Here is a 57671-nt window from a genome sequence, read left to right on the forward strand (position 1 = left end):
TAATTCGGTTGCCTCGCCGGAGTTTTCTTTTGCTACATTTATTATCATAGCTTTTAATTTACTCCCGGGATAGATGATGTGTCGCTTGGTGCACCAGTTTCCTGTCCTGTACCTTCGATATCATCTTTCCTGCTCACATAAAACTGGTTATCACGGTTTTCTATATGAACGCCCTGCACTTTACGGTCATATACTTCGCCTACTTTTGCTTCTTCACGCTCTTCCATCTCCTCCCTTTCTGATTGGTCGTTGCACGACAATAACATTAAAGGAATGATAAGACACGGCAGTATTTTAATTTTAGATATGTTCATGATTAAGGTTATTAAGGTTAGTTATAAAATTACCAATCATGTGTTTAAATGGCAGTATGTTTAACCAATGATTAACAACCACTTGCATTCTGTTGCAGGTAGTCGGCATTTAAATACCGTTAAACGTTTTTTTTAAGAAATGATTAACAAGGGAAAACTGTATGCCTACATTTGACCCATAAATACATCTTTAAAAAATGAAAAACTTATTTTTAGCGCTTACAGCAATATTCCTGTTTGCCTCATGTTCTACCGATGATAATAATGCCGAAGGCCCAAGAACAAAGTCATTGCTTATAGCTCAGCCATGCTTTAACAGTATATCAGGCACTTTTGCCATGGATTTTGCTGACGGATTAGGTAATCCAACCCTTAAATTTGGCGCAACAGTACAGGGGTTGCCGGTATCAACCGGTTCAGGAACATCCAATAATATTTACACGATGTACCTGCAGTTGCAACCACTTGCAGACTGCGAAGATATGTACAGTGATTCCGGTGCTATGATTAGTTTTAGCTCTGCGGCTTTTACGGGTACGAGCGTGCCTACAATAAACCTGAAACCTGTAAACATTCCGTTTATGTGTTATAAATGGAGAGTAGTAATATCCAGGGTGGATGCAATAATAAGGGTAGGCGGCCGTAACAATTCCGATACCTGCACATCTGTATCTGAATGGTATGATGCGCCGCTGTATTAATTAGTAGCTTTATATAATTTTAAGCCATACGTTATCGTGTGGCTTTTCTTTTTGTTGTAAATTTAGGCTAATGAAAAAAACAGACACTATAAACCTGTTGCTAAGCGCTTCTGTATTATTGCTGCTTTCCTGCAACGGGGCAGAGGATAAACTTACCGTATTAGGTGAAACAGGTAAAGATGAGATTTCAGGAACTGAATATGTAAACGGTGTACTATGGGCACTTGAAGACAGTGGCAATAAAGATATACTGTACAAGATTGGAGAAAAAGGAGGTATAGAGCAGCAACTGAGGCTGAGAGGTATGAAGAATAAGGATTGGGAAGATTTAACCTCTGATGCCGAAGGAAACCTTTATATCGGCGATTTTGGGAATAATGACAACGATAGGAAAGACCTTGCCATATACAAAATAAACAGGGATAGCCTTGATAATGACATGACTCAACCTGATTATGCCGTGTACTTTAAGTACCCTGACCAGAAAAGTTTCCCGCCCAAAAAGTCGGAATTTTTATATGATGCTGAAGCCTTTTTTGAGCATAATGGTATCTTTTACATATTTACAAAGAACAGGAGTGCACGTTATGACGGCAGCTTTAAAGTATATAAAGTTCCTAACAAGGCAGGCAGCCACACTGCAGTGTTGGCAGGTACTTATACCAGTTGCAGCGCTTACCGTAAATGTGCCATAACTGGGGCAGATATAAGCCCTGATGGTACCGCGGTATTATTATCATCTGATAAAGTATGGCTTATACCGGGTTTCTCCAAAGGTTTTAAGCAGGAAGCAATGCAGCAGTATGAGCTGGGGCATTATTCCCAAAAAGAGGGCATTACCTTTAAAGATAATAATACATTACTGATTGCAGATGAAAAAGAAGACGGCACAGGAGGCCTGCTCTACAGTGTTACAATAACCGATTTAAAAGCCAAACGTTAAGCCGAAGGAAAACCTGCCCCCATCTGAGCCTCGAAAATAAAAAACATTTGCGGTTACAACATTAAGCCCGTTAAGCCATATACCGCCGCCTGCGCTTTGGTGCCATTTTTCAGAATTTCCCTCCGGTATCCATACCCTTCCGTAATCATATCCGCCAAATATACCCAGGGTGAGTGGTACAAAAGTATTCTTCCAGTAACCGAGTGTAAGCCTTATGTCATTACTGTGAAATGCAGCCCTTTTCCCCGTAAAGCGTTCTTCACGGTATCCCCTTACTTCATCATCGCCGCCAAGTGTGGCTGCCTGGTAAAACTCAAAGTTGTTGCCAAACCTAAGTTTTACTTTCGCCCTGCTCCTGAAAACAAGCTTTTCATCAGGCGTTAGCTTATGTACAAAATCTATAAAGCCTTCTGCAAAGCCAAAGTTCCGCCTGTATTGTTCAAGGCTTGTGGTCCATCCTCCGGTAAAAGAAAACGCCATACCCAGTGCAGGCAATGTTATATTATCATAGTTGGCAAAACTATACGTTACATTAACACCGCCATATTGGCGGTGCTCAAATAACGAAGGGCCTATTTGTCCCGGCTCGTTTACAAATCTTTGCGATGAATCTTCAACTTCAATGGTTTCAAAAACACTCTGCAACTGCAAAAAGCTACCGTTCCTGCTGGTTCGGAATACTGCAGGCGCCACCCGCAGGGTTTGCAGCCTTACCCTGTTGTAGTCCATGCCCAGGTCTTCATAAAAATTAGGGGTGGTGTTACCGTAGCCAAAATAGTTGATGCTGAAGGTTGGGCTGGTATAACGTGCATCTACTGCAAAATTCCAGTTGCTGCCCAGCGTAATAAATTCGCCCCTGTATTCCAGTTCAAAACCCATTGTGGCAAAGTAGGCGCTGGCCTTAAACCTGTGCCGTTGGGAGTAAGGGTCGCGGCTAAAATTATTAACCACATAGCTAAGCATAGCCCCCAGTTTTAAACCATCATCAGGATTAAATCCTGCACTCGGATATCCTGAAAATACATTATATTCCGGCTTTTTGTAGTTATAGGTATTGGTTTCATAATCATCCGTAAGGATAATTTTTGCTTTTTTATCTGTTTTGAAGGTATTTTCCTTACTGGCAAAATCATATATTTTAACTTTTCTTCCGTTTTCAACTGTATAAATATCATGATTTTGCCCACCCAGCAATCGTAACAGTATTAACTTATCACCGTTGCCTTTCACCACAAACTCGTCGTCGTCGTCAAGGCCGTAAATCCATATCTCCTCGGTTTTTTTACTGCTGTAGGTTTGGGTATATAGCAACTCTTCCGCACCATCTTCAATATTATATGTTTTTACTTCAGTCTCTCCGGCAGGCAGGCGCGTAATAACAAACCGCTCTTTATCATCAGTACCTGTTATAATAACCGTTTTAAGTAAAACATCCCGGTATTCCAAAGCGAACTCCTGCAATTTTGCCCTCCTTTTTTTAAGGATGGTTTTTATATTTTCAGCAATATCGTCTTTCATTTCATTGGGTAGCTCGGCAAAAGCAGATTCAATGGCTTCATCAGTAATGTTTTCCTGTAGGTACTTGGCTTCCCGAAGCCAGTCGTCCTCATCAGATTTGATTATAAAGGCAACATCAAGCGGATAAGCCGATTTATTGAACCATTTAATGTCACGGATGTTTTCATCATACTGCTGCATGCTGCGCAATGCAGGTATGCGCATGATTATTGAAAGCAATGCCCCGCCATATTTTGGGAAAGCCTGGTCGCGGTCTCGCGGAATGGGTTTGTAAACTACAGAGTCCTTCTTTTCAAATTTAGACCATCTCCACTGGTCAGAGTGCCTGTCCCAGTCGCCTATAAGCATGTCAAACAGCCTGGCGCGTATATAGGCTTTCTCGTCTATTACATACTTTTTATCTTTCCTCAGGTCTTCAAAAACGTTTTGTGTACTCTCTATATCATCCGGTTTTCCAAAGCTGTCAAGGTCGCCATGTTCTTTACCCGGATGCTCCTCAATCATATACAGCTCATTGCCATATTCTTCATTATATTCTTTCAGTGCGTTTTGCTTGGGTACATAAAACAGGCGCGGATTGGTGTGATATATTCCTGCACTTTCTGCAAGGTCATCCACTACAAAAGAGGCGTAGGGGTGCGATGAGGTATAAAAATCCAGCAGGAATTTTTCAGCAAAGGTATTATCGAGCTTATCACCTATATAGCGGTTTTTGAACGCTGTCTTCTGTATAAACTGTGTGGCACTTTTACGCAGGCCCCTCATAACATATTCTTTACCATTTTTATCGGCAAGCCTTAATGATTTAGACTGGTGCCCACCACCGCCTTTAACCGGCGTGAGCCCGCCATATAGCGTATCAAGCAATACCGTGTTTACCTCTATAAGCTGGCTGTAATAGTCGCGGTAATGGTCTCCAAAAAGAAATTTATAAGTACCACCTTTTTCTGTAAGCGATGACGGATATATAGCAGCCTTTGTTGTTGCCGGGAAGTTTCCGCTGTAATCTTTAATTACAGGATTGGGCTTCAGGTCTAAAATGCGCTCAAACAGCTTTACATCTTTACCATCGCGCAGGGCGAAGTAGTCGAGCTTAACTTTACCATCTGCAAATACATCCATTACCACATAGCCTGTACCGCCATAACTGAAATCGTTAGGATATATAGCCCTTGCAGCTTCTTCTTTACAGCCCGCACCGCTTATAACCTGGTGTATATTGTCGTGGTTGATGTATTGCAGGTTATGGTCGTGGCCTGATACTACAATGACATTATCAAGGCCCTGAATCATTGCTTTTACACGGTTAGACAAGTCGTTATACACCCGGCTCTGGATATCCTGCGTACTGTAACCTGATGCTTTTCGCGCCAAATCTATAAACGAGCCTAGCACCGGCAGGGGAATACGCTGCCTTAGCGGAAACAGGTGCTTTTCAGGAGAAAATTCGCCACCATGCGTGCCATGTGTCATTAACGGATGGTGCATGGCTATAACAACAACTTTATCCTGGCTGTCTTTCAGTATGTCTTCCAGCTCGGTAAACATGGCATCGCGCGTTTTTATATCGCAATCATCGTTTATTGTGGGGTACCTGTCCCAGTCTTCTAAAAACCACTGGCTGTCAATGGCAATCATTACAATACTGTCAGATATTTCTATGTCATCAATTCCGCACCCGTTACCCGGTAAAAAGGCTTTCTTTTCATCAAGCTTGTCTTCTACATAATCATCCTGCTCTTCAAGGCCTTTGAGTCCGTGGTACCAGTCGTGGTTACCGGGAATAAAGTATGTTTTGCCTTTAAAAAGTTTTGCCAGTGCCATCTGGCTGTCAAGGCTTTCCTCTGCTTCCTTCCTGTCTTTATGGTCTTTATCGGCGGGCATACCCAGCGGGTAAACATTATCGCCAAGATACAGCAGTGTGGCATTTTTGCCTTCTTCTTTCAGTTTATCGCTTACATTTGAAAGCATCTGCTGTGCCTTTGGCTCATTTGCATAGCCTGCATCGCCTATAAGGTAAAAGCGGTGTTCTACTTTACTGTTAGTAATCAGGCTGTCATTTTTTGCTTCAGGGCCTGTTTCCCTGCCATATTGCGGCCTGTTTGTAGCACATGAAACCAGCAGCAGTAACATGCCTAAAAACGGCAGATACTTATTTATGCGGGCTGTAGCTGTAACCCAAAATAATTTCATAAATTGGTTGTAGTTAATTTTGTCTTGATGTCGATACTAAAAAAAGCCGAAGATTATGTGTTCAGCTTATTCAAAGATAAGCTATCTCCCAATTATATATACCATAATTTTAACCATACTTTACGGGTAGTAACCACAACAGCCACCATGGCAAAGGAGGAAGGGGTTGGTGAAGAAGATACCGAAGCCTTGCTGCTTGCCGCATGGTTCCATGATTCGGGCTATGCAGATGGCAGGGACGACCACGAAGAAAAAAGCTGCACAATTGCAGGACAGTTTTTTTCGGATAACGGTTATCCTAATGAAAAAGCAGAACGAGTTTATCAGCTAATAAGGGTTACAAAGGTAGATGCGCGGCCGGAAACATTACCGGAGCGTATTATAAGGGATGCCGACTGTTCCCATTTTGCGGAAAAGAATTATTGCAGGCTTGCCGAATTGCTAAGGGAAGAATGGAAGCTGACCGAAGGAAAGGTTTTTACTGACCTTGAATGGGCTGTTGCGAACCGTGACCTGCTGATGCACCGCCACCGCTTTTATACCAACTATGCGCAAAAAAATATGCAGCCGGTAAAAGAGCGTAACATTGCTGTATTGCAGGAAGCTATCAATGAACTGGAGCAGGGTAAGAAAAAGGTTTCTAAAGATAAGATAAACAAGAAGAAGCTGGAGAAACTGACACGGCCGGACCGGGGTATAGATACTATGTTCCGTATCACGCTTAACAATCATACCAGGCTTAGTGAAATAGCCGACAGCAAAGCAAACATAATGATATCGGTTAATGCTATAATTATTTCGGTAGCGCTTACGGCATTGATACCAAAACTGGACAGCCCGGCCAATGCACACCTTATGATTCCTACTTTTATACTAGTGTTTTTTGGTGTGGTTTCTATAATTTTTGCTATACTTTCTACACGCCCAAAAGTAACCGGAGGCACATTTACGCGGCAGGATATAGATGACCGCAAAATTAACCTGCTTTTTTTCGGGAATTTTTATAAAATGCCGCTTGATGAGTATGACTGGGCAATGAACGAAATGATGAAAGACAGGAAATACCTGTATGATTCTATGATAAAAGACCTATACTTTTTGGGGGTGGTATTGCACCGCAAATACAAGCTGCTGCGCATTACCTACAATATTTTTATGATAGGGATTATTGTTTCTGTAGCGGTTTTTGTTTACGCTTTCAGCAGGATATAATAGGTAAGGATTTTAGATTTTATCTCGACTCCAGTTCCTTAAGCAGCTCCTCATAGCTGTAGGTACGGCCGCGCCCGTTCTCGTTATCATAAATAACAGAAACGCGAAGCGCTTTAAGGCCTGTAACGCCCTGCAGGTCTTCCACATCAAAGTGCTCGATAACTTCGCCCAGCATGTTTTTGTGCTGCAGGAATTTTATATACCTCCTGTATTCGGCTTCTTCCTGCTTTTGCGAATATACTATGGTAATCTTGCCATTTTCTGTTATACGCTTATCTGTGCCTTTAATGTTAGATTTGTCAATCCTTTTCTTTACCACCTCATAGCGTGCGTTATACGTGCCATCAACATCAAAACGTTTTTCATCCATCCGGAAGCGTATGGATATAGGTGTGCTGAACACCAGTATCAGCGATGTTACATCTAAGTCATAAGGCAGGGCAGGGCGTAGCTTGTAATATTCATTTTCCATCTCGCACATAGCCTGTAGCTGCCATAGCCTCAGGTTTTGCAGGTATAACGGGCTGTAAGGATGCTTAGGTGCTATAGATGCACCAATATAGAGGTTATGTTCTACACCATCCGTTTTAAAACGCTCATAATAATGAGGATAGAATTGCTGTGCCTCAGCCTGCTTTTTATCCAGAACCTCGGCAAGATGCTTGTTGATGATAGACATGGCCTCATCAAAATCTTTGCGGCTGTCATATACCATCTTCACTTTTTGGTCAAGCGAAGCAAAATAATCATGTATACGGCTGTGTATATCCTGGTCAACAGAATCAAAGTGCTGCAGGATAGGGTGCACTTCATCCTGTATATAATTTTGTATAACTGCTTCAGAGTCGGCCTTTAGCTGCTTTTTTAGTTTATCCTCATGGCTCTGCAGCTCAAAAATATGTTGCTCTACAACAGGCAGCGGCTCACGCTTAAATATAAACCTGAACAGGCCCAGCAGCTTTTCCAGTTGCCGGATGAGGTCTTTCTCGGTAGATTGATTCCTGGCACCCGATGAACCTTTTACATCTATCTGCCCATATAGCGGGTAAATTTCTTTGAAAATAATCTCTTTATAAGCAAAGCTTTCTCCCTGCCTTGCATTAATGTGGCGCAACGCTTCTTCCCTGAATTTCCAGTAAACACTATGATGTATAGCTGTATATTCTTTTTGGATTATGGCATCTACCTGGTTTTGAAGTTCGCTGTAATAACGGTCGATACTGTCGGTTAAAAACGGCAGTATATAAGAAAGCTTGTTGGCGTTGATACTGTTCAGTTCACCCGGGCGGGAACATACCAGCTCTATGATCCCTATCAGGCGGTCATTCTTCATTACAGGGGCAAGTATGCAGCTTTTTATGTTTTGCGAAAGCAGGTGCTGTGCAAATTTTGTTTCGCCACAGTCGCTTTGTGCAAAGCTCTCTACATCAGAAATAATGAAATAGCTGCGCTCTCCCATTATCTTTTCAAGCGACTCATCGCAAAAAACCGAATTACAGTTCAGTTCACTTTTATCCCTCAAAATATAGCTGCTCACATCTTCAAACGGCGCAATACGGAAAAGGTTATCTTCAGTATTAATTTCTGTAAACCCAATCCTCAAGTCAGGTATTTTATAAATAGATTTAAAGATGGTTTCAAGATTTGATTTGGTTATCTCATCAAAATCTTCCGACTTTAAAAGGTTGCTCTTCAGGTTCGAGATCGCGCTTTCTGTAGTGGCATCGAATAATGACATGATACCGAAGCCTTTTAATATCCAGCTTTTTTCCGGGAATTTTTCTTTCCACAATTCGATGTTGTCAAAGCTGTCCATAAGCAGTTTGGCATCTTCCTCGGTAATATCAACAGCTTTATCTGTAGGCAATATATCTATAAAATCGGCATTATACATAATACGGTAATGCCGTATAATACCGTCAGCATCGGGTATATCATAAAAGAAAGGCCTGCTGAAGTCGAAATGATAACCGTAATGGTAATTAAGTATCAGGCAGCAGCACATAACGTAAAACTGGTGCCCGTTAAAATTACGGATACTCATATCAAATTCGCTGCCCGCTTCCTGTAATATTTTGCCAAACCTTTCGGTATAATTAAACACAATGTTGTAAAACGGTATTGTTGCAGCCTTGATTTCGTTATGGGTAAGCGCGGTAGGGAAAAGATCAGCCAGCAGGTTTTTAATAAGCTGCCTGTGCTTTTCAAGCTGAGAGTAATCGGCAATACCTTCACGCAGCTCAGGGTAAGGCTCCGTATGCCTCAGCAGGGCTTTGGCATAGTCAGAACGGTAGTCAACATCGCTCGCAGCAATCTCCTCCAGTTTTTCCATCACCACGTGAAAGGAAATCTGTACTTCAAAAGGGCTGCTTTCAAATTGCTCAACGCTCATATATCCGTTCGGTTTTGTCATAACAAAGGTACAAAAAGGTTGTTATATGTTAAAATACGGATTTTGTATTGTAACGGTTGCCCTGTTAAGGCAGGTTTAGCAAATTTTTATTATTATTTTTGTAGTGAAATACCACAATATGAACCAGCTAATACCACTTAGCTTTGACAATAATGTGTCCCTTACCATAAAACGGGAAGACCTTTTACACCCCCATATTTCGGGTAATAAATTCAGGAAACTTAAGTATAATATTGAAGAAGCACTTAGGCAGGGAAATACCACTTTGCTAACCTTTGGCGGAGCTTATTCTAACCATATAGCCGCTGCCGCTGCCGCTGGGAAAAAGTATAACCTGCAAACCATTGGCATAATAAGGGGCGAGGAGCTGCAGGATAAGGCTATGCAAAACCCTACCCTTAAATTTGCAGCAGACTGCGGCATGAAACTGCATTTTATTTCTCGCGGGGCTTATCGTGAAAAACATACACCTGAGTTTATAGCACACCTGCAAAGGGAATTCGGGGAGTTTTACCTCTTGCCGGAAGGCGGTACCAATGCACTCGCTATTAAAGGGTGTGAAGAGATTTTAACCGGAGAAGATTCAGGTTTTACATACATCTGCTGTGCGGTTGGTACGGGCGGCACTGTGTCGGGAATAATTAAATCGGCAGGAGCGGAGCAGCAGGTTTTGGGCTTTCCGGTGCTTAAAAATGAGGCATTATCAGATGATATTGCTAAATTTGCCGGGCAGGGCAACTGGAAGCTTGTAAACAGCTACCACTTTGGCGGGTATGGTAAAGTATCCGAAGAACTGGTAACGTTTATGAATGGCTTTTATGAAAAAACAGGTATTCCGCTGGATCCTGTTTATACGGCAAAGATGGTTTTTGGCGTTATAGACATGGCAGAGAAAGGTTTTTTTCCTGATAACGCTAAAGTGTTGATGATACATACCGGTGGATTGCAGGGTATTGAAGGTATGAACCATGAACTTAAGAGAAAAAAACTGTCCCTAATTAAAATATGAGATAGCATGATGAAAAAGATTTTAACCCTTGTTGTTTTAAGTTTGCTGGTAAGCTGCGGTACATCATACACAAGCCGTAAAAGCGGTAAGAGCACTGCACGCACCACTACAACCCGCAAGCCAAAAGCTCCTAAAAAGGAAACACGCATTGCCAATACCAACAGGAACAACAGCAGGGATACCGAAACACTTGAATCTACTTCTAAAACGGTTGTTTATGCCGATATTGTAAAACAATATATACTTGATTATAAAGATGTTGCTAAAGCTAACATGCGCAACCATGGTGTGCCCGCCAGCATTACACTGGCTCAGGGCATTTTAGAGTCGGGTGCGGGCAGGGGCACGCTTTGTGTAAATGCCAACAACCACTTCGGTATAAAATGTCACACCGGTTGGGAAGGTGAATCGGTTTACCATGACGATGATGCCAAAGGAGAGTGTTTCCGCAAATATAAAGATCCGGCAGAATCGTATAATGACCACTCTTTATTCCTAACCTCACGCAGCCGTTATGCCGCGTTGTTTAAACTCGATAAAGATGATTATGAAGGCTGGGCACACGGGCTTAAAGCAGCAGGCTATGCTACCGACCCTAAATATCCTGATAAGCTTATCGGGCTTATAGAGCGTTATGAGTTGGCGAGATATGATGCAGAGGTTTTAGGTGGTACTTATGTGCCAAGGCAGAAAGAAATCAAGCCTGTAATTGCAGATGCACCGCTTGCAGCGGGCATGCACAAAGTAGAGCAGGGCGACACACTATACTCCATATCAAAACGATATAATGTTACTGTAGATGAGCTTATGAGGCTTAACAGCCTTTCGGGCAATACCATATCTATAGGGCAGGTACTAAAAGTAAAATAAACACCAATACTAATGTTATACGAAAGAAGCAGCCGCCTCTTTGCCGAAGCAGCAAAGGTAATACCCGGCGGTGTAAACTCTCCTGTGCGCGCCTTTAAGGCAGTAGGGGGTACGCCAATATTTGTAAAAGAAGCAAAAGGCGCTTATTTATATGATGAAGACGGCAACCGCCTGATAGACTATATTAACTCCTGGGGGCCAATGATACTGGGCCATGCTTATGAACCTGTTATAAATGCAGTGATTGAAAGGGCAAAGAAAGGAACCTCTTTCGGGATGCCTACCGCGCTGGAAACCGAAATAGCGGCCCTTGCGGTGAGCATGGTGCCTAACATAGATAAAATTCGTTTTGTGAACAGTGGTACCGAAGCCTGCATGAGCGCTATACGCCTTGCACGCGGATATACAAAACGCGATAAAATAATAAAATTCGCAGGCTGCTACCACGGGCACTCTGATTCTTTCCTGATACAGGCGGGCAGCGGGGCGGTAACATTCGGTACGCCAAACAGCCCGGGTGTTACGCAGGGGACGGCTAAAGATACCCTGCTTGCAAAATATAACGACCTGCAAAATGTAGCCGAGCTTTTTACGGCAAACCCCGATAGCATAGCGGCAATTATTATAGAACCTGTTGCGGGTAATATGGGCTGCATACCACCTGCAGATGGTTTTTTGCAGGGGCTAAGGGAACTGTGTGACCAAAACGGCGCGCTGCTTATTTTTGATGAGGTAATGACGGGTTTCCGTTTGGCTAAGGGCGGGGCGCAGGAGCTTTATAATGTAAAAGCCGACCTTGTTACTTTTGGCAAAGTTATAGGAGGGGGGCTTCCTGTGGGCGCTTTTGCAGGGCCCGAAGCTATTATGAACCACCTTGCACCGGCAGGGCCGGTTTACCAGGCTGGAACGCTGTCGGGCAACCCGCTGGCTATGGCTGCCGGGCTGGAAATGCTTAAGGCGCTTAACGCTGATGCGGATATTTATAAAAGGCTGGACGAAAAAACGGCTTACCTTGAAAATGGCATGAGGAAAGAACTGGATTCAGCTGGTATAACTTATACCATAAACCGCAGGGGTTCTATGATATCGGTGCATTTTGATGAACGCCCGGTTACCGATTTTGCTTCGGCGGCTAATGGCGATAACGAAACGTTTAAAAAGTTCTTCCACGGGCTTTTACAGGAAGGCGTTTACATTGCGCCATCGGCATACGAAACGTGGTTTATTACCGATGCCCTAACCTATGACGACCTCGACTTTACCATACAGGCAGTAGGCAAAGTCGCCAGTAACTTAAAATAAAAAAAGCTCCCAAAGGGAGCTTTTTTTTTGCTGTTACACTATTTATTAATGGGTAAGTTTGGTGATCAACTTAGGGTTTTTCTCCAGTTTGGTTAATTGTTCAGGAGTTAAGGCAGCCTTTACATTCATTTCCATCTGCTCTGCAAGGATATCTTTACGCTGCTGGCTAAAATCAGGTGTTGCCAAATATTTGTGCTTCTGTACAAACAGTTTGGTTAAATCTGCTTTTTGAGCCGGGGTTAATTGTACAAGTTCATGTAACGCGGTTATATCCGCTGCAGCTTTAGTGGTGGCATCGTCATTATTTTGCTGGGTTTGGGTGGCCGCTACAGGAGCCGCCGCAACTTTTTTCTGCTGTGCATTGGCAGTATAGCCAAAGGCAAGTATCATAGCAAAAAGAGTAATAATCTTTTTCATAATCGTTAAAATTTTTAAATGTTAGCGATTCAAATATATAAAAAATTGTGACATACAAAAATTATATATTATGCTATGCAGGTTATAACTACCACTTTATAACATATTAGAATCATTTGGGTTTAGAATTTAACATTCTCAGTAAAACCCTATTTTAAAATCCTGCGTAAATAATGGTGTTGGTATGGTGAAGAAAATTTTTTCCAAAAAAGCAAAAAGCCATTTAAATTAAGGTAAGGTGTGGTTTAATGGCTTCCCTTCTCTCTGAATAAGAGGGAAGGGTTTTTTATTTTATATAACAGTGTTGCCCGAAATTGTTATGAAAAACTCACTTAAAGTACCACGATCATTGGCTCTGTAATTAAAATATTGTTACGCAAATTTTAATTAAATGTTACCAAAAACACTCCTGTTTTGGCTGTTGCTTAACCTTAACTTAATGTATATCTGATAAATATAGAATGATTTTAGATTTAACGTAACAAATTTATAGATATATTTGCCAAATCATAACAATGCATTTTTAGTTACTTTTTAATTGGATATTATATGCTGAAACATTTACAATTTCACTTAACAAAAATTTTACTCACAGCGCTATTGTTTGGCACAGGGGTAAGTGCTTGGGCGCAATTAGCTACTTGGCCTTTAGCATCAAACGGGACACCTTCCGGTGTTGCTGCAAATCTTACAGCCGGTAATGCTACATCTACAGGAGTTGGAAACATATCTTTCGCGGATTACATCTCTGCTGATAACTGGTCTACTGGTGGTTTGTCTACAGGAAAATATTTCGAAATTACTGTAGCTCCAACTACAGGATATAACCTCTCACTTACACAAATTAATTTTCAGGAGAGAAGATCCGGAACAGGTATTCGTGATTACCAAGTGAGGGTATCAACTGATAATTTCTCTACTTTTACCACATTAGCAACTGTAAATGTCCCTGATAATACAGCTACGAGATCTGGAAACCTTACAGGGCTTTCAGTAAATGCAGCGAGTGGGCAAACGCTTAGAATACGATTTTATGGATATAACTCTGAAGCTTCAGGGGGTACTTGGAGGCTTAGTTCTTTAAATGTAGTGGGCACAGTAACATCATCTGGCCCAACTCCAACATTAACAACAAACACAACAGGTTTTACATCTAACTTCGGTAATGTGCTTGTAGGTTCTAACAGTACTGGTAGCCCATTCACAGTATCGGGCAGTAACCTTACATCTAATGTTACGGTAAATGCACCCAACACTAACTTCCAGGTTAGTTTAAGCGAGTCTTCAGGTTATGCTTCATCAGTGTCTGTAAGCTACGGTTCGGGCACTATAACAAATGTTCCTGTATATGTGCGTTTCACACCTCAAAGTGCAGGAGCCAAGTCGGGCAACGTTACATTATCATCCGGTACAGCAAGCCAGTCAGTCGCAGTTTCAGGAACAGGTGTTTCGCCATCAGCAGCGCTTGCAGCAAGCCCCGCACTTACTGAGGCAAACCTTAACGGTGCAACGGCAACGGTTACCTTAACTAACAGTACCTATGCAGCTTCATTAACAACTGGCAATTTTACATTAAACAATGCGCCTTCGGGTGTTTCTATAGCTTCGGTAGTACGTAATTCTGATACACAGGCAACACTTACGTTTGCCTATAACAATACAGATTTTGACAGTAACGTTACTAACTTTAATGTTACTGTAGCTTCTGCAGCCGTTACAACAGGTTCGGCACTCACCACAGGTAATATAACCATAACCGCTGTTGCCGAAATGTTATCATCATCCGGTACGCTTGCTATTGGCAACCAGTGTATCAATACCACATCTTCAGCATTTAGCTTTGTAGTTACGGGCAGTAACCTTAAACCCGGCGATATTACTGTTGCAGCAGCATCAGCATATACATACTCTTCATCTTCTGAGGGTACTTATACATCAACATTAACGTTCCCGCAGTCGGAATTGCCAAAAACCATATTTGTAAAGTTTACGCCTACAGCCGTACAATCATACGGAAATATAAATGTATCGGGAGGTTCGGCATCTTTAAATAAAACTGTAACTGCTGCCGGTGTTAATACATCAGCTACTGTTACAACCGCATCTGCTACGGGAGTTACGACTACCCAAGCTATATTGGGAGGTAATGTTACGGTAGAAGGCTGTTTAACAACAGACCTTAAAGGTGTTGTTTATGCCACAACAACCAACCCCGCCATAAGTGGCAGTGGCGTAACGCAGTTAAATGCTTCAGGTGCCGGTTTAGGCAGTTTTACGGTTAACGCTTCTGGGCTTTCAAGCGGTACACGCTATTATGCAAGAGCATTTGCAAGAAACACAGCAGGTACTGTAGTATATGGCAGTCAGGTAACATTTGATACGCCATGCGACCCTATCGCACTACCGCTAACAGAAGGTTTTGAAGACACTTCTTTCCCACCGTTATGCTGGACTTCATTTATAGGTACAAACGGGCTTGGTACAACAGTTAACTGGGCACGCACAACAACATATACTAATAATTTTTCTACAGGAGCTGCATTTATAAGTTATGAAGGTGTTACTTCAGGGCAAAAATCAGAAGACTGGCTTGTTACTCCGGGACTTATCTTACCGGATACAGATGGTTCAATTGAATTAAGCTTTTTAGAAAGGCAGCGTTATGATGCTGAATATAATACTGAGTTCTATGTAAAAATAGCTACTTCCACTCCTTCAGATCCGGCATCTTATACTAATATCGCCAGTTATACAGAAGCTAACCTTTCTTTTGGAGAATTCTTTAAAAGGACTATAGATATAACTGCCTACAAAGGACAAACGGTATATATTGCATTTGTGATGTTGCAGAACGATGGTGATGAGTGGTACATAGATGATGTATCTGTTAAAGAGATATTACCCCCACTTGAAGTGCCTGTTGCTACAGAAGCAACCGATATAAGCACAACAGGTTTTACTGCAAACTGGGAAGCTATTAGTGACGAAGGTGCAACTTACAGAGTAGATGTAAGTACATTGGAAGAGTTTGGTACTTATGGCCCGGCACAAACTACTATAGAAGACTTTGAAAATATACCTGCAAATGTAGGTAGTTATGCACCAAGAAGCTGGACGGGTGTAAACGGTGTTGAGTGGCTTGCTACATCTGCACGTACCGACCAAACCATTACAGGAAGGGCTATAACGCTAAATGAGTCAGCTCCACATTATTTATTATCATCTGAACTGCAAAATGGGCTTACAAGCCTTTCATTTAGTGCACAGCGAAAATTTACTGGTACTACGGGTACATTAACGGTTAATATACTTACAGGTTCTGACTTTTCAGATGTAACCACGCTTGGTACAATTCAAGTTGGATCTACTGAAGTACAATACAGTAATAACAGCATCACAGGCATCACAGGCAGTTATAAAATCAGGATTGAAAGTGATGGTACTAATAGATATGCTATAGATAACCTTAGCTTTACTACAGGCCCTGTGCTTACGCCATCTTATGTTGAAGGATATAACAATGCTGATGCAGGTTCTGCCACTTCATTAGATGTTACAGGGCTTGAGCCTAATACAACTTATTATTACAGGGTTAGGGCGGTGCTTGCTGCGCAAACTTCAGCCAACTCAAACACAATAGAAGCTGAAACAGGCCTTATAAATGTTTGGAACGGTACTGCATGGACAGCCGGAGTAGTGCCAACATCTGTAGATGATGCCATTATAGAAGGGCTGTATGATACAGGTGTAGAAGGTACTTTCAGCGCATCGGTGCTAACAGTGAATGAAGGTGGTAGTATGGTTATAGCTTCGGGTGACAACATTGTAGTTACCAATGAGGTTATTAACAACGCCGCAGCAGAAGACTTTATAGTAGAAAACAACGCGAACCTTATACAGATAAACGATAATGCTGTTAACACGGGAGAAATACACGTGCTTAAGTCAAGCTCGCCGCTATACAGGCTCGATTATACAATATGGTCGGCTCCGATAGTAGGGCAAAGCCTGCTTTCATTTTCGCCTGGCACAGTCCCAACGCGTTTTTACAGCTACAGCGAGGCGCTGGATATCTACACAGGTATTAACCCTTCTGCAACTGACTTTACACCGGGTTACGGTTACCTTATACGCACGCCCAACAACTGGGTTGCCTATGCCGAAGGCGTTGCAGGCCAGCAATGGACAGGTACTTTTGAAGGTACGCCAAACAATGGAGAAGTAACCGTGCCAATGCAAAATGAGGCAAACGGCTTTAATATGGTGGGTAACCCTTACCCGTCGCCAATAAACATAAGCGCTTTCCTTACCGAAAATAGCGGAGTTATAGAAGATGGATCGGCACTTTATTTCTTCAGGAAGCGTAATGATACTTCGGCAAGCTCACCAACATATGCTACCATTACGCTTGCCGGCTATACAGCCAATACGGCAGCAGGCGGCGATACAGGTGATGGTGTGTTCTCTAATCCTGATAATTCAGCTCAGTGGGTTATCAATCCTGGACAGGGCTTCTTTGTAAAAGCTGATGGCGGTAACCTTACGTTTAATAACGCAATGAGGAGGCCGGTTAACAACGGGCAGTTCTTCAGGACAGCCCAGGATGAAACGCAGCAGGCATCACGCTACTGGATAAACATGGCGGGTACTAACAGTGAGTTCAGCCAGATGGCAGTTATATATAAAGAAGGTAAAACGCTTGGTATAGATTACGGTTGGGACGGTACTGCCCTTATAGGCGATGGTGCTGTAAACCTGTACTCTACTGCCGAAGAAAAAGCACTTGCTATACAGGCAAGGCCTGCATTCCAGTCGGATGACGTTGTAAATGTTGGCTTCAGGGCTTCACAGCCGGGTACCTATACCATAAGCCTTGACCATGCCGATGGTTTATTTACAACAGGGCAAAACATCTACCTTATTGATACGGTTGCAGATGTATCTACCAACCTTCAGGAAAGTGATTACAGCTTTACTACAGAGGGCGGACAGTTTGATGAGCGTTTCCGTATAGTGTACGACCAGGCGTCATTAGGTAATGATACACCAGTATTTAATGCAGATTCTGTAGTGGTTTACCAAAACAATGGTAATATTACTATAGATGCAGGTAAAACTACCATAGAGACTGTAACAGTTTATGACATTAACGGAAGGGTTATATATACCGGTAACAATGTTAATGCAACTGCTATGGTAATTAAGAACCTTCAGGCAGCACAACAGGTGCTTATAGTAAATATTACTACCGAAAAAGGTAATCTAAGTAAGAAAATAGTTTTCTAAGACTGAACCATTGTAAATATAAAGATCCCCCTGCTTTTTGGCAGGGGGATTCTTATTTTATTGAAGTAAAACTTTAACTTTAAGTACTTTATTTGTGAATTTAAGGTAGGGTATTTTGTTTTGTGTATGTTTTTAACATAATTTTAGTTGCTAAACCTGCATAACTAATGAAAAAAACTATACTCTTTCTGTTTTTAACCTTATTTGTTATAAATCTATCTGCGGAAGCCAACAATGCATTTGCCCCTGTAAACGATAATTGTGCAAATGCAACAACGCTTACCGTTAATTCCGGTACTGCATGCACGGCAACATCCGTAGCATCATTTTCGGCTGCAACAGTATCTCCGGAAGGCAATACCTGTACCCCCGCAACAACAGGTGATATATGGTACCAGTTTACTGCAACGGCAACATCGCATACGGTAGCATTATCAAATTTTACAGGTACTCCTCAGCCTGTTGCCATGGTTTTATATGAAGGTGCAGATTGCGGTACTTTAACCCAGATGTATTGCAGTATCAATAATGTTATTTTAGCTACTTCTTTAACCGTAGGTAATACCTACAAACTCAGGCTTTACTTCAATACTGCAAACCCATCTTTAACGGCAACTACTTTTAGTGTATGTGTAACTACGCCACCGCCACCATCGGGCAACAACCAGAGCGACTGCGTTATCACAACAATAAATTTTGATTTTGAGTCGCCTGCGCCTACAGCTACCATATACCCAATTTTCCTGAATCATAACGTGGTACAGGGCTGGCGCACAACAGCCAGCGACCAGATGATGGAGTACTGGCCTGTGCCGAATTATGAAAACGTGCCTGCCTACAGTGGCATACAGTTTATAGAGCTTAATGCTAACCTCGTTTCGGGTGTGTACCAGGATTACCAGACACCCGAGGTAACAACTTTTACCTATGGTTTTGCCCACCGCGGGCGACAGGGTACAGATACCTGCCAGCTTTTGGCAGGGCCTCCGGGCGGGCCATATACGCCTGTGGGTTCGCCTGTATCTACAGGTAACACTGCGTGGAGCTATAATACCGGTACGTATAATGTTCCTGCCGGGCAAACCGTAACACGCTTTATATTCCAGTCGGTTTCAAGTGTAGGTGGCGCCAGTGTGGGCAATTACCTTGATGCCATTACTTTTACCGCCAACAACGGTATATTATCGCCCAACCCTTACAGTATGAATTGCGGCGACCTGATAGCAAATGTAAATGCGGCAGGTACAGGTACGTGGGTGCCTCATGCATCAAATCCGTCCGAAGTGGTAATAGCAAATGCATCTTCCGGTAATACTACAATATCAGGTTTTTCTGCAGAGGGAATGTATTATTTTGACTGGGTTACTCAGTATTGCACCAGTACATTAGAAATATCTTTTACAGGAGATGAGGTTGAGCCACCGGTTGTACAGGACGTTACCTACTGCCAGGGAGAAACAGCCACTGAGCTTACGGCAACTCCCTCTCCGGGAAATACGATTAACTGGTTCACGGGAGCGCCTCCTGTACCCAGTACGGCTGTTACAGGAACCTTTACCTATTATGTGAGCCAGATAGCGCCTAATGGCTGCGAAAGTGTCTCAGCTGCTATAACAGTTACAGTAAACCCTCCGGGTGATGCCGTAACCGGATTTACACTACCCGAAGCTGCCTGCGAAGGTAGTGCAGCCCTACTGCCTGACACAGCGGACGGTTTTACGGGAGGAGGTATTTTTGGTGCAGAACCCGGCCTTGATATAAACGCAGCTACAGGTGAAATTAATCCTGCAGCAAGCACACCCGGCGATTATACAGTAACTTATACTGTAGCCGCAAACGAATGTACAGGTGCAGGGAGTACACAGGTTCCTTTTACGGTTTATGAACTGCCGGCACAGGCTGATGTATCTGTTTCACAACCCAATTGCAGCATTGCCACAGGTACTATAACAATAAACAGCCTTACAGGCACAGGTTACATCTATAGCATAAACGGAACCGACTTTCAGGCGACAACAACATTTAGCGGACTTTCGGCAGGAACTTATTCGGTTACTGTTTTAAACCAGTTTGGGTGCAGCTCTGTACTAAATGGAGTTACTGTGAATGCAGCGCCGTCAGTACCTGCAACACCAACAATTAGTGTTGCACAGCCTACCTGTACAGTTGCTGACGGGACAATTACTGTTACTGCTCCGTTGGGGGCAGCCTATACTTATAGTATTAATGGTACAGATTTTCAGGCTTCACCCATATTTAATAATGTTGCATCCGGTAACTATACGGTTACAGTAACTAATACAGATGGCTGTAACGCAACTACCACGGCGGTTATAAATGCGCAACCGCCAACGCCTGCCGTTCCTGTTGCAACAGTATCAAATCCTGACTGTACTATTGCAACGGGTACTTTAACCGTAAACTCACCTACAGGGGCAGGGCTTACCTACAGCCTTAACGGTATTAACTACCAATCTTCAACAGTGTTTTCAGGGCTTACAGCAGGAGATTATACAATAACAGTAAAAAACGCACAGGGCTGTACTGCGGTATCTTCAGTATATACTATTGATATTGCTCCGACACCTGTACCTGCAATAAATCGGACTATTACCCAGCCCAATTGTACTGTTTTTACAGGAGAGGTAACTGTAAACGCACCTGTCGGCCCTCAATATACATATAGCCTTGACGGTGTCAATTACCAGCCAAGTACAACATTTATAAGTGTTGCTCCGGGTAATTATACGCTTACTGTTTTAAATACAGATGGTTGTACTGCTACATCAGCTGTTGTTATAAACAATGCTCCCGGAGTTCCTGCCGTACCTGTGGTTACAGCAACACAACCTGATTGCAGTATGCCTTGGGGTACGTTGATTGTAAACAGCCCTACCGGAGCAGGGATTATGTATAGTTTAGATGGTATTAATTACCAGGTTAGTAATGTATTTACAGGACTTGCAGAAGGTACTTATACCGTAACCGTACTTAATAATTTCGGTTGTTCGGCTACATCGGGCAACTTCAGTATAGATGCGCCTCCGGCGCTTGCACCATCGCCACAGCTATCGGCCTCGCAACCTGATTGCCTAACAGGAGTAGGCGCCATATCAGTTGGTTCGCCAGTTGGCGGTGGTTATACCTACAGTATAGACGGCACCAACTACCAAAGCAGTACATTGTTTACGGGGCTTGTTCCCGGTGTTTATACCATATTGGCAAAAAGTCCTGACGGCTGTCTTGCAGGATCATCTATAGTTATAAATCCTGCTCCCGGCACTCCTGCTGTTGCCGGTGTACTCGTTTCACAGCCGGATTGCAGTTCTGCTACAGGAACTATTACAGTAACTTCGCCAACAGGTGCAGGTTTAACCTATAGTATAGATGGTGTAAGCTTTCAGCAGGGAACAACCTTTTCGGGGCTGGGGCAGGGTTCCTATACCATAACAGTAAAAAATAATGCAGGTTGCATATCGGTAACAACTCCTGTTGCGGTTAACGCACCGTTGCCTATACCGCAGCAACCCCAGATAACGGCAACCCAGCCTACGTGCACAGACCCTACCGGCGCAATTACCGTTGTTTCTCCTTTGGGCGCGGGACTGACATATAGCGTAGATGGAATAAACTTTCAGGCATCTCCTGAATTTACAGGACTTACCCCGGGAGTAACTTATAATGTTATCGTACAAAACAGTACGGGCTGTACGGCAACATCGTTACCAAGAACTATTTATGATGCCCCAGAAGTACCCGCAATACCTGTTGTGACAGTAGAGCAGCCCGACTGCGATAGCAGCAGAGGTTTTATAACGGTAGAGTCGCCTGCGGGTGCCGACATCCGATATAGTATCAATGGAATATCGTTCCAGCCGGGTAACCTCTTTACCAATGTTGTACCGGGCACTTATACAATAACTGTGCGTAATGGTGATGGCTGTACAGCATCAGCACAGGTAACCGTAAACCAGCCCCCTGCAGTTTCTGATGCCGGCACTATAGCGGGACCAACACAGGTTTGCGAAAATGATATAGCACAATTTACCGCTACAGTAGCTGACGGAACCTGGTCGGTTAGCGATGAAAACCGGGCTACCATAAGCAGCACAGGAGAACTGACGGCTTTATTTTCTGGTAATGTAATTGTCTATTATACCGTACAGGAACCTGATAAATGTGCCGCTACATCCGAATTCTCAGTTTGGGTTACAGGTGCGCCCCAGCCTGATTTAAATGATGGGACAATTTGCAGGGATATAGAAACAGGCGAATATGGTACCGCAGAACTGAACACAGGGCTTTCTGCCACTGATTATTCTTTTGTTTGGTATAAAGATTCAGATATTATACCTGGCACAGACGGCTACATCACCGTTACCGAACCCGGCACCTATACTGTTGAGGTTACAAGCCTGCAAACAGGCTGTACGGGCAGCACAACCGCAACTGTTATACCATCATCAAGAGCAATAATAAATGTAGAGGTTGGGCAGGATTTCTCTTACACACAAACTGTTACTGTAAACGTAGTGGGTGGCTCGGGAGATTATGAATACCAGCTTAACATGAACGGCTACCAGGATTCACCGGTATTTACAGGAATAAGAGAAGGGGAGTACCTTATTACCGTGAGGGATAAAAATGGCTGCGGCTTAACGATTGCCGAGGTATATGCGCTTAATTACCCGCGCTATTTCAGCCCTAACGGAGATGGCGAGCACGACACATGGTTTGTGGAAGGGCTTAAAGGAAGGGATGATGCCAGCATTTATATTTTTGACCGATATGGTAAAATTGTAGGATATGTGGCAGGCGGCACCCCGGGTTGGGATGGCACCCTTGAAGGCAACCTGCTCCCGGCAACCGATTACTGGTTTAAGTTGTTCTACACATCTTCCAACGGCAGTAAGAAAGAATTTAAAGCACATTTTTCACTTATCAGATAAATTTAATTTTGCTTAACGCAACCTTTCTCATTATCTGCATCTTAGAATAAAAACACACTGCTATGAAAAAACTTTTGCCTGCTTTGTGCAGCCTGCAATTATTTTTGCTTACAGGCTGCTGCTGGTATTGCGTGGATGACGATATCCCGCCGATGAACAACTATGAAGCTGTAATAATAACCCGTGCCGAACTGGAAAGCGCTGTACAGGTTTTACCACCGCATGCTATTGAAAAAGCCGGAAAGATTTATATTAAGGATAACCTCATGTTCATCAACGATAAGAATCAGGGTTTTCATGTCTATAACTACTCCAATCCGCAAAACCCGTTGCCCGTAGCGTTTATCAATACACCCGGCGCTACCGATCTTGCCGTGCGCAACAACACCATTTACATTAACCAGGCGGTTGACCTCCTTACATTGCAATATAACCCGGACACTAACACTATACAGGTTACCAAACGCAACCGTAACGTTTTTCCTCAAAAAGAGGCTCCCGATGCCAGCTATACCGGTTTAGACAATGATGAGATAATAATTGACTGGCAACTTAAATAACTAAAAAGATCATGAAAAAATATATACTATTGTTGCCGGCCCTGCTTATTATGTTTTTAAGCGGCTGCTCTGCCGACAGTGATACTGCTGCTGCAAATACTGACGGTACCGGAGGCTCTCTTGCTGTTTTTGTACTTAAAGGAAATTACCTTTATGCTGTAGATCATTCTAACCTTAATGTGTTTTCTTTGCTTAATGAAGCTGAACCTGTAAAGGTAAATACCATAAATGTAGGTTTCAACATTGAAACATTGTCCTCTGAAGGAGATTATCTTTATATCGGTTCTACAAACGGAATGTTTATTTATTCTGTTGAAAATCCTGAAGCTCCTCAAATGCTTTCCGCTGTACAGCACTTTACTGCCTGCGACCCTGTTATAGCCACAGAAACACATGCATTTGTAACACTGCATTCCACCACATGGTGCGGTAACAATATCAATGCGCTGGAAATATATGACATTGCCGACAGGGAAAATCCGTTACTGGTACACAGGCGTAACCTTACCGAGCCAACAGGTATTGGCTTGTATAATAACTATCTGTTTGTTTGTGATGATGAGATAAAAGTTTTTGATGTAACAGACCCCGAAGCCCCGGCACTTGTTACCAGCATCAACCGTTATTGCTTTGATGTTATAATTAAAGATGATACGCTATTTGCAATAGGTAATGAAGGTGTTTACCGATACAGCCTTAACCCATCTGACATTACAGCTATAACAGAGGTTAGCAGCATCACATTTTAATTATTTCTTAGCCACGTTTTGCAGTGTCTGGTTATCGTCATCTTTTAATTTAGATATAACGGTTATTTCGCCGGCGGTTTCCAGTATCATGGCATCAATATCAGATAGGCTGCCTATGCCTTGTTTACGTGCAGCTACATATACTTCTTCTATGGTAATGCGTTGTTCTTTAAGCACATCGTTAAAGACTTCGCCTTTATATAGTAGTAAAGAAGGCCTGCTGGTAATCATTTTCTTTACGGGCTTATAACGTACCGAAAGCCATGTAATGGTGTATTGCAACCCTATAAGTAGGAAAAATACAAGCGCTCCGTCAACAAGTGCTACATTTTTATTCAGCGTTACAGTCGCAAAAGCCGAACCTAATGCGATTGTGATGATGAAGTCAAATGCATTCATTTTAGAAAGTGTCCGTTTGCCTGATATGCGGAGCATGATTACAAGGGTTATATAGGCTAATACAGTAATAATAACAGTGCGCACTATACTTTCCCAACTGTCAAAAAATATCTTGTTCATGGGCATTTAGTTTTATCTTATACAAGTTACTAAACCCATTACAGATATAACAGCAGTTTAATAAAGCATTAAAAGTATCCGGCCTTGCACCGGGCTGCCGTATGTATTACAGAATATTCTATATTTACCAAAATAATATAGCAGATGAAGGAAATTCTTGCAGCAGTTGCAGAACAGGAAAAAGGGGAGTTTGATTTTACAGAAGCTATGTTTAATGGATTCAGGGGGGCAAAAGTATTTGTGACCTATTATCGGTTAAAGCTGGATTATAAAAGCAATACAATTACTATAAATTATGAATCAGGGAACCATAATATGGCAAAAATAGAAATGGAGATTAAAAACACGGAAGCTATTCCGCAGTTTTTAGTCACCAACAGGAGCCAGTATTACAGGTTGCTTTACCGTAAAGCGAATATCCTAAGAGTAGAATGTCATGATGTAGTTTTTAAAAAGTTTATTGAAGAATTGTTTTACTCCACAAATTTAGAGTTGATTGCAAGAGATAATCTATTTGAACCTAAAATTAGTTGTTCGCTAACAGACAATGGTATAAAAACGCTTATAACCGATTTTAATGTAGCATTTTCTGAAAAAAAAGGCGCGCTCTTAGCGCTCATTGATTTTTATAAAAGCATTGTAGATTATTCTGAAAACAGGGTTTAGGTTTGTATACTTAAAATACTACTTATTACATTACTCCCTATTAACTAAGCAATCAGCTCCACTTCTCTAAACTCCAATCATCAATTAATCTCTGAATTTGAACCAACTTCCTCTTTAAGCTAATATTTAATATTCTAGTGTGATTGGGTTAAATATGTATGCCTAATTGTGTGCATATTACAACCATAGCTAAAACAGGATATCACCAGCTAATTTACCAAATCATATACAGATAATATATAAGCTAAAAAAAAGGATTGAGATATTCCAATCTCAGTTCTTTAAAAGCTATTTTATTTCGGTATTGTAATTATACGTATGCCCATATAATATTACCTGCGTTTTGAATGATCACCTTATTTATCATTTTACTTCAAAAGTTATTTCGGTAATTCATTTATTAAATGTTAGAATAAGCTCCCTGTAACCGATTTGCATCTTATTATCAAATACTAAAGTTGAATCAGTTCCATTTTATACTTTCTATTGCCGTATTTCAATTTTAATATGGTTGCATGCTTTTTTATTTAGTTTTTCTACAAGTAATAGACAATACGATATTGTATATTTGTATGTCAATGCTGTCCTAGGCTAATCATAGAGGACAGCAAAAGAATCTACCCAATCGCACTGCTAATTTGGAACATGGGCAAATACATAGCTACTAGTAATACAGCAACAATAAGCCCGACAATGACTATAATTATGGGTTCCAGTACTGTTGAAAGTAATTTAGATTGCTGAAGTACTTCATCGCTGTACTGCTGGTTGAGCTGGCTAAAGATATATTCGGTCTGATTTGTCTCTTCAGCAACCTTAACCAAAGATATTATCCTGTTGTCAAATAACTTGCTCCCCTTTAAACTTTCACTAAGGCTTTCTCCTTTAAGGATTTTGCGTTCAACCTGGTTAAGTGCTTCTTTCAGCGGAACAAAACCGGTCATTTTATGAACCATTTGTATACTATTTAGCAAGGGCACTTTTGACGCTGTTAAAAGCGCTACAGCCTGTGTAAACTGTGCTAAATTAACTTTGCTTATAAATGAACCTGCAACAGGTACTTTCAGTAAAAACTCATGCAAAAACTTTTTAAAGGCATATTTTTTACTAAAATATTTTACTGCGAAAAAAATTATAACAGAAAAAAGAAGCAGTGCAGGGCCTGATGATTTAACAATAGCAGAAAGTTCTACGATTATTTTTGTTAGAAAGGGCAGCTCCATATTATTCTGCTTAAAAATATCTTCAAACATTGGAACTACATAGCTTAGCATAAATATAATAACAAGTATTGCTGTAGATAAAACGATTGACGGATATGTAAGTGCAGAAACAACTACTCTTTTTTGTTCATTTTTGCGTTCATAAAATTCCCCCAGTTCTTTACTAATCCGTGCTGTAGTGCCTGTTTCTTCTCCAATTTTTAAAGAAAAATATTCATATTCAGAAAATTGTTTGGTATTGTATAGAGCTTCAGAAAACGGCTTTCCGTTAATAACTTCTTTCTCTACACCTTTTATAAGCAGTTTATCTTTTTCTTTTTTTTGAGATTCCGTAATTAAAGATAAGGCTTCTTTTATAGTTATGCCGGCATTAAGTAAAACAGATAGCTCAAGATAAAAACGTTGCTTTTTTTTATTACCGAACCCCCCTCCAAAAAGAACAATTTCTTTTTTAAGTAATTCGTTGACAGTATCACTAAATGACTTATCAGCTTTTTTATTATCAATTTTATCTAATTTAAAAGCCATCTGTATTCATTAATTGTACAGCATCATTTTGTTTTGAAACAAATATACCGTAATCATTTATTTCCTTTATTGCAGAAATATAAACTGCATCTACATTTCCGTTCTCTACCTTATTGCCAAAATAAGAAGTACTTATAATATCTAACTTTAAAGGTATTGTGTCTGTGTTGCGGATAAGAAACTCTCCATTAAAATTATATATTAGTGTGTCAATATCAGAAACCAGCATCAACTTATTATTCTCTTTTGTAATATAATTATGTTCATTAAAGTCAGTGTATAGACGCTGTTCAAAAAGAGAAAGTTCTGTAGTTATATTTAAATTGTTTTTTATTTTTTCAATATTGCGCTGCACCAGGCTAAGAACACTAAAAGCAATACCAACTACAATAGCGGTAATTATCATTACAACTAACATTTCTGATAGCGTGAAAGAATTTACTTTTCTATTATTCATAGAGCCTGCTAACCACAATTTCTTTTTGATTTTTACTATTTTGTGCCCTGTAAACTACCCACGTGTCAGCCCTTTCATTTTTTAATTGCACTATGATTCTCCAATTATTAAATTCTTCTGTATACGGAGCTTTTATCTTTCCATGCTGTACATTATATTCAAGTTCTCTAATCCTGGTTTCTACCTCATGTGTTTTAGCTGAAAAATAATTCAGCAGTAAATTATTCAGTACCAGACTTGCTACCATAAACACTATAACTATGAGCACTGTAGCTATGAGAGTTTCGATTAATGTTGCCGATTTTATTTTTTTTAATACAGCCATTTAGCAATACCTTTGGTTTGATTTTTAAATAATATACCGGAAAAGTTAGCAGGAAGTTCTTTGGGCGAAACCTCGGCATTATATAAATGATTCACATATATAGACCCTGTTTCGTTTGTTACAAAGTATTTTGTGTAGATACTACCTTTAACCTCTCCACGCATTTCAAGATTACCTTCGCACATTACTTCTCCCTTAATAACAGATGATTTACTTATATAAATATTTGGCATAAAGTTGTTATCTGCACTATCTGAAAAAAAACATAATGTACCTTTAAAATTACAGTTTTCTGAAATGTGTATTTTGTTCTTATAGTTAAAAGGCAAACTGTTACCGCTCTGGTTAAGCACAATTGCAGACGGATAATTTAATTTACAGTCTTTACCTAATGTTACAGCCTCTGAAGCTATTGCCTGCACATTTCCTGAAAAACCATCATCAAATTCAATAACAGGAGCTACAAGTATTACATCTGTCAATTTAGCTGTTTTTCGAACAGTTATTTTTGTTACAGAGCGTATTATTATATTTCCTGTATAAGATACATTTTGCAGCGTTATATCATGAGAAGAGACAATTGCTTTTGTACTACCGGTAAAAGAATTAATAACTTCTTTTTGGCTAATATCTATATAGTCATTATTTAAAGGTGTAAATAAAAAATAACCCGACAAATGCTTGCTATATTCATGCAATAAATCCGGAAGCTTATTATTACTCTGATTTACATTACCATATACTAGTTTATTGTTATAATAACCATGTCCTGCAATATTACCGGTTTTTATACCCTGTTCAGGGAGAAATACATTACCATCTATTTTTGTTTTACCAACTACAGCCAATGGTTTAAAATTATCCTGTAGGTAAAGAGCCGGCCTGTCTTGATTAGAAGACCCTAAAAAAGCCACTTTTGTATATTCTTTCTTTCTGTGTGCAGTTTTCACGCAGGCCTTTTCATAAATTCCCCATTGGGACAGATGTACTTTTACATTATAATTTTTATCCGATTCTAATAGTTTAATAGATAGCGTGTCAGGGCTTAATTTAGATTGTTTTTTCAAGAAATTAAATCCTGCATTTTGTAATGAAATGAGTTGATTATGGCTTTGTGATTGCTGTAGAAAAAAGTTGTGTGTATAAAACAGAATAATTACAGCAGCAAGAAGCAGCGCAATAATTACCGAAATGAAAATAGTAAATTGAAGCGCCCCTGAAAAAATTTTATGCTTTTTAAAATTTATCACTCCTGTATAGTTATTTTAGTCTTCAGGCCCTTATATTCTACATTTATATAATTTTTATTTCCTGTTTTTAGTGTAACACCTTGCTCAGTATCTTTTTCCTGCATAAAAAAAGTACTGTTGTTAATAACCACAACAAATACCTTATTGTTGTCTTTCGTATCAGAAACTATACCTTTATATGCTATGTATGGCCAAGAAATAACCTCTTTTGGTCTGTTTTTCTCTTTCGATACATGACCTTTTTTTGTCTGTTGAGGATTATACATTTTACCTAAAAACGGATCTCTGTAGTTTACATCAATAGCAAAACTTTGTTTTTCAGGCTTAATTATGGTTGTTTTTGAATAACTTGCAGAGGCGTTAAGAACCGTTTCATTTCCGCTGAAGGAAAAAAACTGGTAAATAACCATACCCCATATAAAAAGTACAACAGGCAGAAGGAAATAAATACTCTTTTTATTTTTCATTTTAGTTTAAAGTAAAGCTAAATACTTGGCTTTGTGCGCCGGCATTACCTGCTGCATCAAAAGATTTTACAAACCAGTGGTATGTACCGTCAGGCAGGGTAGAATTAGTGTAAGGGCTGGTATGTATATTTTTATATTCTAAGTCAGTCAACTGGCTGTTATTATATATATACAAACTATCAGTTTCTGTGCTTCCAGCAAGGGAAGTTCTGTTCCATTCAAAAGTAACATTATTATCTGATGAAATACTAAGGTTAACAGGCGAAGTAAGTGTAGGTGTGTTAGGTGCCTGTGTGTCTACAAGGAGTGACCTTGAAGAGAACATAGTGTTTTGCCCTTCAGCGTTAGATGCCCTTACTTTCCAATGAAAATTACCATTGCTAAAAGTGTAAGCAAGTGAGGCAGCGTTTACATCCTGTTCATGTACAGTAGTACTGGTAGTACTGTTTATTATCTGTACCTTATAGGTTGCAGCGCCAATTACAGGTTGCCAAGTTAAATTTTGAGTATTATTATTGGTAACAAGATTATTTTGAGGTATTAGTAAAGAAACAGTATTACTTTCAAAATCCTCATTACTTACTACTGTTAATGATCTTGTTGCAAAAGCTGTTGCGTATCCGGAATTAACTGCCTGAACCCTCCACTGGTATTGCCCAATATTTAACTGTGTGGTAAAAGAAGTAGTGTCTATAATATTATCTGCTACAATTTGCATAGGGCTATCAAAATCCGGCTTGGCAATCTGTATTCTGTATTGGGTACCATTTTCTATAGGATCCCAGGTAAATGTTATTCCTGTAGAGTAAAACTGGGCATCATCCGCTGGAGCCACCAGGTTAATCCTTTCATCAGAAATATCATCTTCCAGTATTATTTCTTCACAACTTAAAAGTAAAAAAATGGGTAGTATATATAGAAGTTTTTTCATTGTAATTACATTTTATAAATGCTTTTTTTCTTCTTTTCTTTAATTTTAGATCGGGTCTCACCGCTACATGATGTATTGTCTTTAACAATATCGGCTATATACCATCGCTGCCTGTTGTCAGTTGCCCAGCAAAACTCTCCAATACTATATCCAACAACAGTAGATAATGTTATGTCTATACGCTCGGTTTCTTTATCTCCGTTATATAAAGTAAGCATATACTTTCTGTCTGTAGTGGTATTGGTTAAGTAGAACGTTTCAGCAGTTTTAACTTTCGCGAGTGCTTCCTTAGGTAAAACAATAGCCAATGATGTTATTACCGATGCATTCTCAGTATCTTTAAGATAAGTGATTATATCCTTATTATAGTCAGCATTAAGCTCGTTGATATATCCTTTTGTATCAAGTAGGGAAATTGTTATAAACTCTGGTTTTATAGGAAGGCTATCCACATAATTTATCTTTGCTGCTGACTGGTCTTGTTTTGCCTTTTGATTGTATATAGTATATATCTTTTTATTAAACGGTAGCGGGGTAATATCTACGCGCACTTTATTTTTAAGTAAAGGAAATGAGCGTGTTTGGAAATTATTATTGAATTTAAAAGTTGATGTTGATAATCCAATGCTACCCAGTTCGGTTGTTGCTGAAGATATTCTGTATTCTGTTTTGTTAATGCGGGCTGTTTCGCAACCTGCAATTATAACGGCTAACAGTATTAGTAATTTTAAGTTTGTCATAAATTTCATTATATCTAAAGTACAATAACTTAATTCTATTAATTTAAAGATTTAATATTTTCACTTTTTTGTACTATTACTGTACATGTTAAGTAATCAGTATTAGTTTTATAGTTTCTTTTTTTTATAAAGGATACGTGCTTTACAGCCCCTACGGTAATGTTATTTTCCAAAGCATTCAGCAATAGCAGTATTGCATTATATCCTCCTTCAACACTAAATAAATAGCTTGTTGTTTTACTGCTTTGTTCTGTAATAACATGAGGCTCTCTAAAATCAGTAATTTTAAGGTTATGTTTTGCAGCAAGCAGCGTTATTTGTTCCAGTAATATATTTTGTGTTGACTGATTTTCATTTACACTATATTGCGATAATAAGGTGTCAAGCTGTTTTTCTTTTGCCAATAGTTCCTGCAAAGCAGCAGCGCTGTTAGTAGCCGATTCAATAATTTTTTTATCTTCTTTATAAAGAGAATAATATTCTATTGTTTTAGAAAAAGCAAAAGAGTAGCATATATATATAACTAAGCATATACCTAAAAGCGTAACTTTATTTTTCAGGTTCAGTTTCATTCAATGTCAGCTTTAACAGAGAATTCTGTATCAGTATCTTGTTTACCAAAGTGCGAAATAGTAATCTTTTTAATACCCTCTATCTGTTGCACATCATTAACCCAATCGGTAAAATCTGAATTATTTAAAACCTTTCCCGATATAAGCAAAATGCTGTCCTGAAAGCTAATTTTTTCACTCTCTCTTATGTTTTTAAATAAAGGTTTGTATGTGATTTCAGATAATTGTACTGTTGATGGTACAGAGCGGCCTATATTGTTAAGTAAAAGAGAACTTTTTGAAGCAGCATTACGTGTAAAACTGTTAAGCCTTGCTTCTTTTTCTTCTACTTTCTTTGCAATTGTATGGATACTTATCAGTTCGGATTTACTTATAGAAATTGTAGATTCAAGTTCTGTTACTTTTTTGAAATAGTAATTAAAGATTAAAAAATTTATGAGCAAAAGCGTTATTATGATACCGATTGAGAATGTTATTGCCTTTTCAAAAAATATGTGCTGATACGCATTATTATAAAGTTCTTTATTAAAATCACCCGTATTGCCGCTAATTTGTTCTGCTTTGTTGGTTAATAGCCCAAGTACAGCACTAAAAGCGTTTAAGTTGCTGCTGCTTATAGTAAGGCCGTTTATCGTGCTACTTGTATTATTTGCTGCTGTTACATAAAATATGCTTTCATCAGTAATACCCACTGTATGCGTATTTGTTGAAACAAAATTATTGTCAGTAAAAGAAGTGAGGCCCGCAACAGGGCACACCCCTAAACCTATAGCAGATATCCTGAAATCTTGAGAAATTTTTTTTACCAGTTCATCAACATATGTTTTCCTGCAAATCGCAATTAAGGATACTGTTTTTTTTCGCCATATTTCATAATAAAAATCATCTGACTTAATATTAGGAAATGCTTTCTGAAGTACTTTTTTATCATTCAGGTCTGTACTGTCAACCAATTTCTGCAGCACCTGGTTAGTATTTATAATAAGTGCAGTTAAATGTTTCGCTTTATATTTTTTAAGCCCGTCTTCATCTCTAACATCACTTGCAGTGATTTCTAAATTATTTTTCTTTTTTTCTACCTGTACAAAAGCATAACGGTTTGTATTGTGCCCTGTAAAGCATTCAATACCAATAAATTTTTTTCCGCTAAGCATTTTTTGCAGATATTGTGACATTAGTAAATTACACTTGGTTTTATTAAAACAGTAAGCTTCTTTCGTGAGTCTTCTCTTTTGCGCGAGCTAAATAACCATTTTATAATTGGTATTCTTGCAAGAAGCGGTACACCTGAACCGCTGTCATTCTTAACTTTCTCTTCTAAGCCACCTAAAACTATCAAATCCTGGTCGCGAACCCTTATCGTTGAGGTAAACTCTCTTGAGTTTATACCCGGTGGCGCATCTTCATCAATTCTTTCTCCATTAAAACTTGATTGTATGACTTTTATGTCAAGCGTTATTTGTCCATCGCCTGATACCAGTGGTTTTATTGATACAGATAATTCAGCATCAATTGGCTGATAGTTTTTAATCTCTGATGCCTGTGGTATTTGTGAACCATAAAAGTTTTGGTTGGTTACCACATAATAAGTGGTTTCACCGATCGAAAGTTGTGCTTTATGCCCATTTAAGGTAGAAAGTCTTGGTGAAGAACGTATCTTAAGATCTCCGTTAGACTCCATAGCTTTTAAGCTTACATAAAAATCGGGAACTACGTTTCCTATATTAAGAGAACCGAAACCATCAAAACGATTAATAATTTTATTAATTGTCTCTGCTCCCAAAGTAATATCCGCGTTTGGGAAAACTGTACCTTTTGTTGTTACAGGCTTATCTCCTATACCTGCACTAATACCTGTTTCAATAATAGCACTCCTGCTTATTTCCAAAAGCATCACTTCTATAAGTACTACAGGGACGGGCTTGTCTATATATTTAATAAAAGACTCAAAACGTTGAATGTTTTCTGCCGGGCCATTTACAATAAAGCTGTTTAATTCCCTGTCAATTTTTATATCAAGGTCTTTCTTTACCTCGTCGGGAACTATTGTCAGTATAGATTCGGCTGGCTGGCTTTGGTTGTTATTACTATTCTGAACCTGTTGCTGCTGAAGTTGCATGCCAGGGTTATTAAAACCTCCGTTATAATTAATATTGGGGCTAACAGTGCGCCCGACACTCCTTTCAGCAATAACAGGGTCGCCCAAAAGTTCGATAGACCTGTGCATCATTGGTATAGACTTTACATTACGCACAGTTAGCTGTCCTTTGGTTCCAAAATAATATATTTTACCATCTTTCAGGAACGAGAATTCTCCGGAACCTGCCCCTTGAGATGATTGTTGGCTTAACTGATTATTATCTCCATATTGGCCTGGAGTACCTTTTTGTTGTCCGGCAGATTCGAATATTTTGGTTAGTAATTCGTCAAAATGTATGCTTTTTGCTTTTACAGTGGCAGAGCCCGCATTCTCTAAAGGGCTGGCAATAAACATGTCTATACCCAATTCGTTACCAATATCATATATAATACTTGCTATTGGTGTATTTTCGAAATCTACTTCTAAAATTTGTTTGTCTTTGTCGATAATATTAAAAAAGAAATTTGATCTTCGCTGCCTTACGGGCCTGTTTCCGCTATTTGATCCTCCTGCTGTAGCACCGGAAGGGGAATCAAGTTTTTCAAATACATAAAAATTATCCCTTGATTTAGTGTAGTAGAGATTATTTGCATAAGCCATTTTGCTCATGGCAGCATCAAAAGGTGCGTTTGGTAAATATGATGTTAATGGAGTATTTTCCATGCCGGGCGCAAAAACAAGATTTTTGCCTGTCACATCCATTATCCTTTTAAAAACATCGTAGAGCTTATCATCTTTTAAGTTCAATGATATAAGATCATTAGCAGCATCATACCCTACATCAATAACTTTTTCCTTTGGTATTTCTTTAGGGGCTTCATAAGGTTTTACAGCCAGTATATTACCGGTAAACTCTATAGTCAAATTATATTCTTTACATAAAAAGAGCAACAAATCGGCAACCGTAACATCTGTAAAATTATTAACAATATTTATTTGCCTTAATGATGGCGACACACTTATATTAACTTTATGAACTTCGGATACTGCAATTAAGAAATCAGAAAGGGGGGCCTGTTTAATTTTAATATTAACTTTTTCGGCAAGTCCCGGTGTTTCAGCCGTTATTATTTCAATATTATTCCGTAGCTGTGCTATACGCCTATCTTCCTGGGCATATGTAATTGCTGCAGTGAATAGTAGTATATATAATAGTAATTTTTTCATATTTAATTCTCGGCACAAATTTGGATGAGCCAAATATAATTTTTATTCCATTAATAAGGAGGAAACTTCTTCAACAGAAGTTTCTCCATTTTTTATCATCTCTAACGCATTATCTTTCAGAGTGTGTATGTTCTTTTTGTTTATATACTCATCTATGTTAAGTGAATTTCCTTTAATCAGACCCATTAATTCTTTATCAATCGGTAAAAGTTCATATATGGCCTTCCGACCGCTGTATCCTGTCTGATAACATTTATCGCAACCTACAGGTATATGGTGGTATAAAATGTCATTAGGTATTTGAAACCCTATTGGAAAAGTCTCAGGACTTACAGGGCTTTTCTTTTTACAATTATTACAAAGTTTTCGCAACAGCCTTTGTGCTATGCTTACATTTAACGTACTCGCTATTAAAAAAGATGGAACCCCCATATCTATAAGCCTTGAAACCGTTGCCCAGGCAGAGTTAGTGTGTATGGTAGACAGCACAAGGTGCCCTGTAAGTGCTGCTCTTATAGCCATATTTGCTGTTGCCACATCCCGTATTTCACCTACCATAATAATATCAGGATCCTGCCTTAAAAAAGTGCGCAGTGTAGCCGCAAAATCTAAACCTATATTTTCCTTAAGCTGCACTTGGTTGATGCCTTCCAAAGTATATTCTATAGGATCTTCAACAGTAAGGATATTTGTATTTGGGGTGTTTAGCTTTTTTAAAGTAGCATATAAGGTTGTGGTTTTACCAGAACCTGTTGGGCCAGATATAAGGATAATGCCATTTGGCTTTTTGATATTTTCAAGGTAAATCTTTTGTTCTGAATCTGTAAATCCAACTGTTTGTAAATCTATATGATTGGTGTCTTTACTCAGAATACGGAGAACTGCTTTTTCTCCGTGAAGTGTAGGAAGTATAGAAACACGGATATCAAAATCTTCATATTCAGTAGTAATAGCTATACGGCCATCCTGAGGTAATCTTTTCTCTGAAATATCCAGTTGTGCCCTGATTTTTATTTTATTGATTATAACCGGGTATTCATCATTATCTATAACAAATTGCTCCTTCAGCTTACCATCAAGGCGCAGCCTTACCCGGGCTCTGTTTTCATAAGGTTCAAAATGGATATCACTACTGCCTATTTCTTTTGCTGTTAAAACAATTTTTTCAAGGAAGTCATTCGAGTAATGGATTTCAGAAGCTCTTTCGGTAGTAGATTTTCTATAATTTACAGACAGGTATTTGTTTATGTTTTCAGAAGAATCTATACTAACGTTTACGGCTTGCCCTAAGATAATTATAAGCTCTTCCGCCAATTGCGCTACATTTTCATTATCTGTTTTAAGCAACAAGGTGTCGTTATTTTTTTTAACAGGAATTATCCTATAATAGTAAGCCTGTTCTGCATTTACAAGCTGCTGAATATCTGTGGGTATAGTATATTCGGTGTTCATTAGTAAGAATAAAAATATTTTGGGGCAGCAAATAAAGAAACAATATAAACTATGGCATAAAAGGCTGCCATGTAGCCGGCAAGAGGTACTGTTGTATGTTTAGTATGTTTGGTATGTTTAGTATGTTTAGCTTCAGTATTATTCATATAAAGATGCAGTATAAAGGAAAAAATAAAGCTGAATGTCAGTAGAATTATATGTGTTACACTCGCAAAAGTAAAAGAGAGACTTACTATCATTAAAATATCTCCCAATCCTATACTTTTATTTAGATAGGCCTTTTTTAAAATTTTTGATGTTATAAATGCACTTGTAATAATAATCAAAGAACCTAAAAAGAGATTTATTATTGTATTTGCTAGTGCAATATAAAGTCCTGTTTTAAAATAAAATAGCAAAAATGATATAACTGCTGTTACAGGAAACAGGAACCAATATACAAGACGGTCTTTATAATCCTGTATTAAAATTAAAACGAACAATAATATTAATATGCACTTAAGTACAACCTCAGTCATTGGTCACCTCTTTCGGATTCCCATCCTGGTCAATTTCCCATACATTGAATATGCCGTCACCATCAAAATCAGTTATAGCGGTTGCCCTCGCTTTAAATTCATTGTTTGTAGCCTGTATAATTTCATATGTATAATTGGCTGTGCCATTTTCTTTTACTGTTTTCGGCGCTTCAAAATCAACTTCAGCTAAGTCAGCAGCATACTTAGAGTGCATGTAAAAGTGTTGCTTTTCAGCATTATAAATCGCTTTTAATTGTGTTTGCGCCTCAACACTCTTCGCCTTTGTGATCAACGGCATTAAATTCGGTAATGCTATTAACAGCAGTATACCTATTATAGCTAAAACTATAAGTGTTTCCTGCAGGTTAAAGGACGGTATTTTTTTAATACACTTTTTCATTTTCTAGTTATTTGAGTCAAACATACTAAAAAACAATTACATGAAAAAGAAAGGTTAATTTTAGTATCACAAAATTATTATTAACAAATGTGCGTATAGTTCTGAAATAGCGATACATAAAAAGCTACTATTATGGAAGGACAAAGCAGTTATGTAAAGCGCACCCAAAAAGATAAACATAAGTTTAAAGATTCAAATTGTAAAGGAGATTGAATCAGGAGAGTTGTTTATTACCCAATCCTGGAAGAAGTATGGAATGCGAAGCCACGTTACTGTTAAGGGTTGGTTTAGAAAATATGGTAACTTTGATTGGAAAAACCAAACACTATCAAATATGCCAAAGACCCCTGAACAATCATTTTTGACATGATGATAGACTAAGCTTAGAGCGTTAAAAGTAGGTAGGGATAAGTTCTTGAGTATTGTTAAAGCGAATCATTTATTAATAAAGCCAAAAAGAAGTTACCATGTTACTACATGGTCACACCATCGCTTCAGAAAGCACCCTAACCTGATAAAAGAACTTGATATTACCAAACCGGAGCAAGTATGGGTATCCGACATTACATACATCGAAAAACCTGATAAACCTTGTTATTTATGCTTAATAACAGATGCTTATTCTAAAAAAATAATGGGATATGATGTATCTGATTCTCTGAGTACACAAGGATGTATTAATGCTTTAAAAATGGCTCATAAGAATAGGATATATAAGGATGAATCATTGATACACCACTCGGACAGGGGAATACAGTATTGTTCAGATGAATACCAGCATTTAATAAAGAAATGTAACCTAAAGTGTAGTATGAATCAAAACTCAGACCCTTATGAAAAAGCTGGTAGCGGAGATAGTAAACAAGTACAATCAAATCAGGCCATAGGTCAAATTATATGTTGACTCCAGACTTGATGCACCTGCAAACAGTATGAAAATGAAAATTCATAAAACAAAAAACAGAAGTAACCCCAAAGCTACTTCTGTTTAAAAATGTATATTTACTATTATTAATACAGCATCGTCATTTTAGGACTGGTCATTGTAGATTATTCTGAACAGGGTTTAGGTTTTGTAATTTAAAATACTAATTATTACATTATTACCCATTAGCTAAACTATTTGCTCCATTCATATAGACTCCAATCATTAACTAATCTGTCAATTAAAAGAGTATCATTCCAAATTTCATGAGGTGATAAACTCTTTTGTTCTGTTGTAAGATTTTTAACCAGTTTTCTTTGCAATGTTTCTGTATCAATAATATGCCAGCCTAAAAACTCCCCTCTTATTATGTGAGAGTTTCTCATAAATCTTGGCATATTAAAATTGTTTGCCGGGTAAGAAGATACACGCTCTACAATATTCCGATTATTCGCTGCTGATAGCGGAAAGAATATCATGTATCTTTCTTTGGAGCTAACCAACATATCAAAATTTACAGGTCGGTTAGCATATAATCCTGGTAACACTCTTATCAAAGCACCCATTGTGTCTTTGTGAATGTAATGCAGATATGCTTTACCTTTTGGTGTGTTGATTTCAAAAACATCACCTAATTTAATTCTTTTCATTGATAACCAATAGATTTTAAAATTTCATACCCTCTTTCTAATTGAGAAGCATAATTTGGGTTCCTAGCCGAAATACTGTTTATTTTATTTAGTAATGTTCCTCCGTTTTTACCTAATCCATAAATTTCTATTAATGCCTGCTCTACTGCTTTCGCATCTTTCCTTGACAGGTTTTTCATTAATTCTGCTATTCTGATTCCTTTTGAAGCTAAATGCTCAGCAGCCCTTCTTGCAATATTATTTGTAATACCTACGTATTGTATAGCTCCGTCTACTGTTCGAGATATATAAACTGCTATATCATCTTTTGAGGCAAACCTCATAAAGCCTTCACTACCTTCTTTTGCTGCTTTTTTTGTAGCCTCTTTTACTACACGTTTAACACTTACCTTTACTACACTTGTTACTGCAGTTGCTGAACCTAAAGTAGCCACATCTGCAGCTAAAGAAATAGCACCAATAGTAAATTGTAACCAGTCTCCATCTCGGGCACCTCTGTACATATCCATTACTCCACCAGTAAAAGGAGCAAATTCGAAAGCTGATTCCAAAGCATCTTCTATACTAAATCCTTCGTTATCTGTAAAATCCTCATCACCATTAACTGATACTTCGCCTTCAATCACAACTTCTTGCATTTCGAAGTTCAATTCAGGAAGTGCATCATCTCCATCAGGTTGATAGGAATCTGCAAAGTCAAACCAATCTAACTCATCATTCTGTTCGTTTGCACTCTCTAAACCTTCAAGTTCGGGAGCATGTATCGGCTGGTTAGAAGAAAACTGGTACGGAGTTATATAATGATACTTTTCAGCAAGAGGATCTATACTAAAGAAACGCCCTAGTGCAGAATCATAATTTCGCCATTTAAAACTACTCCAATTTAGCCCTAAGTCATCTTGTAATTCCTGTCCCTGAAAACCATATTTATAGAATGAGTTACCAATAGGCATATAATTTGAATTATAACCAGTATGCTTTAAACCTAATGGATAATAATTACTTTCCTGTACAATTTCATCGGTTGTAACAATTCCATTTTTATTTGCATCTGTATATGCTAACCTAACATTTCCAAGATGGTCTGTGTACTGAAAAATATATGAAACAACACCAGAATTGTAATTTATATAACCCTCACTATGTGTTATATACTGTAAGTTAACAGCATTAGTATTTTCTTTTACATATACATATGAACCACTATACTCAGTAGTTGTTTGTGATGAACCATCATATTTTTTCTTACTTAACTTATTACCTAAGCCATCATATACAAATTCGATTTTCCTATTATTACCTGTAAAAGTAATAAGTGTAGGTAAGTTCATTTCATTATAAACAATATTGGTGATTCCTTTATTAGCATCACTTATCATATTGCCATCATTGTCATAGGTGTATTCTATTACTAAATTAGCCCCGTCCTTGAAACCCAATACATTTGTAGATTGATCGCTAACAGCTTTTAATTGATTACCATCATATTGATAAGAGAGTTGGTCTATATATATAGGATTATATGCATTAGAGCCTTTACGCTTAAGCGAGGTAATGTTGCCAACTTTATCATATCTTACAAGTTCATCATACATTCCTGTTGATGTAGTTGGACCTGAAATTGTGCTATATTTTGCATCAGTCATTCTATGTAAATGATCGTACTCAAAGGTATAAGCCCTTAAAGTTTGAGCTTGATCATTTATAGTTTTCCATGATATTTGACTTACATTTCCATTATAATAAGCATTACCGCCAAGAGATGAACTGGTATAATCTATCTGCATATTAAATAAACCGGTACCAGGTCCTCCGTTAACATCATTAATGCTAGTTAGCATGCCTCTGACATTAAAGTTATAATCTATCGCCTGTAGAGAGGTAGCATTATTATAATCATAATTATTAAAATTAAGATTACTAATGTTACTCCCATAAGTATAAAAGTGTCCGTCAGCATACAACACAGGATTGATAGTTTGAGTAGCTGACGTATGTATTATAACCCCATTTTTTTTATAATTTATTACCCCAAAATTTTTCTCAATTGTAAACTCATCATTAGGGTAAAAATTTGTTGTATGTAGAGTAGTACCATTTTCTTGTATCCAAGCTGTCTTTCCTCCTAATGAATGATTAGCAGAAGTTAAAGCAATAGAATAATCTATTTGTAAGTAGTTAGTACTTGCAGGGGTAGTTGATAGGCCAATACGCAACTGATTATTTGAACTATTTCCAACCCTAAATGACATACTTCCATTACCTGTAATTTTTGTTGTTGAAGCTAAAACTGCGTTAGACCATGAAGTTGTAGTTGCTGTCTTTGTATATATGCCATTAGAAAAAGATATACCTGTAAGCGTTGTGAGGGTTTGACCGTTTCCAACTTTTTTTGAATCGAAATTGCCTAATTCATCATATTTGTTAAAAGTTATGAGTTCAGTAGGATTAGACCCAACTTTTTGATTGTGCCTTGTTAATCTTTCAGCAGAATCATAACTAAAATAATCATAAGTAACCAAGTTATTAACAACACCTGCTTTATTATGGATTGACTTGCTTTCCATAATTTTTCCCAAAAAGTCAAGTTTTAAGTGCTGTAAATTATTTGTAGACAAATAAGGATTACTATCCGCAGCATAAATTAACCTGTCGTTCTTACTGTAACCTAATATACATGTTACGAAATCTGAAGTTTCGCCAATTCTTGTTTTTGAACCCGTTAATAGTCCTTTAGGTGCTGTTTTTATTTCATCGCCATAATCGGAAGTAGATGGTATTGATATGCCTTGCATATCAAATGAGTAGTTATCATAATAATATATATTTTTCACAAATAAATCATGATTGGTATAATTATCATAATAAACATTTATACCATTTATATTTGTAGGTGTATTAGTTCGTTTAACATACCATTCCCAATCTTCTATAAGAATTTGCATTTCTTGTCTTGAAAAAGGTTCATCAGTATGAAAAGTCCCTGAATAAGCTTCTCGTCCCAGAGGATCGTATTTAACAAATGACCATTGATTATTTAACCTTTGATTTGCTGTTTGAGTTAAGGCTGGACGGCCATACTTACCATATACAAAGTATTGCCAACTTACGCCAGGTAATTTTTTCTCTATAACTCTGTTATCATAATCATATATATATTGATAGCAGTACTTATCAAGAATAGCCTGATTTCCATATAAAGTTTGATCAATCAATATCTGACTGTCTACATTTGGAGGAATGATATATATTAAATTGTCAGCATCATCATAAACGTAATAAGTATCGTGTGGTACAGAATTGTTAAAATTTCTTTTTAAAACAATTTTACCCCTGTAATTTGTAAAAATTTGAGTTGTGTTATTATTACCATCCGACGGAGTCCAATTCTCATTTTTATGAACCTCTTTAATTAATGTGTTTAAAGCATATTGTCCTTCATATTTTAATAGAGATTGATTGTTTGAATCAAAAACTGCTCTATAAATTATTACAACATTATCTAAGCTATTATTAGTTATTTGCTCATATTTGTATGTATGTTCATTTTGTTTATGCCAAACATTACCTGGATGTGCTACCTCTTTAGGTAAATTTATTTTTACTTCATCAAAGACTATCTCAGTATATGGGTTTGTTGTATAACCGTATTTTGGTGTATTATAATAACTATAAATATCATTTTCAATATTATTTATGTATGCTCCTGCATTTTGAGATTTAGGAACAGCAAGATATTCTTTTTCTTCCCTCCCAATTGCATCATAATCTCTGTGTATTGAAACATCTTCACTATTTCCACCATATTCTATAGAAGTTAATTGTATTTCTCTACCCTGTCCGTCAAAATAGGTGACATGCTCAGGCGTTGAACTGTATTGAGTTTCGTTTGATACTTTTACTTCGGATTTATAAGTGCTATATATAACATAATTTTTATCCTGAGAAATTTGTGCATAACAAATATATGATGTTATAAATAAAATTAATGTTATATAATTTCTCATTGCGCATCTTGAATTAAATTATATTTTCTTTTATGAAGTAAATTATTGTCTTGATCGGCTTGCTTTACAGCCCGCCCAAATTCATCGAATATTGTTTTTAAAACTAACCCATTATCATCTATAACAGAAGTTTTTCCTATTAGAGGTTGTAGTGTATAACCTGTAATTTTAGTATTTGGTGGGCGCACCCAAACTTCATCTATATATAAGGACCCTGAAGGCCTATTAATTGTTAATGTGCCACCATTGTGCGTGTAGGAACTAAACTGCCACTTACCATCTTTGTAATACCAAAAAGAGACAACATAATTTGGTTGGTAATATCCAAGATTTAGTGTACTTGATGAATAAACTTTACTTCCAGTATATGCAATAGAACTTTCAATATTATAATTTCCTTCATTTTCAAAGCTGCTACGATAAAAAGAGTAAGTGCCTAGTGCGTTTCTATTGCCTTTTAAAATTGTATTAATTGAATAGCTGTCTTTACCATTGTTACGGCTAAAAGCAGTTAATTGTCCTGTTTTATAGTCAATAACTGATGATATTTTTCCTGAAGTATCATAATTTAATCTTATTATATCTTTGGGAATAACGTTACTGAGAAATCCATTAACATGCGGATTATATTCTCGCTCTTCGTAAAATCCATTATTAAAAATACCATCGTCTAAGTGATTTCTGTAAACTTTTGAATATTCCTGCAGCTTACCGTCATCAAAATATTTATAAAACTCTGCTTCTTTTAAAATCCAATATTCATCAAGATTATAAAGCCATAGTGATTCTTCACGTAATAATGTTCGCTCCTGACTATTAAATTCAATTAAGTTTGATAATCCCCAGTCATAAAACTGAAACTCATAACTGAATTTTTTCTTACTAACCGGTGTATCGTTTTTATATGTAATTATTTCAGATGGTCTTAACTTATCAAAAAAATAATTATCGTAGGGACCATTAGATATATAGATAAATTTTTTCTTAGTCTCTATTGTACTTGGGATAATACCATAAATATATTCTGTTTCTTTTGTTTCAACAAGAGGCTGATTTACTAAATAAACTGGTCTTCTTGTAAAGATATACATTCCTACACCACCACCAGTATCACATAGTGTGCGGGTAAAATAATGTTTAGCATCTACAGCCGCGACATTATCTAAACTCAATAAATCATAAATATTTTCTATCTCTTTTATAGATACATTTGTTTCGGGCGAATTCGCCCCAATTTCCTTAAATACTCTTTGTTTTTTTAACATGGCCCTTCTGACAATGCCTTCATAATTAGGAATATATTCATTAACTGTTACCAAATTAATGTCCGTAATTCCATCTTCTGCCTTATCATAATTTATCCTCGTAGTTACCTTTTCAAAATAACTACCTGAATTCTGATTTGCGTAATACTCAAATCCTCCTGTGTAATCTAAAGGATCTGTGTCGAGCAGTGAATAAGGATGAGTACTCGCTCCCATGGTTCCAAAAAATGGCAAATAGCTGATTTTAAAATAGAGAGAATAATCATTAATTGGAAGTACCATCCCTCTCAAATTTTCGTAAGTAAATGTTGTAGTCTTTACTTTATTATCAGAAAAATGCTCTATAATTTTTGAAATTACTACTCCGCCGCCATAATAGTTCTGATCAGCATTTAATTGATACTCATACTCTGTTACTCCCCCGAAATTATTAGTAACTTTAGTTAACATACCAGCTGAAACTATAGTCTGTAAATCGGGCAATCTATTAGCTGAAGGGTTTACTGGTGGAAGTGGTAACCCAGTAGCACAAAGAGTATTAACAAAAGGGAAGGCATAAGGTCCATTACCAGTTGGTCTCGAATAGCCAAACATATCAACGTTAGTGCTTGTAACTGTTTCAGGAGACGCTTCGTTATATGTAAACTTTTTAATTAATTCAAGATCTGTTTTAGTTTTGTTCCATTTCCTTATAGAACTTAAAATAAATCTCCCATCATTAAAATTACTGTAAAAAAACTTGAATCCAGTTACAAATTCATCTTCTAAATTAAAAACTTCTATCTCATTCAATTGTTTTACATATTGAAAGGAGTACTCTTGCTGATTACCAACGGGAACAACCGAATAAGTAAATTTTAATTTTTCCCTCGGCGTTACAATTTCATCAATTTCTAGAGTTGCATCTGAAACAATATAATGATAAAGTTCGTAAATTGTGGCGTATTCATTGTCATTATAATTTCCATATTCTCCATTTACAGTATTTCGATTTCTATTTTTTAAATTCTCTAAATATTTTATTGTAATAATATCTGTATTGTGTGTTGACTCAATTTTATTTACATAGAAGTCTTTATACTGGTAGCCTACCTGATAGCCAAATTCAGTTTCGTCAAATTTATTGGGTCCCCCAATAAAACTGTATTTAATTCCATTTTCATCATCAATACTAAAAATTACATCAGAATAATTGGTTACACCCCAATGAAACTTATTCACATCTGTAGTTAATTTTAAGTGTTGATTCCTATCAATAAATAATGACTTTGGGGCTTGAAGCGCATCTCCATTAAAATTTTTTTTATAAATAAAAGTAGCATTAATTCCTGTTGCTATTGATACACTGAAAAAATCAGGAGAACTATCAACCTCAGCAAATGCTTCATGGCCGCCAGCAGGATTCCTGCCTATGTGGCTGTAAGGTGTATTGTCATTTGAAAAAAACCATCCTGTAGAAGTTTTTTCATCAGGCATATGATTTATTTTACGAGTAACTTTTCCTATATCGTTTAATTTCCAGCTTACGCCAGTTACAGAAGGTATTTCATCTGCTTTAATACCTGAGGTATTGTATTTAAGAGATATAGGGATTTTAATGTTTTCTAAATCTATTTCATAAAGTAACACTTCGATATTAGAAGAAATAGCAGGATCCGTATTGATAAGAGGCTCTAATGGCACTCCTTCTTGAGCATAAATAACAATAGTTAAATTAAGTAAAACATAAATGAAAAACCGTTTCATGTAATTAATTTTTTAGTAAGATTAAGTCAACAAATATAAATAATAAACTTTATTGTCATAAATATAATATTAAACAATAATCAATATACTTAACCATTTATGGATAAACCAATGTTTACCTCCAAATTTTGTCTTATAGAAATTAATTTTGTTAAAGTCTTTCATGAGTAGGTGCATACCTTTCCATTTTTGGTAATATCTTGGGGCATATTCAATACCTACAAGTTTTTCCATTTTAGTATTATGCCACTCTAACAGTTCAAGGAATGATTTATTCTTCTTTGTACTCTCTCCTGTATATAGCAGGTAAATATCATCTACATCAAATTCCATTTCCTGGACTTGGAGCATTAAAAAAGCCTTATTAATCTTCTGACTAATAAGGCTCAATTGTGTATTAATAAAATTATTTTCCTCTGAGGAAGGTAAGGCTTTCTGCTTTTTACTGTTCCAATAATCAGAATTTATAAATTGTCCAGTGGCAAATTCTTTTCTCTTATTTTGTAGAGTTAATCTGCATTTTATAGGACAAGTACCTTTATTATTTACTTTATTACGTTCTATCAGGAACAGTATGGTTAGTTTATTGTCTTTCATGATATTAAAGATTTAATTTTGGGTGCCTAGTTAATTTTATTGGGTGCCTAAATGGGTGCCTTTTTTTAAATCAAAAAGGGGTAAATAGGACAGATAAGAGGAATTCTATAGAGTAGTAAAAACCTCTGTAAAATAGCTATATAAACAAAAAACCACCTGATTGCTCAAGTGGTTTTTGTATAATATGTCGGGATGACTGGATTCGAACCAGCGACCCCTAGCACCCCATGCTAGTACGCTACCAGGCTGCGCTACATCCCGAATTTTTTATTTTGGGTGTGCAAATATATTTTATTTGTGCGAATAAATAAAAACCAGATTATTTAAAAATCTGCCTATGTCGAAACATATATATCTACTTCGGCATCCTGCCAGTTGTGGCTGCGCTCATCGTATATTTCTATATCGGCTTTATAAGCACGGGCAAAATCCTTTTGCCATATATCCCGCCATGCGTCTGCAATACAATCAGGCATTTTACCTTTAGCAGTAAATTTTACATAATCGGCAGGTGGTATAACAATACTTTCCATACCTTCAGGCACAACAGCACCCGGCGCAACCCTGCAACCTATAAAGTATGAAAATTGCTGTGTATAGTCGCCTTCATAATCAAAATATACTGCATACAGCTTTTCATCAAGCTTTTCAGGTACTTTTATAAAATATTCGTCTTGTTCAAACTGTTGCCACAGTTTGCCGCAATCCCGGCCCGACTGCCCGTTAGCGTTAGTTGTTTTATGTGGCAATGCAATGCCGGCAAGGTACAGGGTATCTAAATGTTGCTTTTCCATAAGTGTGTAAATAAAAAGGCAGCCGCACAGGCTACCTTATCAATGAATTTAGTTTAATTGTTTGAAGATTCAGTGCTTCCGGAATTTTTATCCTTTGGCCTTCTTACTCCGAATGAGCCACGCCAAATTTTTCCTCTTTTGGTTTTCTTGTCTCCTTTTCCCATAAAAGTTATAATTTGAAAGTTACTACACTCTCAAATTTACAAAAACAAGTTATAAATCCCAAACTATATTACTGGTTACTCCTCAAATCCCTGTATCAATATATCAAGTATTTTAATAGCCGCATCGCTTATTTTGGTTCCGGGGCCAAATACAGCTACAGCACCTGAATCAAAAAGATACTGGTAATCCTGTGCCGGTATTACGCCACCTACAATAACCATAATATCTTCTCGTCCGTACTTTTTAAGCTCCTCAATAACCTGCGGGACAAGTGTTTTGTGTCCTGCCGCCAATGATGATACACCTAATATATGTACATCATTTTCTACCGCCTGCTTTGCTGCCTCTGCCGGGGTTTGAAATAGCGGGCCAATATCTACATCAAAGCCCACATCAGCATAACCGGTTGCTACAACTTTTGCGCCGCGGTCGTGCCCGTCCTGTCCCATTTTCGCAATCATGATGCGCGGGCGACGGCCTTCAAGCTTCGCAAACTTATCGGCAAGCTGCCTTGCCCTTTCAAAACTTTCGTCGTTCTTTATTTCTTTACTGTACACCCCGCTGAAAGATTTAATTTGTGCTTTATACCTGCCATAAACTGTTTCCAGCGCATCGCTTATCTCGCCAAGCGTTGCCCTGTGCCTTGCAGCATCTACAGCTAAAGATAACAAATTACCTTCGCCCGACCTTGCCGCTTCAGTAAGCTTTTGCAGGCACTCTGAAACTTTTTGGTTATCGCGGGATGCTTTTATACTTTCCAGCCTTTCAATCTGCTGCCTGCGCACAGTTTGGTTATCTACCTCTAATATGTGCAACGGATCTTCTTTTTCAAGGCGGTATTTGTTAACGCCTACAATTATATCCTGCCCACTGTCAATACGCGCCTGCTTGCGTGCAGCCGCTTCTTCTATGCGCAGTTTGGGTATCCCCGCTTCAATGGCTTTCGTCATGCCGCCCAGTTCTTCTACCTCCTGTATAAGCGCCCAGGCCTTGTGGGCTATTTCATTAGTCAGGCTTTCTACATAATAACTGCCGGCCCACGGGTCTACCGTTTTGGTAATCTTAGTTTCTTCCTGAAGGAAAATCTGTGTGTTACGTGCAATACGCGCCGAAAAATCTGTTGGCAGGGCAATAGCTTCGTCAAGCGCATTGGTGTGTAAAGACTGTGTGCCGCCAAATGCTGCTGCTGCTGCCTCTATACACGTACGCGCCACGTTGTTAAAAGGATCTTGCTCAGTAAGGCTCCAGCCGCTTGTCTGGCAGTGGGTGCGCAGTGCGAGCGACTTCTGGTCTTCCGGATTGAATTCCTGTAACAATTTGGCCCACAGCATACGCCCTGCACGCATTTTGGCAATCTCCATAAAGTGGTTCATGCCAATAGCCCAGAAGAATGAAAGTCGGGGAGCAAAATCATCTATTTTCATGCCTGCCGAAAGTCCTGTACGGATGTATTCCAAACCATCGGCAAGGGTATAGGCAAGTTCAATATCGGCAGTAGCGCCGGCTTCCTGCATGTGGTAGCCCGATATACTTATTGAGTTGAACTTTGGCATGTTCCTGCTGGTATATTCAAATATATCAGCTATTATTTTCATGGATGGGGCAGGAGGGTAAATGTAGGTATTCCGCACCATAAACTCTTTAAGGATATCATTCTGAATTGTCCCCGAAAGTTGTTTGGGTGCAACGCCCTGTTCTTCTGCCGCTACAATATAAAATGCCATGATAGGCAACACTGCACCATTCATGGTCATCGAGACCGACATCTCCCCAAGCGGAATCTGGTCGAACAACACTTTCATATCCTCAACACTGTCTATAGCCACGCCTGCCTTACCCACATCGCCCACTACGCGCTCATGGTCGCTGTCATAGCCCCTGTGTGTGGCAAGGTCAAACGCTACTGAAAGCCCTTTTTGCCCGGCCTCAAGGTTGCGGCGGTAAAACGCATTACTTTCTTCGGCAGTACTAAAGCCTGCATACTGGCGTATTGTCCAAGGGCGTCGCACATACATGGTTGCATAAGGGCCGCGCAGGTTAGGTGCAAAACCGGCTGCAAAACCAATATGTTCAAGCCCCTGTATATCCTCTTCAGAATAGTGTTGCTTTACAGCTATCCCCTCGGCAGTAGTAAGGGTTTCACTATTATTTTGATAATTTACGGTTTTCGGCTTTTCTGTTAATGTAATATGTTGAAGGTCTTTTCTTTTCATGCTTCTTGTTTCTATTTAACAACAGATGTATCTTCTGCATCAAGTCGTTCTTTTTCAATTCGCTCGGCAAGTCTTCTTTCAATAACAGGTACAATAAGCGTTTTACGCGAATCTGTTTTTACAAACGGATACAGCTCTATATCGCCGTTCATCCTGTCATTTTTATTGGGATATTTATTAGTGCCCAGCAGTATCTCCCTGCCACTGTCAAAAAGCTCCTGCTCTTTGGCGGCAGTCTCCTGTATTTTGCGTTGTATAGTCCCTTCTTTCAACTGGTGAAGAAAACCACCACTGGCTTCAATATCTTTAATCAGTACCAGTGCCTTTTCCGCCAGTTGTGCGGTAAGCTCTTCAATATAATAAGCGCCATCGGCAGCATTATTTACTTTATCAAAGTAACTTTCGTGCTTCAAAATAAGAAGCTGGTTGCGCGATATCCTGTCGCCAAACTCATTATTTTTATGGTAAATGGCATCATAAGCCATATTGCTTACAGCGTTTGCACCACCCAATATCGCACTCATGCACTCTGTTGTGGTGCGCAGCATGTTTACATTATAATCATACAGGGTTTTATTCCTTTTAGATGGCGTTGCCAAAATATGGCATTCTTCGTTATGCCCGTATTCTTTAGCTATAACGGCAAACAACTGCCTTAAAGCCCTTAGCTTGGCTATTTCGAAAAAATAATTGCATCCAACCGAAACCTGTATAACCATAGGCTTATTTATAGTTGCTATAGCATTAAAGTACTCGTTTGCATGTGCAAGGGTGTAGGCTATCTGCTGTACAATATTTGCACCTGCATTTTGGTAAAGGCCGGCATCAGTGCTAAGGAAGCTGATATTACTGCATGCAATAGCTATGGTGTTAAGCGCATCAATGTCTTTTTCCATATTGCCGAACCAGTTACCGTCTTTAGCAAGGTGGCCTATAGGGTCGAGCATCACATAAAAAACGGCATCATTTTGCTTTGCAATACTGTCTAACTGTTTAACGAAATCGATTGAGAGAAAACCTAATTTAAAATAAACAGGTGTTGCTTTTAAATCTATTGCATTTAGTAGTTTTTCTACATCAGTCCCCTCATTATCAATGGTAAAACGGATACTCTCGGCGCCGCGTTTTAATGTTGTGGCTGCCCTTTCGGCAGATTTATCCACATCATGCACATAAATATCCTGGCAAATACTAAAGCCGGTATTATTGCCTGTAGCCGATGCCGCCACAGTTTCATCATAATGATAAAAAGGCTTAACTTTTATCCCTTCAGGGCTTTCCCAAACAAGTGTTTCGTTATAATCGGCTCCTTTAAGCTCAAATTGTATCTGCTGTTTCCATTGTTTGGATGATACATGCTCAAAACCTTCAAATAGTTGTTCGCTCATGCAGTTCTTTTTTATAAAGCTTTAGAGTTGGTTTGCTCTTCGGGCATTTCCTCCTCAAATTCAATTATATAAATATCTTCGTCCTCGCGTTTCATATAATACTTTTCGCGGGCATATTTTTCGGTTTGGTCAGGGTTTTGCAGCTGCTTAATGCTGGTACTGTCTTTCCTTATTTCCTTTATGTAGTATTCCTTATTTTCCTCCAGTTCCTTTATTTCATTATCCAATACCGGATGATCGAAATAAAGTGAGTAGTTATCAATAAAAACCATCCATACAGCAAAAAAAATGATAACCAGCACATAGCGGTTCCCTATAAATTTAAGGAAAGGGTATTTAGCGGTCAATTTACTGAAAGGTTTCATATTGTAAATTTATAAACTATTACAAAGTAATGTGTTTTTTATCCAATTATCTTTTGATATATAGCTAATTGGCAAATATAGGTATTATAATATCCTTTGGTTGATAACCGCCCTTACCACATCAATGGCTACGGTATTGTAACGATCGTTAGGAATAATTATATCGGCATGGGCCTTTGTAGGCTCAATAAACTGCTCGTGCATGGGTTTCAGGGTGGTTTGGTAGCGGTTAAGTACTTCTTCCATATCCCTGCCGCGTTCAGCTATATCCCTGCGCAGGCGGCGTATAAGCCTTTCGTCAGAGTCGGCGTGAACGTATATTTTAATGTCAAACATCTCACGCAGCTTAGGGTCAGATAATATAAGTATGCCCTCTACAATCATTACCTTACGCGGATGTGTTACTATAGTATCGTCTGTGCGGTTGTGGGTAACAAAAGAATAAACCGGCTGCTGTATAACATTACCTTTTTTCAGCTCGGTAAGGTGGGCTGCAAGCAGTTCAAAATCAATTGCCCGCGGGTGGTCAAAGTTAATTTTTGCACGGTCTTCAAAACTCAGGTGGGAGTTATCCCTGTAATAGGAGTCCTGAGAAATTATCCCCACCTCCGTAAGCGGAAGCTCGTTCATTATCTGGTGTACAACTGTTGTTTTACCGCTTCCGGTGCCACCTGCAATTCCTATAATAAGCATTAGTTAAATTGTATTGTTTTGCGTTGGTGCAAAAATAACAATTATAAAAGGTGTTTGTATAACGCACCGCATTTTAAATCAAGATTTAATATTGGCAGGTATAATCGGCAATACATTAATAAAAAATATAGCTATATTTGAACAAACAGTGCCAAAGGCTATGAAAAAACTACTGATTGTATTCGCGATGCTTGGCTGTATTGCCACCGCAGCTGCGCAGGAAATTATATATGAAACCAATAACCCTGCTTTTTTTGACAGCAACAATGACGCCATGCAGGATGAAGAGGGTATAAAACAACTCATAGAATACTTATACCGACTTGGTTTTACGTCTGTAATGCTTGGCGAAAATTACCTGACGGGTTTTACTGAAACGCTTTATGATAAAGACAAACTACCTGAAGGTTATACATCATTAATAACAACTTTAAAAAAGCGTGGGTTTAAAGTATATCAGGCTGTTAATATTTCGGCAATATCAGATAATCATCCGTGGCATACAGAGTCTTTAGGTAAGCCTGCTTCAGCATACACCCGCTATATCATGTATGCCGATAAGCAAAATAAACAACCAGTAAGAACAGCAGGAGGTATGATAGCCCTTAATGTAAAAGAGCCTGCCGTAAAAGAATATTTTATAAAAGTTCTTGGCAGCCTTAGTGCCGGGCTTGATGGTTTGCGGCTGCAGCAACAAAAACATTCTGTAAGTTATGGTAAGGAGTTCTGGAACCCGGTTACAGAAGCTCTTAAAAAAGCGAATCCGGAAATACAGGTTTTCCTGATGCCTGCCGCAGGTACATCTGTACACACCTCTTTTAATGATGTAAATGCTGATAAAGTTTATGCAGGTACTTTAAGCAAAGCTATCATCCAAAAAGATAAAAAAGCCATTACTGCTACTGCCGACAGTATATTTAAATCGCCCGGTACTACAGAGCCTGTAGTATATCTTGATATACCCGCAAAGGGCACATCATATAAAGAAGGCCAGTTAAAGGCATTTGCTGCTGTAAACATTTTGTTGGGCGGGCTGCCCTCTGTTGCTTCGGGACAGGAATATTATGGAGCTGAAAATAGAAGTAATGCATTTATATGGAAAGAACCCCTTAAGCGCAGTGACAAAGAAGTATGGCTTAAAGAAAATAGTACTGAATGGGAGCAACAGCAGAAGAATGAACTTTCTTTATGGAGCTTTTACAGGGAGCTAATAAACCTTAAGCGCAGGTATCCGTCTGTTGGCAAAGGCACCTATAAATATATTGATAACAGTGCGCCTAACGTGCTAACTTTTGTGCGTGATGCGGGTACTGACAAGGCTTTTGTAATGATAAACCTTTCGGGAGAGCAGCAGGAAGTTACCATTACGGGCAACGATGTAAACCTGGATTTTTTATTGCTGACTATGGGCTCTGCTAACTATAACTTTAAAAAGGCAGGCCGCACAGTTGTATTGCCGCCTTATTGGGTGCAGGTTTGGCGCATTATGAAGTAGAGTGTTAATTTACATTAGGTTAAACTTAATTTTATTTGCAGGAAACACCGCCCCGGGTATAGATTAATACTTTTGGTTGCAATGACTTACATGCAATTAATAATTAATTTATGCTATGGTAAAAAAATTACAACCTACTTTTAAAAAAATCTGCGCATTTGCCGTATTACTGGCAGTTTCACTGTCTTACGGGCAATCTGCGCCAACAGCCACACCGGCTACAAACGTGCTTTCGGGCAGTTTTACTGCTAACTGGGATGCCGTTACAGGTGCTACCGGTTACTATCTCGACGTTAGTACCTCGCCAACTTTTGGTACAGGTACTTTTGCTACCGACCTTTTCATATCTGAATATATAGAAGGCTCTGGCTTTAATAAATATATAGAAATATATAATGGTACAGGTGCAACGGTTAACCTTGCCAACTATGAGTTGAGGCTTTTTACTAATGGTTCTGCTACACCTTCACAAACACTTGCGCTTAGTGGCAGCCTTGCTAATGGCGAAGTTGTTATCTACCGTAATTCACAGGCAGCAATACACGCTTTTACTTTAACTACAATAGTAAATAATACCGTTATCAATTTTAACGGAGATGATGCTGTCGGGCTTTTTAAAGTAAGTACGAATGCCTATGTAGATGTATTTGGCAGCATAGGGCAGGATCCGGGGAGCGACTGGTCAGCGGGTTCATTCAGCACAAGCAATAATACCCTGGTAAGGAAACCTACCGTTACAGGTGGTGTAACCAATACATCAACCACAGGATTCCCGACACTTGCAGCAGAGTGGACAGGATATCCTAATGATACAGGTACTTATTTAGGCAGCCATACTTTTTCAGGGGGGGTTACACCTTCTTTTGTAGCAGGCTACAACAGCCTTGATGTTGGCAACGTTACCTCTTACCAGGTTACCGGCCTTGATGATAACACAGTATATTACTACAGAGTAAGGGCCTATAACGGTACAGGCACATCTTCCAATTCCAATACTATAAATGTAACTACAGCATCATGCGCTGCTGTACCGGTACCAATCGTTGCACCGCTAACACTTTGCAGCCCTGCAACAGTAGCCAACCTTACGGTAGTATCAGGGCAAAACCCACAATGGTACAGCGCTATAATAGGCGGTACGGCATTGGCTTCAACAGCTACTGTTACTTCAGGTACTTACTATGCTTCGCAAACCGTAAACGGATGCGAGAGCGGTAGGATAGCCGTTCCGGTAATAGTTAACCCTTCACCGGATGCACCACAGGTTACCAACCTTTCTTTCTGCGGAAGCACTACAATAGCCGACCTTACAGTTACATCAGGTACTAATCCGCAATGGTATGCCGCCCAGACAGGCGGTACGGCACTTGCCGGTACAACAGCAGTAACTACCGGTACTTATTACGTTTCTCAGTCAAACGGTACTTGCGAAAGTGCAAGGGCTGCTGTGCAGGTAACAGTAAATCCGGTTCCGGATGCACCTGTTGCTGACGCACTTTTACTGTGCGGAGCATCAACAGTTAGCGATTTAACAGTAACATCAGGCCAGGGCATACAATGGTATGCTGCCGAAACAGGCGGAACAGTGCTTGCAGCAGATGCTGCCGTAACTACAGGTACCTATTATGCTTCTCAAACGGTAAACGGTTGCGAAAGCACCAGGACAGCCGTAAGTGTAACGGTAAACCCTATACCTGCCGCACCAACAGTAACGCCGCTTCTTTTTTGCGGTACAGCTACAGCCGCCGAACTTACAGCTACTACAACAGGAACACCTGTATGGTATGCCGATGAAACAACTGCAACAGCTTTAGCAGCCGATACAGTACTTGCTACCGGAACTTATTATGTTTCTCAGATAGTTGACGGTTGTGAGAGTGAAAGGACAGCCGTTACCGTAACGGTTAACCCGATACCGGATGCACCGGTTGCGGCAAGTCAGCTTTTTTGCGGTACTGCACAGGTTAGCGACTTGATGGTCACTACGGGAACTGCTGTGCAATGGTATGCAGCTGAAACAGGCGGCACGGCACTTGCTACAGATGCAGCCGTAACTACCGGTACCTATTATGCATCGCAAACTGTTGACGGTTGCGAGAGCGCAAGGACAGCCGTTAGCATAACTGTTAACCCTGTGCCGGCAATACCAACGGTAACACCACTTCTTTTCTGTGGTACGGCTACTGCAGCAGATCTTACTGCTACTACAGAAGGCGCCGCAATATGGTATGCCGATGCTGATACTGAAATAACTTTAGCTTTAGATACACAACTTGCTACCGGAACTTATTATGTTTCTCAAATAGTTAATGGCTGCGAAAGCGAAAGGGCAGCCGTTACCGTAACGGTTAACCCGATACCTGCCGCACCGGTTGCCGCTGAAACTGTACAGGAGTTTTGTGGTATGGCTACTTTAGAAGATATAAACATTGCAGGCGATAGCATACTTTGGTATGCTGCTGCAAACGGAGGTGAAGCGCTTGACGCTACTACAGCCCTTACAGAGGGTACAGTTATATATTATGCTTCACAAACTGTAGGCGGATGTGAGAGTGATGTAAGGACAGCCGTTGCTGTTACTTTAAACGTAACACCTGCACCTGAAGCTGAAGATATAACCCTTTGCGGTATGCCAACAGTTGGCGAGCTTACAGTTGCCGGTGCTGAAGATGTACAGTGGTACAATGCTGAAACAGGAGGCGAAGCCCTCGCTGCCGATGCTGCTGTTGCAACAGGTATATACTATGTTTCTCAAACTGTTGATGGTTGCGAAAGCGCAAGGGCATTGGTTCAGGTTACGGTAACACCTGCCCCTGATGCACCAACTGCCGATAACCAAAATTTTTGTGGTACTGCTACTGTAGCAGAACTGTCTGTAATTTCAGGTGATATGCCGCAATGGTATGCTACAGAAACAGGCGGAATGCCGCTATCTGAAAATACTGTTTTAACGGAAGGTACTTATTATGTTTCGCAAACCGTTAATGGTTGCGAGAGCGCAAGGACAGCCGTTCAGGTAGAAATCAATGCGGTTCCGGCTGCACCAGCAATCACGAATACTAACCAGGTGTTCTGCGGTTCAGGTATGATTGAAGATATAAATGTTGACGGCTTAAACGTTGTTTGGTATGCTGCTTCTTCAGGTGGCGAAATACTGGATAACGAGGCTCCGCTTCTTGAAGGGACAAGTGTTTATTATGTTTCCCAAATTGTAAATGGCTGCGAAAGTACAGGCCGTACTGCCGTAATTGTTACCCTTAATATTACTGAAGCTCCTGTTGCCGAAGAAATGTCTTTCTGTAATGGTGCAACAGTTACCGAACTTATGGTAACCGAAGGCGAGATGCCGTTATGGTATGTTTCGGCTGATACTACAGAACCGCTTGCTGCCGATGCACTGCTTGCTACAGGTACTTACTATGTAACGCAAACTATTGATGGCTGCGAAAGTGAAAAGGTTGCTGTTGCAGTAAACATAACAACTGCTGATACCCCTGAGGGTGATGCTGTACAGGAATTTACTGCCGGAGACACCATTGCCGACCTTGATATTACAGGAACGGATATAGTATGGTTT

At 38.9% G+C, this 57671-nt stretch carries 43 protein-coding genes and 1 tRNA gene (2 of these 44 cut by a window edge); 14 read left to right on the forward strand and 30 right to left on the reverse strand.

Annotation, left to right across the window (positions count from 1 at the left end; all coding sequences use genetic code 11):
* Both KJK34_RS07100 and KJK34_RS07105 read right to left on the reverse strand, forming a co-directional pair.
* Nucleotides 1-48: the 5' end (the start) of a YciE/YciF ferroxidase family protein gene (locus KJK34_RS07100; protein WP_223053160.1), read on the reverse strand. The gene continues 483 nt to the left of window position 1, outside the view; only the first 48 of its 531 coding nucleotides appear in the window; the start codon lies at nt 46-48; its stop codon lies off the left edge, out of view.
* Nucleotides 49-53: 5 nt separating this feature from the next.
* Nucleotides 54-314: a hypothetical protein gene (locus KJK34_RS07105; protein ID WP_223053161.1), complete on the reverse strand. Its 261-nt coding sequence runs from the start codon at nt 312-314 to the stop codon at nt 54-56.
* A gap of 197 nt (nt 315-511) precedes the next feature.
* On the opposite strand from KJK34_RS07105, the gene KJK34_RS07110 reads away from it, so the two are divergent.
* Together KJK34_RS07110 and KJK34_RS07115 are read left to right on the forward strand one after the other, a co-directional pair.
* A complete protein-coding gene (locus KJK34_RS07110; protein ID WP_223053162.1) occupies nt 512-1015 on the forward strand; it encodes a hypothetical protein in 504 nt (167 codons plus the stop codon).
* Nucleotides 1016-1085: 70 nt separating this feature from the next.
* Complete coding sequence (locus tag KJK34_RS07115) at nt 1086-1958, forward strand: hypothetical protein (protein WP_223053163.1); 873 nt, start codon at nt 1086-1088, stop codon at nt 1956-1958.
* Here the strand turns inward: KJK34_RS07115 and KJK34_RS07120 are convergent.
* Nucleotides 1941-5669 carry a metallophosphoesterase gene (locus tag KJK34_RS07120; RefSeq protein ID WP_223053164.1) on the reverse strand — a complete coding sequence of 1243 codons (3729 nt, stop codon included), beginning with the start codon at nt 5667-5669 and terminating at the stop codon, nt 1941-1943. The genes KJK34_RS07115 and KJK34_RS07120 overlap by 18 nt on opposite strands.
* A 27-nt stretch (nt 5670-5696) precedes the next feature.
* On the opposite strand from KJK34_RS07120, the gene KJK34_RS07125 reads away from it, so the two are divergent.
* Nucleotides 5697-6881: a Pycsar system effector family protein gene (locus tag KJK34_RS07125; RefSeq protein WP_223053165.1), complete on the forward strand. Its 1185-nt coding sequence runs from the start codon at nt 5697-5699 to the stop codon at nt 6879-6881.
* Nucleotides 6882-6900: 19 nt separating this feature from the next.
* On the opposite strand, the gene KJK34_RS07130 is transcribed toward KJK34_RS07125, so the two are convergent.
* A complete protein-coding gene (locus tag KJK34_RS07130; protein ID WP_223053166.1) occupies nt 6901-9273 on the reverse strand; it encodes a GAF domain-containing protein in 2373 nt (790 codons plus the stop codon).
* 139 nt (nt 9274-9412) lie between these two features.
* Here KJK34_RS07130 and KJK34_RS07135 point away from each other — a divergent pair, with 139 nt between their 5' ends.
* Genes KJK34_RS07135 through hemL form a run of 3 tightly spaced genes read left to right on the forward strand, consistent with a single transcriptional unit; the run spans nt 9413 to nt 12475 of the window.
* Nucleotides 9413-10303, forward strand: a complete 891-nt coding sequence (locus KJK34_RS07135; RefSeq protein ID WP_223053167.1) for a 1-aminocyclopropane-1-carboxylate deaminase/D-cysteine desulfhydrase — start codon at nt 9413-9415, stop codon at nt 10301-10303.
* Between the two features lie 6 nt (nt 10304-10309).
* The gene (locus tag KJK34_RS07140; protein ID WP_223053168.1) at nt 10310-11173 is read left to right on the forward strand and encodes a glucosaminidase domain-containing protein; all 864 of its coding nucleotides are present in this window, start codon (nt 10310-10312) and stop codon (nt 11171-11173) included.
* A gap of 12 nt (nt 11174-11185) precedes the next feature.
* Nucleotides 11186-12475: a glutamate-1-semialdehyde 2,1-aminomutase gene (gene hemL / locus KJK34_RS07145; RefSeq protein WP_223053169.1), complete on the forward strand. Its 1290-nt coding sequence runs from the start codon at nt 11186-11188 to the stop codon at nt 12473-12475.
* 45 nt (nt 12476-12520) lie between these two features.
* Here the strand turns inward: hemL and KJK34_RS07150 are convergent, their stop codons facing one another.
* On the reverse strand, nt 12521-12892 hold the full coding sequence (locus tag KJK34_RS07150) for a hypothetical protein (protein ID WP_223053170.1): 372 nt from the start codon (nt 12890-12892) through the stop codon (nt 12521-12523).
* Between the two features lie 549 nt (nt 12893-13441).
* On the opposite strand from KJK34_RS07150, the gene KJK34_RS07155 reads away from it, so the two are divergent.
* From KJK34_RS07155 to KJK34_RS07170, 4 genes are all read left to right on the forward strand, one after another.
* Nucleotides 13442-18178, forward strand: coding sequence for a T9SS-dependent choice-of-anchor J family protein (locus KJK34_RS07155; RefSeq protein WP_223053171.1), 4737 nt, complete (start codon nt 13442-13444; stop codon nt 18176-18178).
* A gap of 167 nt (nt 18179-18345) precedes the next feature.
* A complete protein-coding gene (locus tag KJK34_RS07160; protein ID WP_223053172.1) occupies nt 18346-23127 on the forward strand; it encodes a T9SS type B sorting domain-containing protein in 4782 nt (1593 codons plus the stop codon).
* Between the two features lie 62 nt (nt 23128-23189).
* Nucleotides 23190-23687: an LVIVD repeat-containing protein gene (locus KJK34_RS07165; RefSeq protein ID WP_223053173.1), complete on the forward strand. Its 498-nt coding sequence runs from the start codon at nt 23190-23192 to the stop codon at nt 23685-23687.
* Between the two features lie 11 nt (nt 23688-23698).
* Entirely contained in the window at nt 23699-24436 is a 738-nt protein-coding gene (locus KJK34_RS07170) for an LVIVD repeat-containing protein (protein ID WP_236937604.1), read from the forward strand.
* On the opposite strand, the gene KJK34_RS07175 is transcribed toward KJK34_RS07170, so the two are convergent.
* The gene (locus KJK34_RS07175; RefSeq protein WP_223053174.1) at nt 24437-24955 is read right to left on the reverse strand and encodes a DUF421 domain-containing protein; all 519 of its coding nucleotides are present in this window, start codon (nt 24953-24955) and stop codon (nt 24437-24439) included.
* Nucleotides 24956-25099: 144 nt separating this feature from the next.
* Between KJK34_RS07175 and KJK34_RS07180 the strand changes: the two genes are divergently transcribed.
* Nucleotides 25100-25621: a hypothetical protein gene (locus KJK34_RS07180; RefSeq protein ID WP_223053175.1), complete on the forward strand. Its 522-nt coding sequence runs from the start codon at nt 25100-25102 to the stop codon at nt 25619-25621.
* 617 nt (nt 25622-26238) lie between these two features.
* On the opposite strand, the gene KJK34_RS07185 is transcribed toward KJK34_RS07180, so the two are convergent.
* Genes KJK34_RS07185 through KJK34_RS07245 form a run of 13 tightly spaced genes read right to left on the reverse strand, consistent with a single transcriptional unit; the run spans nt 26239 to nt 37791 of the window.
* Nucleotides 26239-27372 (reverse strand): type II secretion system F family protein, encoded by a 1134-nt coding sequence (locus KJK34_RS07185; RefSeq protein WP_223053176.1) that lies wholly within the window; start codon nt 27370-27372, stop codon nt 26239-26241.
* A complete protein-coding gene (locus KJK34_RS07190) occupies nt 27362-27847 on the reverse strand; it encodes a PulJ/GspJ family protein (protein WP_236937605.1) in 486 nt (161 codons plus the stop codon). Before KJK34_RS07190 ends, KJK34_RS07185 begins: the two co-directional genes overlap by 11 nt.
* The gene (locus KJK34_RS07195) at nt 27822-28154 is read right to left on the reverse strand and encodes a hypothetical protein (RefSeq protein WP_223053177.1); all 333 of its coding nucleotides are present in this window, start codon (nt 28152-28154) and stop codon (nt 27822-27824) included. Before KJK34_RS07195 ends, KJK34_RS07190 begins: the two co-directional genes overlap by 26 nt.
* Nucleotides 28142-29404 carry a hypothetical protein gene (locus KJK34_RS07200; protein ID WP_223053178.1) on the reverse strand — a complete coding sequence of 421 codons (1263 nt, stop codon included), beginning with the start codon at nt 29402-29404 and terminating at the stop codon, nt 28142-28144. The genes KJK34_RS07195 and KJK34_RS07200 overlap by 13 nt, the downstream gene beginning before the upstream one ends.
* Nucleotides 29401-29871, reverse strand: a complete 471-nt coding sequence (locus KJK34_RS07205; RefSeq protein WP_223053179.1) for a hypothetical protein — start codon at nt 29869-29871, stop codon at nt 29401-29403. Before KJK34_RS07205 ends, KJK34_RS07200 begins: the two co-directional genes overlap by 4 nt.
* 1 nt (nt 29872) lies before the next feature.
* On the reverse strand, nt 29873-30802 hold the full coding sequence (locus KJK34_RS07210; RefSeq protein WP_223053180.1) for a fibronectin type III domain-containing protein: 930 nt from the start codon (nt 30800-30802) through the stop codon (nt 29873-29875).
* Between the two features lie 5 nt (nt 30803-30807).
* On the reverse strand, nt 30808-31542 hold the full coding sequence (locus KJK34_RS07215; RefSeq protein WP_223053181.1) for a hypothetical protein: 735 nt from the start codon (nt 31540-31542) through the stop codon (nt 30808-30810).
* A gap of 38 nt (nt 31543-31580) precedes the next feature.
* A complete protein-coding gene (locus tag KJK34_RS07220; RefSeq protein ID WP_223053182.1) occupies nt 31581-32114 on the reverse strand; it encodes a general secretion pathway protein in 534 nt (177 codons plus the stop codon).
* Nucleotides 32111-33268, reverse strand: a complete 1158-nt coding sequence (locus KJK34_RS07225) for a PilN family protein (protein WP_223053183.1) — start codon at nt 33266-33268, stop codon at nt 32111-32113. Before KJK34_RS07225 ends, KJK34_RS07220 begins: the two co-directional genes overlap by 4 nt.
* Before the next feature lie 20 nt (nt 33269-33288).
* Complete coding sequence (locus KJK34_RS07230; RefSeq protein ID WP_223053184.1) at nt 33289-35421, reverse strand: type II secretion system protein GspD; 2133 nt, start codon at nt 35419-35421, stop codon at nt 33289-33291.
* Nucleotides 35422-35463: 42 nt separating this feature from the next.
* Nucleotides 35464-36873, reverse strand: coding sequence for a GspE/PulE family protein (locus tag KJK34_RS07235; protein WP_223053185.1), 1410 nt, complete (start codon nt 36871-36873; stop codon nt 35464-35466).
* Nucleotides 36873-37391, reverse strand: coding sequence for a hypothetical protein (locus KJK34_RS07240; protein WP_223053186.1), 519 nt, complete (start codon nt 37389-37391; stop codon nt 36873-36875). The genes KJK34_RS07235 and KJK34_RS07240 overlap by 1 nt, the downstream gene beginning before the upstream one ends.
* Complete coding sequence (locus tag KJK34_RS07245; protein WP_223053187.1) at nt 37384-37791, reverse strand: type IV pilin protein; 408 nt, start codon at nt 37789-37791, stop codon at nt 37384-37386. Before KJK34_RS07245 ends, KJK34_RS07240 begins: the two co-directional genes overlap by 8 nt.
* A 415-nt stretch (nt 37792-38206) precedes the next feature.
* Here KJK34_RS07245 and KJK34_RS15370 point away from each other — a divergent pair, with 415 nt between their 5' ends.
* A complete protein-coding gene (locus KJK34_RS15370; RefSeq protein ID WP_223053188.1) occupies nt 38207-38695 on the forward strand; it encodes a DDE-type integrase/transposase/recombinase in 489 nt (162 codons plus the stop codon).
* A 215-nt stretch (nt 38696-38910) separates the two neighbouring features.
* Here the strand turns inward: KJK34_RS15370 and KJK34_RS07255 are convergent, their stop codons facing one another.
* The 11 genes from KJK34_RS07255 to udk all read right to left on the reverse strand — a co-directional run bounded on the left by KJK34_RS07255 (nt 38911) and on the right by udk (nt 52599).
* Nucleotides 38911-39366 (reverse strand): hypothetical protein, encoded by a 456-nt coding sequence (locus KJK34_RS07255; protein ID WP_223053189.1) that lies wholly within the window; start codon nt 39364-39366, stop codon nt 38911-38913.
* Nucleotides 39363-43373, reverse strand: a complete 4011-nt coding sequence (locus KJK34_RS07260) for a DUF6443 domain-containing protein (RefSeq protein WP_223053190.1) — start codon at nt 43371-43373, stop codon at nt 39363-39365. Before KJK34_RS07260 ends, KJK34_RS07255 begins: the two co-directional genes overlap by 4 nt.
* Nucleotides 43370-46384, reverse strand: a complete 3015-nt coding sequence (locus KJK34_RS07265; RefSeq protein WP_223053191.1) for a hypothetical protein — start codon at nt 46382-46384, stop codon at nt 43370-43372. The genes KJK34_RS07260 and KJK34_RS07265 overlap by 4 nt, the downstream gene beginning before the upstream one ends.
* A 69-nt stretch (nt 46385-46453) precedes the next feature.
* Nucleotides 46454-46981: an Arm DNA-binding domain-containing protein gene (locus tag KJK34_RS07270; RefSeq protein ID WP_223053192.1), complete on the reverse strand. Its 528-nt coding sequence runs from the start codon at nt 46979-46981 to the stop codon at nt 46454-46456.
* Nucleotides 46982-47168: 187 nt separating this feature from the next.
* Nucleotides 47169-47242, reverse strand: a tRNA-Pro gene (locus KJK34_RS07275).
* Between the two features lie 74 nt (nt 47243-47316).
* Nucleotides 47317-47775 (reverse strand): GyrI-like domain-containing protein, encoded by a 459-nt coding sequence (locus KJK34_RS07280; RefSeq protein ID WP_223053193.1) that lies wholly within the window; start codon nt 47773-47775, stop codon nt 47317-47319.
* Nucleotides 47776-47828: 53 nt separating this feature from the next.
* Nucleotides 47829-47939: a 30S ribosomal protein THX gene (locus KJK34_RS07285; RefSeq protein WP_223053194.1), complete on the reverse strand. Its 111-nt coding sequence runs from the start codon at nt 47937-47939 to the stop codon at nt 47829-47831.
* A gap of 75 nt (nt 47940-48014) precedes the next feature.
* Nucleotides 48015-50153, reverse strand: a complete 2139-nt coding sequence (scpA, locus tag KJK34_RS07290) for a methylmalonyl-CoA mutase (RefSeq protein WP_223053195.1) — start codon at nt 50151-50153, stop codon at nt 48015-48017.
* A gap of 11 nt (nt 50154-50164) precedes the next feature.
* Entirely contained in the window at nt 50165-51541 is a 1377-nt protein-coding gene (locus KJK34_RS07295) for a methylmalonyl-CoA mutase subunit beta (RefSeq protein WP_223053196.1), read from the reverse strand.
* A gap of 11 nt (nt 51542-51552) precedes the next feature.
* A complete protein-coding gene (locus KJK34_RS07300; protein ID WP_223053197.1) occupies nt 51553-51906 on the reverse strand; it encodes an FtsB family cell division protein in 354 nt (117 codons plus the stop codon).
* 84 nt (nt 51907-51990) lie between these two features.
* Complete coding sequence (gene udk / locus KJK34_RS07305; protein WP_223053198.1) at nt 51991-52599, reverse strand: uridine kinase; 609 nt, start codon at nt 52597-52599, stop codon at nt 51991-51993.
* A gap of 160 nt (nt 52600-52759) precedes the next feature.
* Between udk and KJK34_RS07310 the strand changes: the two genes are divergently transcribed.
* Both KJK34_RS07310 and KJK34_RS07315 read left to right on the forward strand, forming a co-directional pair.
* Nucleotides 52760-54094, forward strand: coding sequence for an alpha-amylase family glycosyl hydrolase (locus KJK34_RS07310; protein WP_223053199.1), 1335 nt, complete (start codon nt 52760-52762; stop codon nt 54092-54094).
* Between the two features lie 115 nt (nt 54095-54209).
* Nucleotides 54210-57671, forward strand: the 5' portion of a protein-coding gene (locus KJK34_RS07315) for an Ig-like domain-containing protein (RefSeq protein WP_223053200.1). Its footprint extends 378 nt past the window's final position; only the first 3462 of its 3840 coding nucleotides appear in the window; it begins with the start codon at nt 54210-54212; the stop codon falls past the right edge of the window.

The sequence above is a fragment of the Flavobacterium coralii genome, from assembly GCF_019891545.1.
GTDB classification, from domain to species: Bacteria; Bacteroidota; Bacteroidia; order Flavobacteriales; family Flavobacteriaceae; genus Flavobacterium; species Flavobacterium coralii.

Excerpts from the sequence above, each read along its gene's own strand:
- KJK34_RS07150 (WP_223053170.1), bottom strand. The coding sequence starts at position 12,892 with ATGAAAAAGATTATTACTCTTTTTGCTATGATACTTGCCTTTGGCTAT.
- KJK34_RS07270 (WP_223053192.1), bottom strand. The coding sequence starts at position 46,981 with ATGAAAGACAATAAACTAACCATACTGTTCCTGATAGAACGTAATAAA.
- KJK34_RS07255 (WP_223053189.1), bottom strand. The coding sequence starts at position 39,366 with ATGAAAAGAATTAAATTAGGTGATGTTTTTGAAATCAACACACCAAAA.
- KJK34_RS07135 (WP_223053167.1), top strand. The coding sequence starts at position 9,413 with ATGAACCAGCTAATACCACTTAGCTTTGACAATAATGTGTCCCTTACC.
- hemL (WP_223053169.1), top strand. The coding sequence starts at position 11,186 with ATGTTATACGAAAGAAGCAGCCGCCTCTTTGCCGAAGCAGCAAAGGTA.
- KJK34_RS07115 (WP_223053163.1), top strand. The coding sequence starts at position 1,086 with ATGAAAAAAACAGACACTATAAACCTGTTGCTAAGCGCTTCTGTATTA.
- KJK34_RS07155 (WP_223053171.1), top strand. The coding sequence starts at position 13,442 with ATGCTGAAACATTTACAATTTCACTTAACAAAAATTTTACTCACAGCG.
- KJK34_RS07160 (WP_223053172.1), top strand. The coding sequence starts at position 18,346 with ATGAAAAAAACTATACTCTTTCTGTTTTTAACCTTATTTGTTATAAAT.
- KJK34_RS07235 (WP_223053185.1), bottom strand. The coding sequence starts at position 36,873 with ATGAACACCGAATATACTATACCCACAGATATTCAGCAGCTTGTAAAT.
- KJK34_RS07210 (WP_223053180.1), bottom strand. The coding sequence starts at position 30,802 with ATGAAAAAACTTCTATATATACTACCCATTTTTTTACTTTTAAGTTGT.
- KJK34_RS07185 (WP_223053176.1), bottom strand. The coding sequence starts at position 27,372 with ATGGCTTTTAAATTAGATAAAATTGATAATAAAAAAGCTGATAAGTCA.
- KJK34_RS07175 (WP_223053174.1), bottom strand. The coding sequence starts at position 24,955 with ATGAACAAGATATTTTTTGACAGTTGGGAAAGTATAGTGCGCACTGTT.
- KJK34_RS07230 (WP_223053184.1), bottom strand. The coding sequence starts at position 35,421 with ATGAAAAAATTACTATTATATATACTACTATTCACTGCAGCAATTACA.
- KJK34_RS07225 (WP_223053183.1), bottom strand. The coding sequence starts at position 33,268 with ATGCTTAGCGGAAAAAAATTTATTGGTATTGAATGCTTTACAGGGCAC.
- KJK34_RS07195 (WP_223053177.1), bottom strand. The coding sequence starts at position 28,154 with ATGGCTGTATTAAAAAAAATAAAATCGGCAACATTAATCGAAACTCTC.
- KJK34_RS07170 (WP_236937604.1), top strand. The coding sequence starts at position 23,699 with ATGAAAAAATATATACTATTGTTGCCGGCCCTGCTTATTATGTTTTTA.
- KJK34_RS07205 (WP_223053179.1), bottom strand. The coding sequence starts at position 29,871 with ATGAAAAATAAAAAGAGTATTTATTTCCTTCTGCCTGTTGTACTTTTT.
- KJK34_RS07300 (WP_223053197.1), bottom strand. The coding sequence starts at position 51,906 with ATGAAACCTTTCAGTAAATTGACCGCTAAATACCCTTTCCTTAAATTT.
- KJK34_RS07295 (WP_223053196.1), bottom strand. The coding sequence starts at position 51,541 with ATGAGCGAACAACTATTTGAAGGTTTTGAGCATGTATCATCCAAACAA.
- KJK34_RS07165 (WP_223053173.1), top strand. The coding sequence starts at position 23,190 with ATGAAAAAACTTTTGCCTGCTTTGTGCAGCCTGCAATTATTTTTGCTT.
- udk (WP_223053198.1), bottom strand. The coding sequence starts at position 52,599 with ATGCTTATTATAGGAATTGCAGGTGGCACCGGAAGCGGTAAAACAACA.
- KJK34_RS07240 (WP_223053186.1), bottom strand. The coding sequence starts at position 37,391 with ATGACTGAGGTTGTACTTAAGTGCATATTAATATTATTGTTCGTTTTA.
- KJK34_RS07220 (WP_223053182.1), bottom strand. The coding sequence starts at position 32,114 with ATGAAACTGAACCTGAAAAATAAAGTTACGCTTTTAGGTATATGCTTA.
- KJK34_RS07105 (WP_223053161.1), bottom strand. The coding sequence starts at position 314 with ATGAACATATCTAAAATTAAAATACTGCCGTGTCTTATCATTCCTTTA.
- KJK34_RS07180 (WP_223053175.1), top strand. The coding sequence starts at position 25,100 with ATGAAGGAAATTCTTGCAGCAGTTGCAGAACAGGAAAAAGGGGAGTTT.
- KJK34_RS07215 (WP_223053181.1), bottom strand. The coding sequence starts at position 31,542 with ATGACAAACTTAAAATTACTAATACTGTTAGCCGTTATAATTGCAGGT.
- KJK34_RS07110 (WP_223053162.1), top strand. The coding sequence starts at position 512 with ATGAAAAACTTATTTTTAGCGCTTACAGCAATATTCCTGTTTGCCTCA.
- KJK34_RS07125 (WP_223053165.1), top strand. The coding sequence starts at position 5,697 with ATGTCGATACTAAAAAAAGCCGAAGATTATGTGTTCAGCTTATTCAAA.
- KJK34_RS07310 (WP_223053199.1), top strand. The coding sequence starts at position 52,760 with ATGAAAAAACTACTGATTGTATTCGCGATGCTTGGCTGTATTGCCACC.
- KJK34_RS07280 (WP_223053193.1), bottom strand. The coding sequence starts at position 47,775 with ATGGAAAAGCAACATTTAGATACCCTGTACCTTGCCGGCATTGCATTG.
- KJK34_RS07245 (WP_223053187.1), bottom strand. The coding sequence starts at position 37,791 with ATGAAAAAGTGTATTAAAAAAATACCGTCCTTTAACCTGCAGGAAACA.
- KJK34_RS07285 (WP_223053194.1), bottom strand. The coding sequence starts at position 47,939 with ATGGGAAAAGGAGACAAGAAAACCAAAAGAGGAAAAATTTGGCGTGGC.
- KJK34_RS07260 (WP_223053190.1), bottom strand. The coding sequence starts at position 43,373 with ATGAGAAATTATATAACATTAATTTTATTTATAACATCATATATTTGT.
- scpA (WP_223053195.1), bottom strand. The coding sequence starts at position 50,153 with ATGAAAAGAAAAGACCTTCAACATATTACATTAACAGAAAAGCCGAAA.
- KJK34_RS07120 (WP_223053164.1), bottom strand. The coding sequence starts at position 5,669 with ATGAAATTATTTTGGGTTACAGCTACAGCCCGCATAAATAAGTATCTG.
- KJK34_RS07140 (WP_223053168.1), top strand. The coding sequence starts at position 10,310 with ATGATGAAAAAGATTTTAACCCTTGTTGTTTTAAGTTTGCTGGTAAGC.
- KJK34_RS07130 (WP_223053166.1), bottom strand. The coding sequence starts at position 9,273 with ATGAGCGTTGAGCAATTTGAAAGCAGCCCTTTTGAAGTACAGATTTCC.
- KJK34_RS07265 (WP_223053191.1), bottom strand. The coding sequence starts at position 46,384 with ATGAAACGGTTTTTCATTTATGTTTTACTTAATTTAACTATTGTTATT.